The sequence below is a fragment of the Pseudonocardia halophobica genome, from assembly GCF_027922425.1.
In the GTDB taxonomy this organism is placed as follows: Bacteria; Actinomycetota; Actinomycetes; order Mycobacteriales; family Pseudonocardiaceae; genus Pseudonocardia; species Pseudonocardia halophobica.
Genome location: NZ_BSFQ01000030.1, coordinates 1 through 55,558, shown reverse-complemented (window position 1 = coordinate 55,558; position 55,558 = coordinate 1). Strand labels below are relative to the sequence as shown.

61 protein-coding genes, 2 tRNA genes and 1 pseudogene (1 of these 64 cut by a window edge) are annotated in these 55,558 nt (G+C 74.5%); 38 read left to right on the top strand and 26 right to left on the bottom strand.

Annotated elements, in window-relative coordinates; translation table 11 throughout:
- Window positions 1-57 carry the start of a DUF6401 family natural product biosynthesis protein gene (locus PKE99_RS27135; RefSeq protein WP_051737920.1) on the bottom strand. Its footprint begins 342 nt before the window's first position, so 57 of the gene's 399 nt are visible here — the first part of the coding sequence; its start codon is at window positions 55-57; its stop codon lies off the left edge, out of view.
- Between the two features lie 22 nt (window positions 58-79).
- Window positions 80-1,009 carry a helix-turn-helix transcriptional regulator gene (locus PKE99_RS27130; protein ID WP_197040776.1) on the bottom strand — a complete coding sequence of 310 codons (930 nt, stop codon included), beginning with the start codon at window positions 1,007-1,009 and terminating at the stop codon, window positions 80-82.
- A 101-nt stretch (window positions 1,010-1,110) separates the two neighbouring features.
- On the opposite strand from PKE99_RS27130, the gene PKE99_RS27125 reads away from it, so the two are divergent.
- Window positions 1,111-1,836 (top strand): SDR family oxidoreductase, encoded by a 726-nt coding sequence (locus PKE99_RS27125; RefSeq protein WP_037050019.1) that lies wholly within the window; start codon window positions 1,111-1,113, stop codon window positions 1,834-1,836.
- A gap of 139 nt (window positions 1,837-1,975) precedes the next feature.
- Window positions 1,976-3,145, top strand: a complete 1,170-nt coding sequence (locus PKE99_RS27120) for a macrolide family glycosyltransferase (protein ID WP_037050021.1) — start codon at window positions 1,976-1,978, stop codon at window positions 3,143-3,145.
- 1 nt (window position 3,146) lies between these two features.
- Here the strand turns inward: PKE99_RS27120 and PKE99_RS27115 are convergent, their stop codons facing one another.
- The 3 genes from PKE99_RS27115 to PKE99_RS27105 are packed head-to-tail and all read right to left on the bottom strand — an operon-like array spanning window position 3,147 to window position 5,353.
- Complete coding sequence (locus PKE99_RS27115; RefSeq protein WP_051737921.1) at window positions 3,147-3,707, bottom strand: VOC family protein; 561 nt, start codon at window positions 3,705-3,707, stop codon at window positions 3,147-3,149.
- A complete protein-coding gene (locus tag PKE99_RS27110) occupies window positions 3,704-4,246 on the bottom strand; it encodes an RNA polymerase sigma factor (protein ID WP_037050022.1) in 543 nt (180 codons plus the stop codon). The genes PKE99_RS27115 and PKE99_RS27110 overlap by 4 nt, the downstream gene beginning before the upstream one ends.
- Before the next feature lie 57 nt (window positions 4,247-4,303).
- Window positions 4,304-5,353 carry an alpha/beta fold hydrolase gene (locus PKE99_RS27105; RefSeq protein ID WP_037050025.1) on the bottom strand — a complete coding sequence of 350 codons (1,050 nt, stop codon included), beginning with the start codon at window positions 5,351-5,353 and terminating at the stop codon, window positions 4,304-4,306.
- A 60-nt stretch (window positions 5,354-5,413) separates the two neighbouring features.
- Here PKE99_RS27105 and PKE99_RS27100 point away from each other — a divergent pair, with 60 nt between their 5' ends.
- Window positions 5,414-6,457 carry a D-2-hydroxyacid dehydrogenase gene (locus tag PKE99_RS27100; RefSeq protein ID WP_037050191.1) on the top strand — a complete coding sequence of 348 codons (1,044 nt, stop codon included), beginning with the start codon at window positions 5,414-5,416 and terminating at the stop codon, window positions 6,455-6,457.
- Between the two features lie 147 nt (window positions 6,458-6,604).
- On the opposite strand, the gene PKE99_RS27095 is transcribed toward PKE99_RS27100, so the two are convergent.
- Window positions 6,605-8,161: a benzoate-CoA ligase family protein gene (locus tag PKE99_RS27095; protein WP_037050029.1), complete on the bottom strand. Its 1,557-nt coding sequence runs from the start codon at window positions 8,159-8,161 to the stop codon at window positions 6,605-6,607.
- Window positions 8,162-8,317: 156 nt separating this feature from the next.
- On the opposite strand from PKE99_RS27095, the gene PKE99_RS27090 reads away from it, so the two are divergent.
- Window positions 8,318-10,159, top strand: coding sequence for an AAA family ATPase (locus tag PKE99_RS27090; RefSeq protein WP_081924528.1), 1,842 nt, complete (start codon window positions 8,318-8,320; stop codon window positions 10,157-10,159).
- Between the two features lie 79 nt (window positions 10,160-10,238).
- Window positions 10,239-11,057, top strand: coding sequence for a PIG-L family deacetylase (locus PKE99_RS27085; protein ID WP_037050032.1), 819 nt, complete (start codon window positions 10,239-10,241; stop codon window positions 11,055-11,057).
- An 80-nt stretch (window positions 11,058-11,137) separates the two neighbouring features.
- Here the strand turns inward: PKE99_RS27085 and PKE99_RS27080 are convergent, their stop codons facing one another.
- Window positions 11,138-11,869 (bottom strand): ABC transporter permease, encoded by a 732-nt coding sequence (locus PKE99_RS27080; protein WP_051737922.1) that lies wholly within the window; start codon window positions 11,867-11,869, stop codon window positions 11,138-11,140.
- Window positions 11,870-11,947: 78 nt separating this feature from the next.
- Here PKE99_RS27080 and PKE99_RS38875 point away from each other — a divergent pair.
- The 5 genes and pseudogenes from PKE99_RS38875 to PKE99_RS27060 form a co-directional block, all read left to right on the top strand.
- Window positions 11,948-12,064 (top strand): annotated as a pseudogene (locus tag PKE99_RS38875) (DUF1905 domain-containing protein); the annotation flags it as partial.
- Window positions 12,065-12,149: 85 nt separating this feature from the next.
- A complete protein-coding gene (locus PKE99_RS38870) occupies window positions 12,150-12,218 on the top strand; it encodes a hypothetical protein (RefSeq protein WP_306470758.1) in 69 nt (22 codons plus the stop codon).
- 208 nt (window positions 12,219-12,426) lie between these two features.
- A complete protein-coding gene (ctaD, locus tag PKE99_RS27070; RefSeq protein WP_037050033.1) occupies window positions 12,427-14,181 on the top strand; it encodes an aa3-type cytochrome oxidase subunit I in 1,755 nt (584 codons plus the stop codon).
- 42 nt (window positions 14,182-14,223) lie between these two features.
- Complete coding sequence (gene serB, locus PKE99_RS27065) at window positions 14,224-15,417, top strand: phosphoserine phosphatase SerB (protein WP_231498340.1); 1,194 nt, start codon at window positions 14,224-14,226, stop codon at window positions 15,415-15,417.
- A 47-nt stretch (window positions 15,418-15,464) separates the two neighbouring features.
- Window positions 15,465-16,160 (top strand): peptidyl-tRNA hydrolase, encoded by a 696-nt coding sequence (locus tag PKE99_RS27060; RefSeq protein WP_037050196.1) that lies wholly within the window; start codon window positions 15,465-15,467, stop codon window positions 16,158-16,160.
- Between the two features lie 31 nt (window positions 16,161-16,191).
- Here PKE99_RS27060 and PKE99_RS27055 read toward each other — a convergent pair whose 3' ends face one another.
- On the bottom strand, window positions 16,192-18,273 hold the full coding sequence (locus tag PKE99_RS27055; protein ID WP_037050037.1) for an ATP-dependent DNA helicase: 2,082 nt from the start codon (window positions 18,271-18,273) through the stop codon (window positions 16,192-16,194).
- A 135-nt stretch (window positions 18,274-18,408) separates the two neighbouring features.
- Between PKE99_RS27055 and PKE99_RS27050 the strand changes: the two genes are divergently transcribed.
- On the top strand, window positions 18,409-19,302 hold the full coding sequence (locus tag PKE99_RS27050) for an acyl-CoA thioesterase (protein WP_271214930.1): 894 nt from the start codon (window positions 18,409-18,411) through the stop codon (window positions 19,300-19,302).
- A 1-nt stretch (window position 19,303) separates the two neighbouring features.
- Here the strand turns inward: PKE99_RS27050 and PKE99_RS27045 are convergent, their stop codons facing one another.
- Entirely contained in the window at window positions 19,304-20,023 is a 720-nt protein-coding gene (locus PKE99_RS27045) for a class I SAM-dependent methyltransferase (RefSeq protein ID WP_037050039.1), read from the bottom strand.
- A 113-nt stretch (window positions 20,024-20,136) separates the two neighbouring features.
- On the opposite strand from PKE99_RS27045, the gene PKE99_RS27040 reads away from it, so the two are divergent.
- Window positions 20,137-21,024: an AraC family transcriptional regulator gene (locus PKE99_RS27040; protein WP_037050041.1), complete on the top strand. Its 888-nt coding sequence runs from the start codon at window positions 20,137-20,139 to the stop codon at window positions 21,022-21,024.
- 4 nt (window positions 21,025-21,028) lie between these two features.
- On the opposite strand, the gene PKE99_RS27035 is transcribed toward PKE99_RS27040, so the two are convergent.
- Together PKE99_RS27035 and PKE99_RS27030 are read right to left on the bottom strand one after the other, a co-directional pair.
- Window positions 21,029-21,577 carry an isochorismatase family protein gene (locus tag PKE99_RS27035; RefSeq protein ID WP_037050043.1) on the bottom strand — a complete coding sequence of 183 codons (549 nt, stop codon included), beginning with the start codon at window positions 21,575-21,577 and terminating at the stop codon, window positions 21,029-21,031.
- A gap of 31 nt (window positions 21,578-21,608) precedes the next feature.
- Window positions 21,609-22,907, bottom strand: coding sequence for a nicotinate phosphoribosyltransferase (locus PKE99_RS27030; RefSeq protein WP_037050045.1), 1,299 nt, complete (start codon window positions 22,905-22,907; stop codon window positions 21,609-21,611).
- A gap of 55 nt (window positions 22,908-22,962) precedes the next feature.
- Between PKE99_RS27030 and clpS the strand changes: the two genes are divergently transcribed.
- The 15 genes from clpS (at window position 22,963) to rdgB (ending at window position 32,540) form a co-directional block, all read left to right on the top strand.
- Window positions 22,963-23,259: an ATP-dependent Clp protease adapter ClpS gene (gene clpS / locus PKE99_RS27025; RefSeq protein ID WP_037050048.1), complete on the top strand. Its 297-nt coding sequence runs from the start codon at window positions 22,963-22,965 to the stop codon at window positions 23,257-23,259.
- A complete protein-coding gene (locus PKE99_RS27020) occupies window positions 23,256-23,807 on the top strand; it encodes a DUF2017 domain-containing protein (RefSeq protein ID WP_037050050.1) in 552 nt (183 codons plus the stop codon). Before clpS ends, PKE99_RS27020 begins: the two co-directional genes overlap by 4 nt.
- Before the next feature lie 87 nt (window positions 23,808-23,894).
- Window positions 23,895-24,245 carry a PE domain-containing protein gene (locus PKE99_RS39090; RefSeq protein WP_037050053.1) on the top strand — a complete coding sequence of 117 codons (351 nt, stop codon included), beginning with the start codon at window positions 23,895-23,897 and terminating at the stop codon, window positions 24,243-24,245.
- Between the two features lie 3 nt (window positions 24,246-24,248).
- Window positions 24,249-24,812: a DUF3558 family protein gene (locus PKE99_RS39085; RefSeq protein ID WP_081924529.1), complete on the top strand. Its 564-nt coding sequence runs from the start codon at window positions 24,249-24,251 to the stop codon at window positions 24,810-24,812.
- A gap of 8 nt (window positions 24,813-24,820) precedes the next feature.
- On the top strand, window positions 24,821-26,110 hold the full coding sequence (locus PKE99_RS27015; protein ID WP_037050055.1) for a hypothetical protein: 1,290 nt from the start codon (window positions 24,821-24,823) through the stop codon (window positions 26,108-26,110).
- A 51-nt stretch (window positions 26,111-26,161) separates the two neighbouring features.
- A complete protein-coding gene (locus PKE99_RS27010) occupies window positions 26,162-26,632 on the top strand; it encodes a M67 family metallopeptidase (RefSeq protein WP_037050057.1) in 471 nt (156 codons plus the stop codon).
- 54 nt (window positions 26,633-26,686) lie between these two features.
- Window positions 26,687-26,965 carry a MoaD/ThiS family protein gene (locus tag PKE99_RS27005; protein ID WP_037050058.1) on the top strand — a complete coding sequence of 93 codons (279 nt, stop codon included), beginning with the start codon at window positions 26,687-26,689 and terminating at the stop codon, window positions 26,963-26,965.
- 61 nt (window positions 26,966-27,026) lie between these two features.
- Complete coding sequence (locus PKE99_RS27000; RefSeq protein WP_037050060.1) at window positions 27,027-27,977, top strand: PLP-dependent cysteine synthase family protein; 951 nt, start codon at window positions 27,027-27,029, stop codon at window positions 27,975-27,977.
- Between the two features lie 136 nt (window positions 27,978-28,113).
- The gene (locus PKE99_RS26995; protein ID WP_037050063.1) at window positions 28,114-28,749 is read left to right on the top strand and encodes a rhomboid family intramembrane serine protease; all 636 of its coding nucleotides are present in this window, start codon (window positions 28,114-28,116) and stop codon (window positions 28,747-28,749) included.
- A gap of 49 nt (window positions 28,750-28,798) precedes the next feature.
- A complete protein-coding gene (gene murI / locus PKE99_RS26990) occupies window positions 28,799-29,629 on the top strand; it encodes a glutamate racemase (protein WP_037050065.1) in 831 nt (276 codons plus the stop codon).
- A gap of 9 nt (window positions 29,630-29,638) precedes the next feature.
- A complete protein-coding gene (locus PKE99_RS26985) occupies window positions 29,639-30,004 on the top strand; it encodes a hypothetical protein (RefSeq protein WP_037050068.1) in 366 nt (121 codons plus the stop codon).
- Window positions 29,997-30,422 carry a hypothetical protein gene (locus tag PKE99_RS26980; RefSeq protein ID WP_037050071.1) on the top strand — a complete coding sequence of 142 codons (426 nt, stop codon included), beginning with the start codon at window positions 29,997-29,999 and terminating at the stop codon, window positions 30,420-30,422. The genes PKE99_RS26985 and PKE99_RS26980 overlap by 8 nt, the downstream gene beginning before the upstream one ends.
- A 9-nt stretch (window positions 30,423-30,431) precedes the next feature.
- Window positions 30,432-31,205: an MBL fold metallo-hydrolase gene (locus PKE99_RS26975; protein ID WP_037050074.1), complete on the top strand. Its 774-nt coding sequence runs from the start codon at window positions 30,432-30,434 to the stop codon at window positions 31,203-31,205.
- A gap of 22 nt (window positions 31,206-31,227) precedes the next feature.
- Window positions 31,228-31,950 carry a ribonuclease PH gene (gene rph / locus PKE99_RS26970; RefSeq protein WP_037050077.1) on the top strand — a complete coding sequence of 241 codons (723 nt, stop codon included), beginning with the start codon at window positions 31,228-31,230 and terminating at the stop codon, window positions 31,948-31,950.
- Window positions 31,947-32,540, top strand: coding sequence for an RdgB/HAM1 family non-canonical purine NTP pyrophosphatase (gene rdgB / locus PKE99_RS26965; protein WP_037050081.1), 594 nt, complete (start codon window positions 31,947-31,949; stop codon window positions 32,538-32,540). The genes rph and rdgB overlap by 4 nt, the downstream gene beginning before the upstream one ends.
- 134 nt (window positions 32,541-32,674) lie before the next feature.
- Here the strand turns inward: rdgB and pcaC are convergent, their stop codons facing one another.
- The gene (gene pcaC, locus PKE99_RS26960) at window positions 32,675-33,073 is read right to left on the bottom strand and encodes a 4-carboxymuconolactone decarboxylase (protein ID WP_231498341.1); all 399 of its coding nucleotides are present in this window, start codon (window positions 33,071-33,073) and stop codon (window positions 32,675-32,677) included.
- A gap of 418 nt (window positions 33,074-33,491) precedes the next feature.
- Here pcaC and PKE99_RS26955 point away from each other — a divergent pair, with 418 nt between their 5' ends.
- Window positions 33,492-34,169 carry a TVP38/TMEM64 family protein gene (locus PKE99_RS26955; RefSeq protein WP_051737924.1) on the top strand — a complete coding sequence of 226 codons (678 nt, stop codon included), beginning with the start codon at window positions 33,492-33,494 and terminating at the stop codon, window positions 34,167-34,169.
- Window positions 34,170-34,215: 46 nt separating this feature from the next.
- On the opposite strand, the gene PKE99_RS26950 is transcribed toward PKE99_RS26955, so the two are convergent.
- The 3 genes from PKE99_RS26950 to bcp form a co-directional block, all read right to left on the bottom strand.
- Window positions 34,216-34,289, bottom strand: a tRNA-Leu gene (locus tag PKE99_RS26950).
- A complete protein-coding gene (locus PKE99_RS26945) occupies window positions 34,280-34,945 on the bottom strand; it encodes a transposase (protein WP_037050205.1) in 666 nt (221 codons plus the stop codon). The genes PKE99_RS26950 and PKE99_RS26945 overlap by 10 nt, the downstream gene beginning before the upstream one ends.
- Window positions 34,946-34,997: 52 nt before the next feature.
- A complete protein-coding gene (bcp, locus tag PKE99_RS26940) occupies window positions 34,998-35,465 on the bottom strand; it encodes a thioredoxin-dependent thiol peroxidase (RefSeq protein WP_037050083.1) in 468 nt (155 codons plus the stop codon).
- A gap of 113 nt (window positions 35,466-35,578) precedes the next feature.
- On the opposite strand from bcp, the gene PKE99_RS26935 reads away from it, so the two are divergent.
- Window positions 35,579-35,800, top strand: a complete 222-nt coding sequence (locus tag PKE99_RS26935) for a DUF3618 domain-containing protein (RefSeq protein ID WP_037050206.1) — start codon at window positions 35,579-35,581, stop codon at window positions 35,798-35,800.
- A 31-nt stretch (window positions 35,801-35,831) separates the two neighbouring features.
- On the opposite strand, the gene PKE99_RS26930 is transcribed toward PKE99_RS26935, so the two are convergent.
- From PKE99_RS26930 to PKE99_RS26915, 4 genes are all read right to left on the bottom strand, one after another.
- A complete protein-coding gene (locus PKE99_RS26930; RefSeq protein ID WP_037050085.1) occupies window positions 35,832-37,049 on the bottom strand; it encodes an NAD(P)/FAD-dependent oxidoreductase in 1,218 nt (405 codons plus the stop codon).
- 110 nt (window positions 37,050-37,159) lie between these two features.
- The gene (locus PKE99_RS26925; protein WP_037050089.1) at window positions 37,160-37,939 is read right to left on the bottom strand and encodes a SigB/SigF/SigG family RNA polymerase sigma factor; all 780 of its coding nucleotides are present in this window, start codon (window positions 37,937-37,939) and stop codon (window positions 37,160-37,162) included.
- Entirely contained in the window at window positions 37,936-38,373 is a 438-nt protein-coding gene (locus PKE99_RS26920; RefSeq protein WP_231498342.1) for an ATP-binding protein, read from the bottom strand. The genes PKE99_RS26925 and PKE99_RS26920 overlap by 4 nt, the downstream gene beginning before the upstream one ends.
- A gap of 72 nt (window positions 38,374-38,445) precedes the next feature.
- Window positions 38,446-38,877, bottom strand: coding sequence for an STAS domain-containing protein (locus PKE99_RS26915; RefSeq protein WP_197040777.1), 432 nt, complete (start codon window positions 38,875-38,877; stop codon window positions 38,446-38,448).
- 141 nt (window positions 38,878-39,018) lie between these two features.
- Here PKE99_RS26915 and PKE99_RS26910 point away from each other — a divergent pair, with 141 nt between their 5' ends.
- Both PKE99_RS26910 and PKE99_RS26905 read left to right on the top strand, forming a co-directional pair.
- On the top strand, window positions 39,019-41,262 hold the full coding sequence (locus tag PKE99_RS26910; RefSeq protein WP_051737927.1) for a GAF domain-containing SpoIIE family protein phosphatase: 2,244 nt from the start codon (window positions 39,019-39,021) through the stop codon (window positions 41,260-41,262).
- Window positions 41,263-41,494: 232 nt separating this feature from the next.
- Window positions 41,495-42,181: a hypothetical protein gene (locus tag PKE99_RS26905; RefSeq protein WP_156067869.1), complete on the top strand. Its 687-nt coding sequence runs from the start codon at window positions 41,495-41,497 to the stop codon at window positions 42,179-42,181.
- Window positions 42,182-42,378: 197 nt separating this feature from the next.
- Here PKE99_RS26905 and PKE99_RS26900 read toward each other — a convergent pair whose 3' ends face one another.
- The 5 genes from PKE99_RS26900 to PKE99_RS26880 all read right to left on the bottom strand — a co-directional run bounded on the left by PKE99_RS26900 (window position 42,379) and on the right by PKE99_RS26880 (window position 47,695).
- A complete protein-coding gene (locus PKE99_RS26900; protein ID WP_037050093.1) occupies window positions 42,379-42,684 on the bottom strand; it encodes a WhiB family transcriptional regulator in 306 nt (101 codons plus the stop codon).
- 277 nt (window positions 42,685-42,961) lie between these two features.
- A complete protein-coding gene (locus tag PKE99_RS26895) occupies window positions 42,962-43,357 on the bottom strand; it encodes an STAS domain-containing protein (protein ID WP_051737928.1) in 396 nt (131 codons plus the stop codon).
- 109 nt (window positions 43,358-43,466) lie between these two features.
- Complete coding sequence (selB, locus tag PKE99_RS26890; protein WP_037050095.1) at window positions 43,467-45,281, bottom strand: selenocysteine-specific translation elongation factor; 1,815 nt, start codon at window positions 45,279-45,281, stop codon at window positions 43,467-43,469.
- 2 nt (window positions 45,282-45,283) lie between these two features.
- Window positions 45,284-46,636: an L-seryl-tRNA(Sec) selenium transferase gene (gene selA, locus PKE99_RS26885; RefSeq protein ID WP_051737929.1), complete on the bottom strand. Its 1,353-nt coding sequence runs from the start codon at window positions 46,634-46,636 to the stop codon at window positions 45,284-45,286.
- A 21-nt stretch (window positions 46,637-46,657) separates the two neighbouring features.
- Window positions 46,658-47,695: a hypothetical protein gene (locus tag PKE99_RS26880; protein WP_051737930.1), complete on the bottom strand. Its 1,038-nt coding sequence runs from the start codon at window positions 47,693-47,695 to the stop codon at window positions 46,658-46,660.
- 104 nt (window positions 47,696-47,799) lie between these two features.
- Here PKE99_RS26880 and selD point away from each other — a divergent pair, with 104 nt between their 5' ends.
- A complete protein-coding gene (gene selD, locus PKE99_RS26875) occupies window positions 47,800-48,843 on the top strand; it encodes a selenide, water dikinase SelD (protein ID WP_037050098.1) in 1,044 nt (347 codons plus the stop codon).
- 5 nt (window positions 48,844-48,848) lie between these two features.
- Here selD and PKE99_RS26870 read toward each other — a convergent pair.
- A tRNA-Sec gene (locus tag PKE99_RS26870) sits at window positions 48,849-48,944 on the bottom strand.
- Between the two features lie 9 nt (window positions 48,945-48,953).
- Entirely contained in the window at window positions 48,954-49,343 is a 390-nt protein-coding gene (locus tag PKE99_RS26865; protein ID WP_037050100.1) for an STAS domain-containing protein, read from the bottom strand.
- A gap of 208 nt (window positions 49,344-49,551) precedes the next feature.
- Between PKE99_RS26865 and PKE99_RS26860 the strand changes: the two genes are divergently transcribed.
- The 6 genes from PKE99_RS26860 to PKE99_RS26835 all read left to right on the top strand — a co-directional run.
- Entirely contained in the window at window positions 49,552-49,836 is a 285-nt protein-coding gene (locus tag PKE99_RS26860) for a DUF2795 domain-containing protein (RefSeq protein WP_037050101.1), read from the top strand.
- 57 nt (window positions 49,837-49,893) lie between these two features.
- Entirely contained in the window at window positions 49,894-50,580 is a 687-nt protein-coding gene (locus tag PKE99_RS26855) for an alpha/beta fold hydrolase (protein ID WP_037050103.1), read from the top strand.
- 527 nt (window positions 50,581-51,107) lie between these two features.
- Window positions 51,108-51,860 carry an alternative oxidase gene (locus tag PKE99_RS26850; protein WP_037049249.1) on the top strand — a complete coding sequence of 251 codons (753 nt, stop codon included), beginning with the start codon at window positions 51,108-51,110 and terminating at the stop codon, window positions 51,858-51,860.
- Between the two features lie 157 nt (window positions 51,861-52,017).
- Window positions 52,018-52,800, top strand: coding sequence for an ABC transporter ATP-binding protein (locus PKE99_RS26845; RefSeq protein ID WP_081924455.1), 783 nt, complete (start codon window positions 52,018-52,020; stop codon window positions 52,798-52,800).
- The gene (locus tag PKE99_RS26840; protein WP_051737838.1) at window positions 52,797-54,512 is read left to right on the top strand and encodes a sensor histidine kinase; all 1,716 of its coding nucleotides are present in this window, start codon (window positions 52,797-52,799) and stop codon (window positions 54,510-54,512) included. The genes PKE99_RS26845 and PKE99_RS26840 overlap by 4 nt, the downstream gene beginning before the upstream one ends.
- 3 nt (window positions 54,513-54,515) lie before the next feature.
- Window positions 54,516-55,558: hypothetical protein (locus PKE99_RS26835; protein ID WP_271214929.1), on the top strand; the 1,043-nt coding region annotated here is incomplete at its 3' end.

Here is a 55,558-nt window from a genome sequence, read left to right as displayed (position 1 = left end):
GAGGCGGTGGGCTTTCCACTCGACGACGGCGGCGCGCAGATCCCGCAGCAGGCTCACGCGCAAATCGTAGCCAGCGATTTCACCGGATCGGGTGATCCGTGAGCCGATCGGTCGGCGTGGCGCGCCGGTCGGGAGCCCGGTCCGGCCGGCCGTCCGCCGCACCGTTCACCTCGCCGTGCGACTCGATCCCGAGGACCCGCAGGAGGGCGAGCGCCTCGGCCTCCGGCGTGCCCGGAGCGGCCGAGTAGACGAGCAGCATCTGGTCGTCGAACGCGTCGTGCAGGGTGTCGCAGTCCAGCGTCAGCTCGCCGACCTGGGGGTGCCGGATGCGCTTGCGGTCGCCGTGGCGCACCCGCACGGTCCGCTCGGCCCACATCCGGGCGAACCGCTCGCTGCCCTTCTCCAGGGCCGCGATCAACCGGTGGAGGCCCGGGTCGTCCGGATACCGGGCGGAGGAGCTGCGCAGGTCCGAGACGAGCGCGCGGTCGAGGCGGTCGCGCTCGGCGTCGTCGTCCGTGACGACCCGGCTGCCGGACCCGAGGAAGGCCAGCCGGGCCATGTTGCGCTCCCCGGGCGGCACCGCCGACAGGTCTCCGAGCAGGGCGGCGGCCATCGCGTTCCAGGCCAGCACGTCCATCCGGGCGTTGAACAGCAGCACGGGCAGATCGGTCAGCCGGTCCATCAGCCGCAGCAGGCTGGGCCGCGGTTCGCCCGAGATCGTGCCCGGTGCCGGCGGCCGCACCCCGCCGAGCGTGAACAGGTGGTCCCGTTCGTCCGTGCTCAGCCGCAGCGCGCGGCCCAACGCGCCCAGCACGGCGTCGGACGGGTGCGGGCCGCGGCCCTGCTCGAGGCGGGTCAGGTAGTCGACGGAGATCCCGGCGACCTGCGCGACCTCCTCGCGGCGTAGGCCGGGGGTGCGGCGGCGGGTGCCGGCAGGCAGGCCGAGGTCGGCGGGGCGCAGCCGCTCCCGCCACGTCCGCAGGGTCCTGCCCAGTTCCGTCCGGTCCACGTCCTCCAGCATGCCGGGCGGCGACGGGCCCAGCCTGGTACCGCGGGTCCCACGATCCGCCGGACCTGGTCGCGTCCGGGACGCCAGCGCACGGTGGAGTCATGAGCGAGAACACGATCGCCCTGGTGACCGGGGCCAACAAGGGACTGGGCCGCGAGACGGTCCGTCGCCTCGCCGCGCTGGGCTGGACGGTGCTGCTGGGGTCGCGGGACGCCGGGCGCGGCGCCGCGACGGTGGACGAACTGCAGGGCGCCGAGCTGGCGGGCACGGTCGAGGTGCTGCCGATCGACGTCACCTCCGACGAGTCCGTGCAGGCCGCCGCGAAGGAGGTCGAGGAGCGGTACGGCCGGCTCGACGTCCTGGTCAACAACGCCGGCATCACCGGCCCCCGGGTGGAGGTGCGGGAGACCGGCGCCGACGCCCTGCGGGAGGTCTTCGAGACCAACGTGTTCGGGCCGGTCCGGGTGACCCGTGCCTTCCTCCCGCTGCTGGAGCGCTCGGCGGCGCCGCGGATCGTGATGGTGTCCAGCGGCCTCGGCTCCCTGACGATCACCGCGGACCCGGCGCGCATCGAGTCGCAGATCCTGTCACTGACCTACCCGTCGTCGAAGTCCGCGCTGAACATGATCACGACGCAGTACGCCAAGGCGCTGCCGCGGTTCCGGGTCAACGCCGCCGACCCCGGCTACACCGCCACGGACCTCAACGGGCACAGCGGCCACCAGACCGTGACCGAGGGGACCGACGCGATCGTGGAGCTCGCGCAGGTCGGGCCGGACGGGCCCACGGGCACCTACCGCGACCGCGCCGGCGAAATCCCGTGGTGATCGGGCGCCGGTGCCCCTAACCTCGGCGCCGTGATCCAGCAGCTCTACGGCTGAGGAGGCCGTGCCCCGACGACCCCGCCTCCCGCGCGGGGTCGTCCGCATGTCCGTCCGTCGCACCCGCAGAGCTCCTGGAGTCCCCTTGTCGCACATCCTCATGGCCGGCGTCGGCGCGCACGGCCACACCAACCCGCACCTGGGCGTCGTCGCCGAGCTGGCCGAACGCGGCCACCGCGTCTCCTGGGTCATCCCCGGGTCCTTCGCCGCGACCGTCGCGGCGGCGGGCGCGGTCCCGCTCGTCGTCGACTCCCTGGTGCCGGACGAGTCGCGGGGCGAGTCGTGGCCGGAGGACCCCGTCGCCGGCATGTCGATCTTCCTCGACGAGGCGGAGCACGTGTACCCGCAGGTCGAGAAGGCCCTCGCCGGCGACCCGCCCGACCTCGTGCTCTACGACATCGGCGGCTACCCCGGTCGCGCCCTCGCGGCGCGGTGGTGCCTGCCGCTCGTCCAGCTCTCGCCGTCGATGGTGGCGTGGGAGGGGTTCGAGGAGGACATGGCCGAGGCGCTGGCCTTCCGCAACACCCCGGAGCACGCCGCGTACCAGCGGCGGTTCCGGGCGTGGCTCGACGGGCTCGGCATCGCGCTCACGCCGGACGAGTTCGCCGGCCGGCCGCCGCGCTGCGTCGTCGAGATCCCGCGGGCCATGCAGCCGAACGCCGACCGGGTCGACGAGCGCGTGTACACCTTCGTCGGGCCGGCGCTGGACCGGCGGCACGAGGAGTGGCCGGCCGATCCGTCGGGCACGGAGCAGATGGTGCTGGTGTCGCTGGGGTCGAACTACACCCGGCAGCCGGACCTCTACCGGGCCTGTGTCGAGGCCTTCGCGCCGCTCGGCTGGCGGGTCGTGATCGCCGCGGGGGCGCACGTGTCGGCCGCGGAGATCGGGCCGTTGCCGTCGAACGTCGAGGTCCACCGGTGGGTGCCGCAGTTCGCGGCGCTCGGCCACGCCCGCGCCTTCGTGACGCACGCCGGCTCCGGCGGCTGCTCGGAGGGGCTCTACCAGGGCGTCCCGATGATCGCGGTGCCGCAGGCCGTCGACCAGTTCGGCAACGCGGCGCTGCTCGAGGCGCTCGGGGTCGGCCGGCACGTCCCGCGGGAGGAGGCGACGGCGGAGCGGCTGCGGCAGGCGTTGCTCGAGCTCACCGAGTCGCCGGAGGTGGCGACCCGCTGCGCCGCCCTGCGCGCGGAGGTCCGGGCGGAGGGTGGCGCCCGGGCCGCGGCCGACGTCGTGGAGTCCCTGCTGCCGGCGTGAGTCAGGAGTCGGCGGGGGCGCGGGAGACCATCCAGCGGTGCCCGGCGGGGTCGACGACGACGCCGCCGCGCCCGTAGGGCGAGTCCGTGACCGGCCGCTCCAGGTACGCACCCCGCGCGACCGCCCGTTCCACCACGGCGTCGGGGTCGGCGACCTCGAGGCGCAGCGACACCGACACCGCGTCCGGCGCCGGCGCCCGCAGCCCCAGCTCGGGGAACTCCTCGGCGAGCATCACGACCGAGTCGCCGAGCGCCATCTCCGCGTGCCCGATCCGCCCGTCCGGCATCACGATCGGCTCGCCGCGGCGGACCGCGCCGAACACGTCGACGTAGAAGTCGAGGGCGGCCTCGGCGTCGGGGACGGCCAGGTACGGGGTCAGCGTGTGCAGCGGCAGTGCCGCCGCGGCGGTGGTCGCGGACTCGTCGGTCAGGCTCACGCGGCCCTCCTCGCTCTCGGGCCCGAGCACCAGCCGTTCGAGGCGCCCGCGCAACCGCGCGGCGAACCCCGGATCGGGGTGGACGGGCCGGATCGGCTCGCGGAGGACGTCCAGCGGATCGGTCATGCCGGGCCTCCTCCGGTCCAGTCGGTGTGGGCGGTGTAGCTGCGCCGGTACGCGCCGCGCGCCCGGACGAGCAGCGCCTCGGTGGCGTGCACGGTCCGGCCCATGATCTCGGCGACCTCGGGGACGGAGAGCCCGTCGAGGTAACGCAGGGTCAGGGCGGCCCGGTGCTGCGGGGCCTGGGCGTCGAGGACCTCGCGGGCGAGCAGGGCGTCGAGCTCGGCCTCCCAGGGGTCCTCGGCCTCCGGTGCCTCCAGCACCCGGAGCGCGCGGTCCCGGATCTCCAGCGACCGCCAGTGGTCGACGAGCTTGTGCCGGGCGATCCCGACCAGCCACGCCGTGCTGACCCGCGGCGTGCCGGACCGGCACGCCGCGACCGCGGCCAGGAACACCTCCGCCGTGAGGTCCTCGGCGAGCGCCCGCCGGCCGCAGCGGGCCAGCAGGTAGCCGTAGATCTCGGGCAGCGCGGAGTCGTACAGGGCGAGCAGGTCGAGCCCCGGGTCGGGCTCGACCCCGCTCGTGGGGCCCTGTGGTCCGCTCACACCCCTCCATCGGACGGCGCGGCGGCGCTCCGACGGTCGTTCACCCGATCGTCGTACTCAGGCACCGGCGAGGAACGCGAGCAGGACCTCGGTCCAGCGGTCCGCGGCGTCGACGTGCGGGCCGTGCCCGCTGCCGTCGAAGATCTCGACGGTGACCCGCCCGCCCGCGGCGGCGTACGCGTCGAGCACCTCGCGGATCTGGGTGACCATCGGCTGCGCGGGGAATCCCTCCTCGCCGGGCCAACCGGGGACCGCGCCGCTCGCGCCGAGCACGCCGAAGTCGAGCGGGGACGCGTCGGACACGACGAGGTCCGCGCTCCCGTGGGTCCAGAGCACCGGCGGCTTCGGGTCGAGGTCCACGAGGTCCGCCCACCGGCAGTACTTCGGCGACAACGCGTTCAGGATGCCGCGGCTGCCGGGCGCGATGCCCGGCCAGTGCGACGACGTCGCGGTGTCACCGGGGTAGCCGTCGTCGCCGACGAGGGTCTTGAGCACCTCCGCGACCAGGACGTCCTCGCGGTCCGAGGGCAGCTGGTAGGTCGGCGACCAGTACAGCGCCCGCATGACGTTGCGGATGGAGAAGGCGCTCTCGTCCGAGGCGTCCTGCGCGGCGAGCCGCGCGACGACCTCGGGGTTGGCCGCGCCGCCGCCCGAACCGGCGAAGTCGGGGGAGACCGGCGAGCCGTCGGCGCGGACGCCGCCGTAGCCGTAGGGGGAGACCGGGTCGAGGAAGGTCAGCGAGGCGACGGGCAGGCTCTTCGCGTACGCGGCGATCGCGGCGCCGGCCGTGGACCAGCCCACGAGGTGCGGCGGCCGGTCGATCCCGAGGGCGCGCAGCAGCGAGGCGGTGTCGTCCGCCCAGTCGCCGAGGCCGCGGGTGGCGTCGAGCGCCTTCGGCTCGGTGTCGCCGAAGCCGCGCATGTCCGGCGCGATCACCCGGTACCGCTCGCCCAACCGGGGCATGAGGTGCTCGTAGAAGCGGGCGGTGGAGAGGTTGCCGTGCAGCAGGACGAGCGGCTCGCCGCCCTCGGGACCGGACTCCAGCAGGTGCATGCGGAGGCGGTCGGTGTCGACGGTGGCGGACCGCACTCCGCGCAGCAGCGTCATGGCGTGATCGTCGGGGGCCGGTGGCGTGTGGTCAATCCGCCGTCCGGCAGGGTCGGGGACGTGCGCGTCGTCCTGGCCACCCCGCTCGACGAGGACCTCTGCCGGCTCGTCGAGGAGCGGGAACCCCGCCTGACCCTGGTCCGCGAGCACGCGCTGCTGCCGCCGATGCGCTGGCCCTCCGACCACACCGGCGACCCGGACTGGCGGCGCACCCCCGCACAGCAGCGGCGGTTCGAGGAGCTGCTCGACTCCGCCGACGCCCTCTACGGCATCCCCGGCGAGCACGACGCCGCCGCGCTGGCCCGTACCGTCGCGGCCAACCCCCGGCTGCGCTGGGTGCAGACCATGGCCGCCGGGGGAGGGGCCACGGTCCGTGCCGCGGGCCTCACCGCGGCGCAGCTGGAGCGGGTCGTCTTCACGACCACGGCGGGCGTGCACGGTGGCCCGCTCGCCGAGTTCGCCGTGTTCGGCCTGCTCGCGGGGGCCAAGACCCTGCCGCGGCTGCAGGCCCGGCAACGCGCGCACGAGTGGGGCCCGCGGTGGTTCATGGGGCAGCTCGCCGACCGGACCGTCCTCGTGGTGGGCCTCGGCGGGATCGGCCGCGAGGTGGTGCGGCGGCTGCGCGCCTTCGACTGCCGGGTGATCGGGACCGCGCGCCGGCCGGGGCCGCCGCCCGAGGGCGTCGACGAGGTGGTGCACCCCGACGACCTCGCCTCCGTCGTCGGGCGGGTCGACGGGATCGTCGTGACGCTGCCCGCCACGGCCGCGACCGAGCGCCTGATCGGCCCCGCGATGCTGGCGGCGGTCCGGCCGGACTGCACGCTGGTCAACGTCGGGCGCGGCACGGTGATCGACGAGCCGGCCCTGGTCGAGGCGCTGCGCGACGGGCGGATCGGGTTCGCCGCGCTCGACGTGGTGGCGGAGGAGCCCCTCGACCCGGCCAGCCCGCTGTGGGACCTCGAGAACGTCCTGATCAGCCCGCACACCGCCACCCTCGACCGGCAGGAGGACCGGCGGATCGCGGAGCTGTTCGCGGACAACGCCTCCCGCCTGCTCGACGGCCGCCCACTACGCAACATCGTCGACACCGTCGAGTTCTACTGAGCGCGTTCGTCTCGCCCGCGTGGCTCGCGTCGCACTCGCCGCCGTGGCCGGGGTTCGCACTGGTCGGGCTCGGTATCCGGCCCTGTCCCGGGCCGCGGCGACGATCGGCGCCCGCATCCTGTGCGGGCGCCGGTGCCGTGTGGGGCGCTACGCCGTGACGGGGTGGTTCTGCCGCAGGCGGTAGCGCTGGACCTTCCCGGTCGCGGTCTTCGGCAGCTCCTCGACCACGATCACCGAGCGCGGCCGCTTGAACGAGGCCAGGCCCGCCCTGCAGAAGGCCACCACCTCGTCCGGGTCGACCACCGCACCCGCCCGCGGCACGACGTAGGCGACGGGCTTGTCCAGGCCGTCGGCGTCCGGGATCCCGACGACGACCGCCTCGGCCAGCGCCGGGTGCTCCAGCAGCCGGGACTCCACCTCGGCCGGCGCGACCCAGATCCCGCCGACCTTGAGCACGTCGTCCGTGCGGCCGAGGCAGGTGAGGCTGCCGTCGTCGTTGCGCACGTACTGGTCCCCGGTGCGCATCCACTCGCCCTGGAACACCTGCCGGTTCACGGCGGTGCGGCACCAGTACCCGGTGCAGATCGAGTCGCCGGAGATCCACAACATGCCGGACTCGCCGGTCCCGGAGATCACCGAGCCGTCCGTGCGGCGCAGCTCGATCTCGTAGCCGGGCACCGGGAAGCCCGAGCTGCCCGGCACGACGGCGCCGGGCCGGTTCGAGATGAAGATGTGCAGGGCCTCGGTGGAGCCGATGCCGTCGAGGATCTCGACGCCGAAGCGGTCCCGGATGCCGGTGAACATGCGGGCCGGCAGGGTCTCGCCGGCCGAGACGCCCTGCCGGACGCCGGCGAGGGCGTCGTCGGGCACGTCGGCGGCCAGCAGCGGGCCCCAGAAGCTGGGGACGCCGAACAGCAGCGTGGCGCCGTAGGTCCGGGCGTCGCTCGCGATGAGGTCCGGCGTCGGACGGGCGGGCTGCAGCACCGCCGAGGCGCCGACCGACAGCGGGAAGAACATCGAGTTGCCGATGCCGTACGCGAAGAAGAGCTTGGCGACGGACAGGCACACGTCGTCCGGCCGGATGCCGAGGACCTGCTGCCCGTAGGTCTCGGCGACGTAGCGGATGTCCGCGTGCCGGTGCATCGCGCCCTTGGGCTTGCCGGTGGTGCCGGACGTGTAGAGCCACAGGGCGGGCGACTCGTCCCAGGTGGGGTACGCGGCCTCGAGCGGCGCACCGGCGGCGAGCATCTGCTCCCAGGTCAGGGCACTGACGCCGGGCGCGGGCGCGACCGGGTCGGCGCCGGCGAGGACGAGCTGGCGCAGGTCCGGCGCGCTGGCCGCGGCGCTGTGCACGGCCTCGGTGAACTGGTGGCTGCCGATCAGCACGCGGGCACGGGAGTCGACGACGAGCGTGCCCAGCTCGGCGCCCGTGAGCATCGTGGAGCACGGCACGGCGACCGCGCCGAGGTACATGGTGGCGAGGATGCCGGTGAACAGCTCGACGTCGTCGGCCATGCAGAGCACGACCCGCTCCTCGGGACGCACGCCGATCCCGGCCAGCCCACCGGCGACCCGGCGGACCTCCGCGGCGAGCTCCGAGTAGGTGAGGGTGCCCCGCGGGTGGTGGACCGCGGTGCGGGCGCCGTCGCCCGCCGACACCCGGCTTTCGGTCAGGTACTCCGCAGCGTTGAAGAGTTCGCTCATGAACCGGGCTCCTGTGCCTGTTCGGGTGGTCGAACTCTACAGCGAGATCACGCGCCGTCAACGACGCGTAGAAGATCACCTCTCCCGTGCGCGGCGGGGATTTGCTACCAATGAGTCGGGGTAGGCGCCGGTGCCACCCCTTCGTAGGAGGTATTCGTGACGACCGCCCCTCCGACGCCCGTCGTCGGACTCCGTCGTGAGCGGGAGGTGCTGACGGTCGCCCTGGCGACCGGCCGGCACGTCGTGCTCGAAGGGCCGCCCGGCACGGGCAAGTCCACCCTGCTGCGGTCGATCGCGCGCGAGGCCGGGCAGCACGTCGTGTTCGTGGAGGGCAACGCCGAGCTCACGCCGGCCCGCCTGATCGGCGCCTTCGACCCGGCGCAGGTGCTCAACGAGGGTTACCTGCCGGCGAGCTTCGTCGACGGCCCGCTGCTGACCGCCATGCGCGAGGGCGGGCTGCTCTACCTCGAGGAGCTCAACCGGGTCCCCGAGGAGACGCTCAACGTCCTGATCACCGTTCTCACGGAGGGTGAGATCGCGGTGCCGCGGCTCGGCACGGTCACGGCGGGGCCGGGCTTCCGGCTGATCGCCGCCATGAACCCGTTCGACGCCATCGGGACCGCCCGCGTCAGCCAGGCCATCGCCGACCGGATGTGCCGGGTGGTGCTCGGCTACCAGTCCGAGGACGCGGAGCGGGCGATCACGACCTCGGTGAGCGGGGTGGACGGCTGGGTGAACGAGCTGTCCGTCGGGCTCACGCGGGCCACCCGCGAGCACCGGGACCTGCGGATGGGCTCGTCCGTCCGCGGGGCGATCGACCTCGCGCACGTGCTCACCGGGCTCGCGCAGCTGCGCGGCGAGGACAAGCCCGCCCGCGAGACCGCGCGCGACGCCGCGCACGCCGCCCTGTCCGGCCGGATCAAGGTCGCCGACGGGCTGGACCGCACCCCGGAGTCGGTGATCGACGAGCTGCTGGAGCGGCTCTGGCCGGAGGACGCGCCCGAGCCGACCGACCGGGAGGAGTCCGACCCGGGAAAAGCTGACGGCCCCCCTCCTCCGGGATCGGGGGGCCAGTCCGGGCGGGACAAGCCGCAGAACAGCCGGGGCCAGCGCACGATGGGCCGCGGCGAGCTCGGCTCCCGGCACGAGCGTTTCGAGGAGATCTCGCCGGAGGTCGGCCAGCTCGACGAGGCGGCGTTCGACTCGGCGCTCGCCGAGAACCCCGAGCAGGCCGCGGCGCTGCTCGCCGACCTCGCGGTCGCCACGGACGCGACGCTGCGGGCCCAGGCGCGCAAGCTCGCGGGCCGGGTGTTCATCCAGCTCGGCAAGGTCGGGCCGGCCAAGGCGCGGGGCACCCGGAAGATCGCCCCGGCCAAGGGCGGCGACGGCGACCTCGACCTGGACCGCACGCTCGACAACTGGCAGCCGACGGCGAGCCGGCGGCCGCGGCCGGACGAGATCGTCACCCGGGGGTGGACGGCCCACCGGCGTGCGGTGTCGCTCGTCGTCGACATCTCGGGGTCGATGCAGGGGCTGGCCGTGGCGCTGGCAGCAGTGTCCGCGGCCGGCGTCGTACTGGCGTCGGAGTCGGGTTCGGGCAAGCTCGAGCCCGGCGTGCTCGCCTTCGGCTCCCAGGTGCGCACCCTGCAGCGGCAGGGCGTGCGCCGGCCGCCGGACGAGCTGATCGGCGAGCTGGTCGCGCTGCGCGGGCACGGCACCACGGACGTGGCGGCGGCGCTGCGCGAGGCGTCGGTGCAGCTGGCGGGCGCGGTCGCCGACGAGCGGATGGTCGTGCTGCTGTCCGACTGCCTGCACACCTCGGGCGACGACCCGCTCACCGCCCTCGGCGGCATCGACCGGGTGCACGTGCTCTGTCCGCTGCCGGACGAGGACGCCGAGAAGGCCGCCCGCGCCCTCGCGGCGAAGGGCGGCGGCAGCTACCAGGCGGTGCGGCGGCTGGCCGACATCGCCCCGGCCCTGACCGCGGTCCTCTGCTGACCCGTGAGTGCCTACTGCCCCTAGAGGGGCGGTAGGCACTCACGACCCCCGGTGACCTGCGCGGGTAGGGTTCGGCGCCGTGGGGACCATCGTCAGCTTCCAGGCCCATCCCGACGACGAGTCGATCACCACCGCGGGCACCCTCGCCAAGGCCGCCAAGGCCGGGCACCGCGTGGTGCTGGTCTTCGCGACGCGCGGTGAGCTGGGCGAACCCGTCCCGGGCGCGCTGGCCGACGGCGAGCAGCTGTCGGTGCGGCGCTCCGCGGAGTGCTACGAGTCGGCCAAGGTCCTCGGCGCCGCGCGCGTGGAGTTCCTGGGCTACGTCGACTCCGGGATGATGGGCGACCCGACCAACGACGCCCCGTACTGCTTCTGGCAGGCGGGCGTCGACCAGGCGGCGCGGCGGCTGGCGGTGATCCTCGAGGAGGAGGAGCCGGACGTCCTCACCACCTACGACGACAACGGCAGCTACGGCCACCCCGACCACATCCAGGTCCACCGCGTCGGCAAGCGGGCGGCGGAGCTGGCCGGGGTGCCGGTCGTCGCGCAGAACACGATCAACCGCGACTGGATGCTGCGTGGCATGCGCGGGCTGCGGGCCTCCGGCGAGATCCCCGAGGGCTGGGAGACCCCGGACGAGACGATCCCGCCGCCCACCTTCGGCAAGCCCGAGGCCGAGATCACCCACCGGGTCGAGGCCGTGGACTTCGCGGAGCAGAAGCGCGCCTCGATGCGGGTGCACGCCAGCCAGATGGGGCCCGAGCACTTCATGCTCGCCATGCCGGACCCGATCTTCGCGATGGGCTTCGGCACGGAGTTCTACATCGTCACCGACCCGCCCAGCCCCGCCGCCGCGCCGGAGGTCTTCACGGACCTCTTCCTCCCGATGCGTCCCTGAGCACCCGCTCCCGCAGCGCGGTTCAGCCGTCGCGGGCGGCCCGGCCACTCAACCCGACCCGCGATGTGGGCGTTGGGCGCCTACGTCCGTACGAGGCCCCGGCACACCAGCTCGACCGTGAGGGCCACCGCCACCGTCTCGACGGCCAGGAGCAGCACCAGCACGAGCAGCTGCACGGCGCCGGCCTCGACCGGGGAGGCGCCGCCGAGCAGCATGCCGACGTAGGCGCCCGGCAGCGTGACGAGCCCGACGGTCCGGGTCTGGTCGAGGGCGGGCACCAGCGCCTGGGCCGCGCTCGGGCGGGCGATCTCCACGTTCGCGTCGCGGGGGAGGAACCCCAGGGACAGGGCCGCCTCCACCTCGCCCCGGCGCGCGATCAGCTCGTCGCGCATCCGCCTGCCCGCCAACGAGGTCGCGGTCATCGCGCCGCCGATGAGGATGCCGGCCGTCGGGATCACGGCGATCCCGGTCGCCGGCACCACTCCGCCCGCCACGAGCAGCGCGACGACCGGCAGCGGGCCCGCCGTGATCGGCAGCACCACCCACCAGCCGCTCGGGTGCCGGGTGAGGCGGCGCGCGGAGGTGAAGGCCGCCACTGCGACCATCAGCAGCACGAACAGCGCACTGGTCCCCAGCGACCGCACCACCACGCCGATCAGCAGCGACACCGCGCCGAGCTGGACGACCGCCCGCGCCGACGCCAGCACGGCGGCCCGCGCCGTCCCCAGCTGCGCGAGGAGGGCGGTCGCCGCGGCGATCAGGACCGCGAGCGCAGCGGCCACCGCGAGGCCGGGCCCGGCGTTGAGCGTCACGCCGGAATTGTCGGTGGGGGAGGGCAGGCTGGCGTCGCGACCGCGCCGCAGACCTACTCCTTCCGCGCCGAGCTGTGGGTGTGGGACGCCCGCCGACACGACACGTGGACCTTCGTGAGCCTGCCTCCGGAGATCGCCGAGGAGATCGGCGAGCGGGCCCCGCCCACGGCGGGGTTCGGCTCGATCCCGGTCGTCGTGCGCGTCGGCGCCACCACGTGGCGGACATCGATCTTCCCCGAACGCCGCGCGCGGCACCTACGTCCTGCCGGTCAAGAAGGCCGTGTGTCGCAACGAGGGGCTGGCCGAGGGTTCGGTCACGGCGGTCGAGCTCGCGCCGCGGGACGTGTGACCCCACCGACGGGGGAGGTCCGGGCCCCTGCCTGGCCCCCCTCGGTTGGTCGTTCTACCCTGCGTAGAGCACAATGCCCGTGCGAACCGTGCCCGCTCCCCTCGGCACAGCCCGAGGGCGTGCGGTCCGGTTGGCGGGAGATAGAGTCCGGACCTGGCCCACCACCTTGAGCCAGCGAGGTTCAGCGAGGTCCAGTGCAGGAGGCACAGTGACAGCCGTCGCGCCCAAGCCGATCACGACGCGCCCGTACCCGGCGCGTCGGACGGGTAAGGGTTCCACGTTCCTGAAGATGCTCCGGACGACGGACCCCAAGGACATCTCGATCCTGTACATGGTCACGTCGTTCGGCTTCTTCATGGCCGGCGGGGCGATGGCGCTGCTGATCCGTGGCGAGCTCGCGCGGCCCGGGCAGCAGTTCCTGTCGAGCGAGCAGTACAACCAGCTGTTCACCATGCACGGCACGATCATGCTGCTGCTCTACGCCACGCCGATCCTCTTCGGCTTCGCGAACTACATCGTCCCGCTGCAGATCGGCGCCCCGGACGTGGCGTTCCCGCGGCTGAACGCCTTCTCCTACTGGCTGTTCCTGTTCGGCGGGCTGATCGTGCTGTCCGGGTTCCTCACGCCCGGCGGCGCCGCGGACTTCGGCTGGTTCGCCTACACGCCGCTGTCCGACGCGATCCGCTCGCCCGGTGCGGGCGCCGACCTGTGGATCATGGGTCTCGCGGTCGGTGGTCTGGGCACGATCCTCGGCGGCGTCAACTTCGTGACCACGATCGTCTGCATGCGCGCCCCCGGCATGACGATGTTCCGGATGCCGATCTTCACCTGGAACATCTTCATCACGTCGCTGCTGGTCCTGATCGCGTTCCCGGTGCTCACCGCGGCCCTGTTCGGCCTCGCGGCGGACCGCCACCTCGGTGCCCACGTCTTCGACCCGGCCAACGGCGGCGTGATCCTCTGGCAGCACCTGTTCTGGTTCTTCGGCCACCCCGAGGTCTACATCGTCGCGCTGCCGTTCTTCGGCATCGTGTCCGAGATCTTCCCGGTGTTCAGCCGCAAGCCGATCTTCGGCTACAAGACGCTGGTCTTCGCGACCATCGCGATCGCGGCGCTGTCCGTCGCCGTGTGGGCGCACCACATGTACGCGACCGGCGCGGTGCTCCTGGCCTTCTTCTCGTTCACCACGTTCCTCATCGCGATCCCGACGGGCATCAAGTTCGTCAACTGGATCGGCACGATGTGGAAGGGCAAGCTCACGTTCGAGACGCCGATGCTGTTCTCCGTCGGCTTCCTCGCGACGTTCCTGTTCGGCGGACTGACCGGCGTGCTGCTGGCCTCCCCCCCGATCGACTTCCACGTGTCCGACACGTACTTCGTGGTGGCGCACTTCCACTACGTGCTCTTCGGGACGATCGTGTTCGCGACCTACGCGGGCATCTACTTCTGGTTCCCGAAGATGACCGGCCGGATGCTCGACGAGACGCTGGGCAAGTTCCACTTCTGGACCACGTTCATCGGCTTCCACATGACGTTCCTCGTCCAGCACTGGCTGGGCAACGAGGGCATGCCGCGCCGGTACGTCGACTATCTGGGCACGGACGGCTTCACCACGCTGAACATGATCTCCTCGATCGGCGCGTTCGTCCTCGGGGCGTCCACGCTGCCGTTCATCTGGAACGTGTTCCGCAGCTACCGGTACGGCCGCGTGGTCACGGTCGACGACCCGTGGGGCTTCGGGAACTCGCTGGAGTGGGCCACGAGCTGCCCGCCGCCGCGGCACAACTTCACCGAGCTGCCGCGCATCCGCTCCGAGCGCCCGGCGTTCGAGCTGCACTACCCGCACCTGGTGGAGCGGGCCCGGGCCGAGGCGCACGTCGGCGGGCACCCCGCCCCGTCCGAGATCGCCGCGCAGGGCGTCTCGCGGGAGACCCAGCCCGACGACGACCCGCGCTCCCGGTAAGTGCCACAGCACGATCAGGCCCGGTCGACCGTCCTCGTGACGGTGACCGGGCCCGACCGTCCCGGCGTCAGCTCGGTGCTGTTCACCGTGCTCACACGCCACGCGGTCGAGCTGCTGGACGTCGAGCAGGTCGTGATCCGCGGCCGGCTCACCCTCGGCGCGCTCGTCGCCGTCGCGCACGATCCCGAGGAGCTGCAGGAGGCCGTCGAGGCCGCGATGCACAGCATCGGGATGCAGGTCCACACCTCGATCGGCACGAACGGCCAGGGGCGGCGTCAGTCCACGCACGCCGTCGTGGTGCTCGGGCGGCCGATCACGGCGCGGGCCTTCGGGATGGTCGCGCAGGCGCTGGCGGACGTCGGGGCCAACATCGACTCCATCCGTCGCGTCGCGGACTACCCGGTCACCGGGCTGGAGCTGGAGGTCTCGCCGAACCCCGACGATCCCGAGCAGCCGCACGGCACGTTGCGCACCAAGCTGGTCGAGGTCGCCCGCGAGGCCGGGGTCGACGTCGCCGTGGAGCGCGTCGGGCTGTCCCGGCGCAGCAAGCGGCTCATCGTGTTCGACGTCGACTCCACCCTCGTGCAGGGCGAGGTCATCGAGATGCTGGCCGCCCGGGCCGGTGCCGAGGACGAGGTCCGGCGCGTCACCGAGGCCGCCATGCGCGGCGAGCTGGACTTCGCGCAGTCCCTGCGGGCGCGCGTCGCCACGCTGAAGGGGCTGCCGGAGTCGGTCATCGACGAGGTGGCCGCCGAGCTGGAGCTCATGCCCGGCGCCCGCACCACGATCCGCACGCTGAAGCGGCTCGGGTTCCGCACCGGCGTCGTGTCCGGGGGGTTCACCCAGGTCATCGAGGGCCTGGTCACCGAGCTGGGTCTCGACTTCTGCGCTGCCAACACCCTCGAGATCGAGGACGGCCGGCTGACCGGACGCGTGGTCGGCGAGATCGTCGACCGGCCGGGCAAGGCGGAGGCGTTGCGGCGCTTCGCCGCGGAGCACGAGATCCCGGTCGAGCAGACCGTCGCGGTGGGCGACGGCGCCAACGACATCGACATGCTCTCGGCTGCCGGGCTGGGCATCGCGTTCAACGCCAAGCCCGCCCTGCGGGAGATCGCCGACACGGCGCTGTCGCAGCCCTACCTCGACGTCGTGCTGTTCGTCCTGGGCATCACGCGGGACGAGGTGGAGCGCGCCGACGCCGCCGAGGGCGTCCTGCGGCGGGTGCCGATCGCGTGAGCGCCCAGCCGGAGCAGCCCGAGGAGCCCGTGGCCGCCGACGAGCCTCTGGCCGCCGACGAGCCCCGCGCGCCGGTGCTCGCGCCGCTCGGGGCGCGCTACTCGGGCGCGCCCGCGGTGATCCCGCCGGAGGCCGACGGCGTGGTCCGAGCGATGCCCGTGATCCTGCGGATCGAGCGGGAGCTGCCCGCGCGGACCGCGCTGCTCGAGGCGGCGGCACAGGCCGCGCTCGCCGTGTGCGTGGACGCACGGGCGCAGGGGGAGTGGCACGAGCCGCTGCGGGCCTGGGTCGACGGCCGCATCCGCAAGATCGCGCGGCGGGCCCGCGGCGCGCACTGGGCGGCGGCCCAGGAGCTGCCCGGCGTCACGGTCGAGGTCGACGGCGCCGAGGCCCGGGCCCTGCTGCCCGGCCCCGTCGACGACGTCCCCAAGGCCGTGTCGCGGCTGCAGATCGGCGGCACGGACCTGCCGTCGGACGACCCGGGCCAAGTCCCTGAGGGCGTCCCGCTGATCGTGGTCAACCCGGCCGTGGACATGACGGTCGGCAAGGCCGCCGCGCAGGTCGGGCACGCCTCGATGATCCTCGCCGCGGTACGGGGGTGGACCGGGGCGCCGCGGTTCGCGGTGCGCCGCGACCCGGCCCTGTGGGAGGCCCTGCTGGCCCGCGACGACGTGGTGTGCGTCCGCGACGCGGGCTTCACCGAGGTCGACCCCGGCACCATCACCTGCGCCGCCGCCGACTGACGAGCGGGTCGCACGCGGCTCGTCGGGGCGGTCAGGCCTCCCGGAGGCGGGTGAGGGCGGCGCGGACCTTCCCGGCGTCGGTGGTCTGCCAGAAGGGCGGCAGCGACGCGCGGAGGAAGCCGCCGTAGCGGGCGGTGGCGATCCGCGGGTCCAGGATCGCGACCACCCCCCGGTCGTCGGTGCCCCGCAGCAGCCGGCCGGCGCCCTGGGCGAGCAGCAGCGCGGCGTGGGTGGCGGAGACCGTGAGGAAGCCGTTGCCACCCCGGGAGTCCGCCGCCTTCTGCCGCGCGGCGACCAGCGGGTCGTCCGGGCGCGGGAAGGGGATCCGGTCGATGATCACGCAGCTCAGCGAGGGGCCCGGGACGTCGACGCCCTGCCACAGCGACAGCGTGCCGAACAGGCAGGTCTCGGTGTCCTCGGCGAACCGCTTGACCAGCAGCATCGTGGAGTCGTCCCCCTGGCAGAGCAGCGGGACGGACAACCGCCCGCGCAACGCCTCGGTGGCCTGCTTCGCGGCCCGCATCGAGGAGAACAGCCCGAGCGTGCGCCCGCCCGCGGCCTCCACCAGCCCGGCGATCTCGTCGAGGTACTCCGGCGCCAGCCCGTCCCGCCCCGGGGGCGGCAGGTGCTTGGCCACGTAGAGGATCCCGCTGCGCCCGTGGGCGAACGGCGAGCCGACGTCGAGGCCCTTCCACCGCGGCGCGTCCGGGTCCCGGACGGGGTCCGCCGAGTCCCCGCCCGCCGACTCCACCCCGCCCTCGGGACGGGCCGACACGATCTTCTCCGGCGGCAGCCCCCACTGCCGGGCCAGCGCGTCGAACGAGCCGCCCAGGGCCAGGGTCGCGCTGGTGAGCACGGTGGTGCGCTGCCCGAACAGCCGCTCCCGCAGCAGCCCGCCGACGGACAGCGGCGCCACCCGCAGCACCTTGTGCCGGGCGCCGTCCGGGCCCTGCTCGGCCAGCCACACGACGTCGTACCGCTTGGCGGGGTCCGGCTCCTCGAAAGCCTTCAACACCCGCACGACGGACTCGGACACCTCGTCGAGCAGCGCGAGCGCGAGCTTGCGCCCGGTGGCGCCCTCGGGGTCCTCGCGGCGCTCGCCGCCGAGTGCCTGCCGACACATGCCGGCCGCGTCCCGGATCACCGTGAGCGCGCCGGTGGCGGCCTGCGGGATCGCCTCCCAGCGCCCGTTGGGCAGGTCCTCGAGCACCATGCCGAGGCCCTCGCCCGCCTCGGCCAGCCGGTCCGCCAGCGCCTGGTCGACGAGCTTGCCGCAGCGCCGCGCCGCCGCGGCGACCGTGCCCGCCGTGAGCTCCCCCGTGGCGGCGCCGGTGACCCGGTCGACCAGCTCGTGGGCCTCGTCGACCACCACGACGTCGTGCTCCGGGAGCACCTGGGCCTCGCCCATCGCGTCGATCGCGAGCAGGGCGTGGTTGGTGACGACGACGTCCGCCCGGCCGGCCTCCGCCCGCGCCTTCTCGGCGAAGCAGTCCTCGCCGACGGGGCACCGCGAGACGCCGAGGCACTCCCGCGCGGTGACCGAGACCTGGCGCCAGGCGTTGTCCGGCACGCCGGGGACCAGCTCGTCCCGGTCCCCGGTCTCGGTGTCCGACGCCCAGTCGTGCAGCCGCTTGACGTTGCGCCCCATGGCCGAGATCGCGAACGCGTCGAACAGCTGCTCCTCGCCCGGGTCGGCCATCTGCTCGTCGCCGTGGAGCTTGTTGAGGCACAGGTAGTTCCGGCGGCCCTTGAGGATCGCGAACGTGGGCTCGCGGCCGAGGGCGGGCTTGAGCGCCTTCGCAAGGCGGGGGAGGTCCCGGTCGACCAGCTGGCGCTGCAGCGCGATGGTGGCCGTGGAGATCACGACGGTGGTGTCGCGGGCCATCGCGTGCCGGATCGCGGGCACCAGGTAGGCCAGCGACTTGCCCGTGCCGGTGCCGGCCTGCACGGCGAGGTGCTCGCCGCTCGACAGCGCCTTGCGCACGGCCTGGGCCATCGCGTCCTGTCCCTCGCGGCGCGTGCCGCCGACGGCCGTGACGGCCACCTCGAGCAGCTCGGCCACGCCCGGCAGGTCCTGGGACCGGACGGGCGGGGAGGCGGAGGCGAGGGGCACCGCCCGACGATAGCCGCCGGCACCGACAGGTCCCGCCAACCGGCCCGGTCGGGCGCGGGGAACCGCGCCGAGGTCGGGATGGTCACACGTGACGTCGTCCCGTTACGGCAGCTCACGCGGGGGTAGGTGGGCATCATGAACCGGGTGACGTCCACGCAGATCCGACCCGAGGCGGACCGGTACCCCATGGTGCTGGAGGTGACGCCGCGCTACAGCGACCTGGACCCGAGCCGCCGCGTCGGCCGGGAGGCGCTGGTCCGCTGGTTCGAGGACGCCCGGGTGACCACCGAGCACCGGGCCTTCCCCGAGCGCACGTTCGGCAACCGCCCGGCCGGGACGGGGCAGCTCCTCGCCTCGATCAACGTCGACGTGCTCGCCCCGCTGCGCATCGCCGACGACTACCGGGTCGGCATGGCCGTGAACCGGGTCGGCGGCTCGTCGTTCAGCTACGGCTACGGCGTCTTCACCGGTGCGGAGCTGGTCGCCACCGGCGAGTCCACCAGCGTGTGGGTGGAGGGCGGCCGGCCCGCGCCGCTGCCCGAGGAGATGCGCACCGCGCTCGCCGGCCTCGTGCTGCCCGAGGCCGCCCCGACCGCGCGCCGGGAGTTCGACGCGTCGCGCCTCGTCCGCGAGAACTACCCGTTCCGCTACGACGTCCGGACCCGCTTCGGCGACATCGACACCAACCGGCACGTCAACAACGTGGCCCTCGCCGGCTGGTACCTCGACGGCCTCGCCGAGCTGCACACCGACGTCCTCGGCTACCCGCTCGGCGGGCCGCTCGACGGGCTGTCCCCGAGCTCGCTGCGCGTCGAGTACCGCGACCAGGTGCACTACCCCGGCATCTACCAGCTGCGGGTCGGCGTCCTGGAGCTCGACGACCACGAGGTCCGCTACGCCTGCGGGCTCTTCGACGGGCACCGCTGCGTCGGGCTGGCCGACGCCGCCGGCGCCGTCCGGGCCGTCGATGCGGACGGCCGGGACGTCGACCTGCGCGCCGCGTTCGAGCCGTTCCGCATGCGCGGCTGAGCTACGCGGTCGCCCGGTAGAAGGTCAGCCCACCGAGCCGGGTGCGCCCCCGGCTCACGGTCGTCGCGTCGGTGAAGCCGGCCTGCGCGAGCAGGTCGAGCACCGACGGGCCCTGCCCGTGACCGTGGCCCTGAGCGTGACCGTGCCCCTGCCCGTGGCCGTGCCCGGCCCCGTGGTCGTGTCCTCCGCGCAGCCGGAGGAGGAGCCCGTGCAGCCCGTTCACCAGGGCGAACACGCCCCCTGACTCCCGCGGGTCGTGGTCGAGGTCCATCAGGTGCAGGCTCCCGCCCGGTGCGAGCACCCGGCGGACCTCGCGCAACGCACCCACCTTCGCGTCCTCGGGCAGGTGGTGGAGCATCAGCGAGGACAGGACCCGGTCGACGGTCCCGTCGCCGTACGGGAGCGACTGGGCGTAGGCCTCGTCGAGCTGCAGGGCCAGGCCCGCGCGCTCGGCCTTGCGCCGGGCGAGGGCGAGCGCCTCGCCGTCGGGATCGGTCCCGATGACCGTCGCGCCGGGCACCGCGCGCTTCGCCAGCAGCAGGACGTTGCCGGTGCCGCAACCGATCTCCAGCACGGTCGCGCCGGGCTCGATCGCGGCCTGCGCCACGAGCTGCCAGTAGGAGTCGCCGACCCCGGCGAGCTTGCCGAAGCGGTCGTAGAAGGGCAGGAACGCGGGGTTGATCATCGCGGGCAGGTAGTCCCGCGTCTCGGTGGTCGGCACGGTGCACTCCCGGGGCGTACGAAGTTCGGTGGTTCCCTGCTAGCGTCCATGCCACGTGAGCTGCGGACAAGGGACGAAGTGTGGCTGCAGGGGGACGTTCTTCGGGTGAGGTCGTGCGCCGGACCGCGCAGGACGTCCCGCTGCTCGACTACGTCCGCCGGCCCGGGCTCCCGGCGGTCACCGTGCAGCACTGGGTCGGGGACCACCCGTCCGAGGGGCCGCGGTTCAGCGGGACCCACGCCCACGACTTCCTGCTGCTCCTCTACGTCGCGTGCGGCAGCCTCGTCGCGAGGGTGGACGGGCGTGACCGGACGATCGCCACGGGCGACGCGTTCGTCATCGCGCCCGGCGCCGTCGTCACGCCCGGGCGGCCGGACCCCGACGGCGACGTCTGGGCGGTCTCCTTCCCGCCCGACGCCGTCGACCCGGGAGCCGCCGCCCCGCTCGTCTCCTGGCGCGGACACCCGTTGCTCGCCCCGTTCGTCGGCAACCACCGCGGCGGCGGGCAACGGCTGCGGGTCCCGCCCGACGACCGCGCGGCCTGGCTCGCCCACCTCACCGACCTCGACGCGGAGCTGCGCGGCCGCCGCGACGGGTACGCCGACGCCGCCCGCGCCCACCTCACCCTGCTGCTCGTCCGGCTCGGCCGACTCGGCATCGACCTGCCGGACGAGCTCGACGTCGATCCCCTCGTCGCGGAGGTGCTCGAGATCGTCGAGTCCCGGTACCACGAGGCCATCTCGCTGCGGGACGTCGCCGACGCGGTCGGGCTGACGCCGGGGCACCTCACCACGGTCGTCGGGCGGGCGACCGGCCGCACCGTGCAGCAGTGGATCACCGAGCGGCGCATGCGGGAGGCGCGCCGGCTGCTGGCCGACACCGACCTCACCGTCGCCGACATCGCCCGGCGGATCGGCTACCGGGACGCGGGCTACTTCGTCCGCCGCTTCCGCAGCGCCCACCGGGTCACCCCGACGGCGTGGCGCCGCGGGACGCCGTGAGCCGCTAGGCGATCACGACTCCCGCCTCCCGCATCTCCACGAGCGCGAGCCGGGTGGTCGCGGGCAGGACGCCGGCGCACAGCTCCAGCAGGACGCCGGTGTCGAGCCCGGCGCGGCGGGCGTCGAGCGCGGTGGCCTTCACGCAGTGGTCGGTGGCGAGCCCGGCGATGTCGATGGAGTCGACGTCGTGCGCCCGCAGCCACTCCACCAGCGTGAGCCGGCCCGGCTCGCAGCCCTCGAACCCGGAGTAGGCCGCGGCGTGGTGGCCCTTGTCGAACACGGCCTCGATCCGGGCGACGTCGAGCGCGGGGTGGAAGCTCGAGCCCGGCGTGCCGGCGACGCAGTGCACCGGCCAGGTGTCGATGAAGTCCGGGGTGTCGCTGAAGTGGCCGCCCGGCGCGACGTGCATGTCCCGGGTGGCGACGACGTGGTCGTAGTCGGCCTGCCGGACGTACTCGGAGATCGCGGCCGCGGTGGCCGCCCCGCCGGTCACGCCCAGCGAGCCACCCTCGCAGAAGTCGTTCTGGACGTCGACGACGATCAGCGCGCGCATGCTGTCAGTGCTCTTTCTCGCTACCCGATGCTCAGTGCTCCGGGAAGACGGTCGGGATGGCGGGCTCGCCGCGGGAGAGCTTGAGGCCCTCCCAGGGCACGGAGACGAGGGCCGCCCGCAGCCGCTCGCGCCCCTCCTCGAGGTTCGGCAGGTCGGCGACCGGCTCGCCCTCGCGGACCATCGGGATCGGCAGGACGCGGTCGTGCGGGCCGTGCTCGGGCCGCACGGTGACGGGGTGCACGACCTCCTCGACCGCGGTGCCCGTGGGTTTGTACCGGCGCAGTGCGGACTTCCGCCCGCCGCGGGACTCCTTGCTGCTGGAGCGCTTGGCGACCGGCCGGCCGTCGACCTCGACGAGCTTGTAGACCATCCCGGCCGTCGGGGCGCCGGACCCGGTGACCAGGCTCGTGCCGACGCCGTAGGAGTCGACCGGCTCGGCCCGCAGCGAGGCGATGGCGTACTCGTCCAGGTCGCCGGAGAGGACGATCTTCGTCTCGGTCGCGCCCAGGGCGTCGAGCTGCTCGCGCGCCTGCCGGGTGAGGACACCCAGGTCGCCGGAGTCGATCCGGACCGCACCGAGCTCGGGGCCGGCGGCCTCGATCGCGCGCTCGATGCCCTGCCGGATGTCGTAGGTGTCCACCAGCAGGGTCGTGTTCACGCCCAGGGTCTCGACCTGGCTGCGGAAGGCCGCCGACTCGTCGTCGTGCAGGAGGACCCAGGCGTGCGCGGCGGTGCCGGCGGTCGGGACGCCGTACCGGCGCCCGGCCTCGAGGTTCGACGTGGCGGCGAACCCGGCGAGATAGGCCGCGCGGGCGGAGGCGACCGCGGCCTCCTCGTGCGTGCGCCGCGATCCCATCTCGATCAGCGGCCGGTTGCCCGCCGCCGTGACCATGCGGGCGGCGGCGGAGGCGATCGCGCTGTCGTGGTTGAGGATCGACAGGAGGAGCGTCTCGAGGATCACGGCGTCGGCGAAGGTCCCCGTGACGGTGAGGATGGGGGAACCGGGGAAGTAGAGCTCGCCCTCGGGGTAGCCGTCGACGTCGCCGCTGAAGCGGTAGTCCGCCAGCCACTTCAGGGTGCGCTCGTCGAGCGCGCCCTGCAGCGAGGCGAGCTCGGCGTCGCCGAAGCGGAAGTCGCGCAGCGCGTCGAGCACCCGGCCGGTGCCCGCGACGACGCCGTAGCGGCGGCCGTCCGGCAGGCGCCGGGCGAACAGCTCGAACACGCACTGCCGCTCGGCGGTGCCGTCGGCCAGGGCCGCGGCGACCATCGTCAGCTCGTACATGTCGGTGAGGAGCGCGGTGCTGGCGCTCGAACCCGAGGGGCCGCTCATGCGGAGAGCCTATGCGGCGTTCTGCGGGAGCGCGTGTGCGTGACACCATGGACACATGTCCGCGCCGCTGAGCTCGCCCACCACCCAGGTGGACCCTGCCCTGGACGAGGACGTCGCGGGAGCGACCCCGTGGCAGGCCGTCGTCTGGAACGACCCGGTCAACCTCATGTCGTACGTCACGTACGTGCTGCAGAAGATCTTCGGCTACCCCGAGCCGAAGGCCACGGCGTTGATGCTCGACGTGCACCACAAGGGCAAGGCGGCCGTCTCCGCCGGGGACAAGGACAAGATCGAGGGCGACGTCGCCAAGCTGCACGCGGCCGGCCTCTGGGCCACCATGCAGCGCACGTGAACGGCTGGAAGCGCGCGGGGCGCGGGGCGCGGACCCGGTTCGTCGCGACCCTCGAGGAGCAGGAGTCGACGGTCCTGCGTGGGCTGGTCACCGAGGTCACCCAGATGCTCGACGGGCGCACCGCCGACACCCCGCAGGACGAGCTCGCCGAGCTGACCGGCATGCGCACCGGGCCGACCTCCCGCCCGGACGACCGGGTCCTCGCCCGCCTGCTGCCGGACTTCACCTCGGAGGACGCCGACCTCGCCGCCGGCCTGCGCTCGCTGCACGAACCCGAGCTCATCCAGGCGAAGAAGCACGCCGCGGAGTCCGTGCTCACCGCGCTGCCCGGCCGGGGCGGGCGGGTCGAGCTGACGGTCGAGCAGGCCGACGAGTGGTTGGCGGCGCTCAACGACGTCCGGCTCGCGCTGGGGACCGCCCTGGACGTCTCGGAGGAGACGCCCGAGGAGTTCCCGGAGGACGACCCCCGCGCCCCGCACCTCGGCGTCTACCACTGGCTCACCTTCGTGCAGGACTCGCTGGTCCAGGCGCGGATGCAGGTGCTGTAGGTCCTGCGCACCCCGATCGTGTTCACGATCGCAACGGGTTCGTCGCGGACGTGCCCGTGTCGGGTGGTTCGCTGAGATCATCCCGGCATGACCGCTCCTCGGTGGGACGACCCGGGTCCCGTCGTCCCCCGCTCCCCCCAGTCCCTCAGCTACTCACCCGTGCTCCGGGTCGACCCGGAGAGGGTGGAGGGGTTGGTGGGGAGGTTGGAGGGTGTGATTCGAGAGCTTGCGATGACCGAAGTGCGTTTGGCCTCCTTCATGTTCGTTGCAGCGCCAGGCAATGACGAAGTAAGCAGAAATGCGGCTCGGCAGGCCGTGAGCATGTTTGAGGGCGCTCGGTCTTATCTGGGAGAGTGGCGTCGACAGCTGATCGAAGCGAAGGAAGCGCTCGAGTCTCAGATGGCCGGTTACGTGAGCGCCGACAGCCGGAGTGCCTGACTGATGTCGAGGTGTGCGATTGGTGCTTGGCTTGCCGCATTCGCATTCGCAGTCGTTTCGACGGCCTGTTCCGGCCCCGCGACAACATCGGTAGAACAAGCTTCGGCGGCGCCAACGGCCGCGTCGACTCTCCAAGTTCCGGAGATCGCTGAGCCGCTCGACGCGTCCGGTCTCGCATCCTGCTCGATGCTCGGCGCGGAGCGCTTGCGTCGGCTCGGATTGGATGAATCGACTGGTCGTGATTACTCCACGAACATTGCGACGGGGTGTGCGTGGGTTGCGGTTGATGGGAATTATATGTCAAGCCTCGGACTCAGGACGGATGCAGGAGTCCAGCTGGCGTATGACCTGAGAGACTCGTTTCCGTCATTCGAGGAGGAAGAGGTCGACGGATACCCTGCTGTCCATCTTGGCTCGCCAAGTTCGGTATCTTGTCAATATTGGGTTGGAATCGCTGAGACTCAATCTTTCAATGTCGAGGTTCGTAATCTAACCGATTCGTCGCCTTCGTTGTGTGGCAGGGCTCGAGCAATGGCGTCGGAATTTCTGGACGCGCTGCGGAAGTAGGGGGAGCTGTGGCGGAGAGGGCGTACAACGGGACGGCGGTGGCGTTCGAGGGGATGACCTTGCCGGAGATCCGGGACCCCGTGGCGACCGGGCCGGGGCCGGGGTCGATGCGGGCGGCGGAGCAGGCGCTGGCCGAGGTGTCGCGGAAGCTCGCGGACGTCAACGCCGAGCTCGAGGCGCTGGAGCGGGAGTACGCGGACGCGCACGAGGGCGAGGCGGCCGAGGGCACGCGGATGTACCTGCGGAAGCTGGGGGAGCCGGGACGGGTCGGCACCGTCATGTTCCAGCTGGCGGCGCGGGCGCTGGGCGACCAGGCCGAGTACTACACGGTCGCACACCGGGAGCTCGCCGCCCTGCAGCCCTCCGACTCGCACCTCGGCAACTCCGCCACCTCGCAGCTCGCGCTGGAGCGGCAGCAGTCGGCCGCGCACGTCGCGAACCGGTACCAGGAGAACTCGAACGCCAACCTCTCGACCGCGTTCCAGGCCTTCACCCCGCTCGCGCTCCCGACGCCCGACACCGCCGCCGTCGCACCCGCCACCGCGCCCGGATGGCCCGATGACAGAGGTGCCGCCGTCTCGGCCGCGCCCACGACCGTTGCGACCGCTCCGCCCGGAACCGGGGGATCGCCGGCCCCACCGGGGATGCCCGCGCCGGTCCCGAGCGGTCCCACGGACGTCACGGCGCCGCCTGTGGCTCCGGCCGCGACCCCGCCGGGTCCCGCCGCCGCGTCCGGCCGCGCCGGCACGCCGAGCGCCACGCCCGTGCAAGGAACGCCGCCAGCCGGCCGCGCGCCGACGCCGATCGCAGGGCTGAGCCGCTCCACCAGGGCCGCCACGCCACCGCTCCCGTCCGGCGACCGGCCACTCGCACCCCGGGCCGCGGTCGACCTGCCGCCCGGCGTCCTCAGCCCCTCGGTGCCCCGGGCGCCCGGTAGGTACGGCAGCGCAAGCACGGCCATGCCCTCCGCGAGGCCGCTCGAGACCGGCCGCACCACGGCGCCCCGCACGACCGCCCCGCGCCTCGGTGAGCCGGCCCCGCGGCTCGCCCCGGTCGAGCGGCTACGCGGCGCCGACCCGCTGGCCGAGCAGGCACGCCCCGCCCCAGCGGCGCGATCGACGTCGTCGCACCTCCCCTTCGTGCCGGCGGGAGTGGGCGGCACCCGCCGCGGCGAGCCGCACCCGCGGCCGGACTGGCTGGTCGAGGACGATCCCGAGGGCGTCTGGCTGGCCGATGTCCCGACGTACGGACCGGGCGTCCTGCGCGGCGAGGACGGCGGTACGGGATCGGGCATGTGAGTCTCGTCGGGCGGATGTGCTCCGGACGGACGCGTTACGTACGCTGGCAACGTGCTGGTCATCCGGAAGGATCTCCTCGACGAGATCGTCGCCCATGCCCGCCGGGACCACCCGGACGAGGCCTGTGGCGTCGTCGCGGGTCCCGAGGGCTCCGACCGGCCCGAGCGGTTCATCCCGATGCTGAACGCGGCGCGCTCGCCCACGTTCTACGAGTTCGACTCGGGTGACCTGCTCCGGCTGTACCGCGAGATGGACTCGCGCGACGAGGTGCCCGTGGTGATCTACCACTCGCACACCGCGACCGAGGCCTACCCGTCGCGCACCGACATCTCGTACGCCTCCGAGCCCGAGGCGCACTACGTCCTGGTCTCCACCCGCGACTCGGCGGAGACGAACCACACGGGCCACGAGTTCCGGTCGTTCCGGATCGTCGACGGTGTGGTGACCGAGGAAGAAGTCGAGGTCGTGGAGACTTATATGTTCGCGCACACCGGCGCGGACGACGTCCCCGACCTCGGCTGACCCGTCCTCGCCACACCCTCACCGAACGAACCCGAGCAGGAGCACCGAAGAACCATGGCCGTCACCGTCTCCATCCCGACCATCCTCCGCACCCACACCGGGGGCGAGAAGGCCGTCGAGGCCAAGGGGGGCACCGTCGCCGAGGTGATCGACGACCTCGAGTCGCGGCACGCCGGCCTCAAGGACCGCCTCATCTCGGACGGGAAGCTGCACCGCTTCGTCAACATCTACGTCGACGACGAGGACGTCCGCTTCGCCGGTGGCCTCGAGGCCCCGGTCAAGGAGACCTCGACCGTCACCATCCTGCCGGCCGTCGCCGGCGGCATGCGCTGAGCTGACGGCACCGGGCGACGGGACCGAACCCCGCCGCCCTCTGCCCGCTCTTGGAGGAGCGATGGCGCGCTACGACTCCCTGCTGCAGGCCGTGGGGGACACCCCCCTGGTCGGTCTGCCGTCGCTGTCGCCCGCGGAGAACGTCCGGCTCTGGGCGAAGCTCGAGGACCGCAACCCCACCGGCTCGATCAAGGACCGGCCCGCGCTGGCCATGATCGAGAAGGCGGAGGCGGACGGTCTCCTCACGCCCGGCTGCACCATCCTCGAGCCGACGTCGGGGAACACGGGCATCTCGCTGGCGATGGCCGCGAAGCTCAAGGGCTACCGGATCGTCTGCGTGATGCCGGAGAACACGTCGGAGGAGCGGCGACAGCTGCTCACCATGTACGGCGCGGAGATCATCTCCTCGCCCGCCGCGGGTGGCTCCAACCAGGCCGTCGCGATGGCCAAGGAGCTCGCCGCCGAGCACCCGGACTGGATCATGCTCTACCAGTACGGGAACCCGGCGAACGCCGACGCGCACTACCGGACCACCGGCCCGGAGATCCTGCGGGACTGCCCGGAGATCACGCACTTCGTGGCGGGGCTGGGCACCACCGGCACCCTGGTCGGCACCGGCCGCTACCTGCGCGAGCAGAAGCCCGACGTGCAGATCATCGCCGCCGAGCCGCGCTACGGCGAGCTCGTCTACGGCCTGCGGAACCTCGACGAGGGCTTCGTCCCCGAGCTGTACGACCCCTCGGTCCTCACGGGCCGGTACTCGGTCGGCAGCTACGACGCCCTGCGCCGCACCCGCGAGCTGGTCGAGAAGGAGGGCATCTTCGCCGGCATCTCGACCGGCGGGATCCTGCACGCCGCGCTCGCGGTCGCCGAGAAGGCCGCCGGGTCCGGCGAGAGCGCCGACATCGTGATCGTGGTCTGCGACGGCGGCTGGAAGTACCTCTCCACCGGCGCCTACTCGGGCGAGCTCGACGACGCCGCGGAAGGCATCGAGGGCCACCTCTGGGCCTGAGTCACCCCAGATGGACGGCGGGCGTCGCCGCGGCGACGTCCCGCCGGGTCGCCTTCACCAGCACCAGGGGTCCGACGGTTCTGGTCCGATTCCGGTTCACGGCAGGGTGACGGTGTTCCCGCGTACTCTCGGCCACATGGCTGCGCCGCAGGTACCGAGCTCCCTCCCCGCCGCGCGGTCGTCGCGCGGCATCGCGCGCATCGTCCCGCCGCACCCGCTCGGGGCGGCCGTGGTCATGCTCCTGTTCACCGCGGTGCTCTACGCCGTGGAGTTCTACGACCAGATGTCGGGCCAGTACCTCGACAACGAGGGGATCATCTCCCGCAACGCCGACGGGGCGTGGGGCATCCTCTGGGCGCCGCTGCTGCACGGCGGGTGGCCGCACCTCTGGGCCAACACCCTGCCGTTCCTGGTCTTCGGCTGGCTCGCGATGGCGGGCGGGATCCGGCAGTGGGTCGGCGTCACGGCGCTGATCTGGCTCGGCAGCGGGGCGGCCGTGTGGCTCGTCGGGCCGAGCATGGCGTCGACGATCGGCATGTCCGGCGTCATCTTCGGCTGGTTGCTGTTCCTGCTGGCCAGGGGCTTCTTCGCGCGCTCGGGCCGGCAGATCGCGCTGGCCGTGGTCCTGCTGTTCCTCGAGGGTGGGATGCTGTTCGGCGTGCTCCCCGGCAACCCCGGGATCTCCTGGCAGGCCCACCTGTTCGGCGCGCTGTTCGGGATCCTGGCCGCGTGGATCGTCGCGCGGGCCGACCGCACGCCGGCGCCGGTCTGATGGTCGGCGCCGCGACCTCGCCCCCGCCCCCGATCACCGCAGGACACCCGTGACCGATCTCGACGCGCCCATCGGCATCTTCGACTCCGGCGTCGGCGGCCTCACCGTCGCCCGCGCCGTCATCGACCAGCTCCCCGCCGAGCGGATCGTCTACGTGGGCGACACCGCCCACGGCCCGTACGGCCCGCTGCGCATCGCCGACATCCGCCGGCACGCGCTCGCCATCGGGGACGACCTGGTCGACCGTGGCGTGAAGCTGCTGGTCATCGCCTGCAACACCGCCTCGGCGGCCTGCCTGGCCGACGCCCGCGAGCGCTACCCCGTGCCCGTCGTCGAGGTCGTCCTGCCGGCCGTCCGGCGCGCGGTCGCCGCGACCCGCAACGGCCGGATCGGCGTGATCGGCACGAAGGCCACCATCGCCTCCGGCGCCTACACGGACGCCTTCGCCGCGGCCCGGGACGTCGAGGTCACCGCCGTCGCCTGCCCGCGGTTCGTCGACTTCGTGGAGCGGGGGATGACGAGCGGGCGGCAGGTCCTCGGGCTCGCGCAGAGCTACCTGGAGCCGCTGCAGCAGGCCCGCGTCGACACCGTGGTGCTCGGGTGCACGCACTATCCGCTGCTCACCGGCGTGCTGCAGATCGTGCTGGGGCCGGAGGTCACGCTGGTGTCGAGCGCCGACGAGACGGCCAAGGACGTCGTGCGCACCCTCATGGCGTCGGACCTCGCGCGGGACCCGGAGACGGACCCGCCGCCGGGCCCGCACGAGTTCCTCGCGACCGGCGACCCGGAGCCCTTCCGGCGGCTCGGCCGGCGCTTCCTCGGCCCGGAGATCGGCCGGGTCCAGCAGGTGCCGACCGATGCCGTGGAGGCGCTCCGGTAGCGTCGGAGCGTGATCGGCGTCCTGGAGATCGTGGCTTACGTGGCCGCGGCGGCCGTCGCCCTGTACGGCCTGTTCACCACGGTCCGCAACCGCCCGCCGGACCGCACGCACCGGATCGCGGTCGGGGTGTTCGAGGCGGTCCTGGTCGTCCAGGCGGTCGTCGCGGCGGTGCGCGTGTTCACCGGCGTCCAGCTGCCCGAGCAGTCGACCTTCCTCATCTACCTGCTGGTCAGCGTGTGCGTCATGCCCATCGCCCTGCAGTTCGCCACCGCTGAGCCGACCCGCTGGGGCGGCACGGTGATCGCCGTCGGCGCGATCGGGACCGGGGTGGCCGTCTGGCGGCTGCACGACCTGTGGGTCGCCGGGAATGGCTGAGCCGACGAGGGGGCCGGGCAGGGAGCCGCGCGCGACGTCGAGCGGACCCGGCCGGGTCCTCATCGCCGTCTACGCGATCTTCGCCCTCTCCGCGACGGCGCGGGCCGGCGTGCAGATCGCCGCGAAGTTCGCCGAGGCGCCGGTGGCCTACCTGCTCTCGGGCCTCGCCGGCGTCGTCTACATCCTGGCCACGATCGGCCTGGCGGGGCACGGCCCCGGGTATCGACGGCTCGCCTGGGGCGCGGTCCTGTTCGAGCTGGTCGGGGTGCTGGTGGTCGGCACGCTGACCGTGTTCGACACCGGCGACTTCCCCGACGACACGGTCTGGTCGGTCTACGGGCGCGGCTACGGTTTCATCCCGCTGGTGCTGCCGTTCGTCGGGCTGTGGTGGCTGCGACGCACCTCGGCCAGGGGTTAGCCTCCTCACATGAAGGTCGTCGTGCTCGGCTGCTCCGGCAGCGGACCGGGGCCGGGCTCGCCGGCGTCCGGCTACCTCGTGGAGGCGGGGGGCACCCGGCTGGCCCTCGACCTCGGCAACGGCACCTTCGGCGCGCTGCAGCGCGCCCTGGACCCCTGGGCGCTCGACTCCGTGGCCTTCAGCCACCTGCACCCGGACCACTGCGCGGACTTCTCGGCGCTCGCCGTGTGGCGGCGCTACCACCCGGCCCCGCCCTTCGACCCCACGCGCAACCGGCTGCCGGTGTTCGCGCCGGTCGAGGCGCCGGAGCGGCTCGGGGCGGCCTACGCCCCGTCGGCGGCCGAGCGGGCCGAGACTGACCTCGAGGACGTCTTCGCCTTCGGGGCCCTCGGCGACGGCTGCGAGGCCACCGTCGGCGGAGCCGTGCTGCGGGCGGCGGCGGTCGACCACCTCTGCGAGGCCTATGCCCTGCGCGTGGAGCACGGGGGCCGCAGCCTCGTCTACAGCGGCGACACCGGGCCCTGCCGGGGGCTCGTCGACCTGGCGCGGGGTGCGGACGTCCTGCTCTGCGAGGCGTCCTGGCCGCACACCGACGACATGCCCACGGGTGTCCACCTGTCCGGCCGGCAGGCGGGGGAGCACGCCGCGGCGGCGGGCGTCGGACGGCTGCTGCTCACGCACGTGCCGATCTGGACCGACCCCGACGCGATGCTGGCTGAGGCCAAGGCCTCGTTCGACGGGCCGGTGGAGCTGGTCCGTCCGGACGGCGAGTACGAGGTCTGAGCCCCCTTCCTAGGATGTCGGGGTGACGCGAGCAGACGGCAGGAGCGACGACGAGCTGCGCCCGGTGCGCATCACCCGCGGTTTCCAGAAGCACCCGGCGGGCTCCGTGCTCGTCGAGTTCGGGGACACCAAGGTGCTGTGCGCGGCCAGCGTGACCGAGGGTGTACCGCGCTGGCGCAAGGGATCAGGGCTGGGCTGGCTCACCGCGGAGTACGCGATGCTGCCCTCGGCCACCAACACCCGCTCGGACCGCGAGTCCGTCAAGGGCCGGATCGGCGGCCGCACCCACGAGATCAGTCGGCTGATCGGGCGGTCGCTGCGCGCCTGCATCGACCTCAAGGCGCTGGGAGAGAACACCATCGCGCTCGACTGCGACGTCCTGCAGGCCGACGGCGGCACCCGCACCGCGGCCATCACCGGTGCGTACGTGGCCCTGGTCGACGCCGTGACCTGGCTGGGCGAGCGCAACAAGCTGGCCGATCCGAAGCCGATCTCGTGCCAGGTGGCGGCGGTGAGCGTCGGCGTCGTCGACGGGCGCGTGCGGCTGGACCTGCCCTACGAGGAGGACTCGCGCGCGGAGGTCGACACCAACGTCGTCGCGACGGACACCGGCACATTGATCGAGGTCCAGGGCACGGGCGAGGGTGCGACGTTCACCCGCAGCACGCTCGACGCCATGCTCGACTCCGCGCTGGCGGGCATCGCGCAGCTCACCCGCATCCAGACCGAGGCGCTCGAGTCGTGAAGATCCTGCTCGCCACGCGCAACGCCGGGAAGCTCGTCGAACTGCGCCGGCTGGCCGAGGGCTCGGGCGTCGAGGTGCTCGGCCTGGCCGACGTCGCCGAGTTCCCCGAGGCCCCCGAGACGGGCGCGACCTTCGCCGAGAACGCGCTGGCCAAGGCGCGCGACGCGGCCGCCGCGACCGGGCTGCCGTCCGTCGCCGACGACTCCGGGCTCGCCGTCGACGCGCTCAACGGCATGCCGGGGGTGCTCTCCGCGCGCTGGGTGGGCCGGCACGGCGACGACCTCGCCAATCTGAACCTGCTCCTCGGCCAGCTGGCCGACGTCCCCGACGAGCGCCGCGGCGCCGCCTTCGTCTGCGCGGCGGCGCTCGTGGTCCCGGACGGGCCCGAGGAGGTCGTGCACGGGGAGTGGCGCGGGCGGCTCGTCCGGGCGCCGCGGGGGAGCAACGGCTTCGGCTACGACCCGATCTTCGTGCCGGAGGGGGAGGAGCGGACCTCCGCCGAGCTCAGCCCGGACGAGAAGGACGCGGCCAGCCACCGGGGCCGGGCCTTCCGTGCCCTCCTCCCGCACCTGGAAGCCCTGCCGGGCTGAGGGCTCGACCGCGCCGCGCGCTATGGCTCCATGACGCTGGAAACCCGCAGCTCAGAGGCGCGTTGTGGAACCATGACGCGTTTTGGTCGCGCGTGGGAAGCGCGTGATGGGGGCATGGTGCGTGGCCCTGCCGATCAGTCGGTGGGGGCGTCCTCGGCGAGGACCTTCTTCGCCCGGGCGAAGGCGCTGTTGGCGGCGGGGACACCGCAGTAGATCGCGCTCTGCAGCAGCACCTCGACGATCTCCTCGTCGGTCAGCCCGTTGCGGCGGGCCGCGCGCAGGTGCAGCTCCAGCTCGTCGAGGTGCCCGTGCGCGACGAGCGCGGTCAGCGTGATCGCGCTGCGCATCCTCCGGTCCAGGCCGGGCCGGGTCCAGATCCCGCCCCAGGCGTAGCGCGTGATCATCTCCTGGAACTCGCCGGTGACGTCGTCGGCCCGCTCCAGCGAGGCGTCGACGTGCGTGGCGCCCAGGACCTCGCGGCGGACGGCGAGGCCCGCGGGATCGAGGTCCAGCTCGCGCTTCTCGGTGTTCACGGCCGCACGGTAGCCCGGCGGGGGTGTTCGGGCCGGGCGGGTTCCGGTGATCGGAAGGCGCGGGGTGTGCTCATGGACCCGTCGGGTCGTCGCTCTCCGCTGACGCGAGTGGTCTCGGCTGCGGGTCGTGACGATGATCGTCGTTGCGGACCGGTGGGCGCCGGATGTGGCGCTGTGCGGTCCTATTCGGCGATCTTGTGACGCCGCCGGGTGGCGGTGGCCGGCGTGATCGCTGCCTCAAACCGATGAGCGCCATATCCGGCGCGGAGCGGTCCGATACGACGATCTTGGACGGGGCGGGCGATGGAGCGTGCGGTGATCTTCGGTGTCGGGCCCGGGGGCCTAGATCTGGTGCTGCGGGTCCCGGGCGGCCGGGTGTGACGACGGGCTGGGCGGCGCGGTCGGTACCGTCGCGGGAGTGAAGTGGTGGCGTCCCGTGCTGGCCGGGCTCGGCGTGGTGGCACTGGTCGCCGTGGTGCTGGTGGTGGCGCGGATCTACGGGGTGCCGGGTGTTTCGGACCTGCGGCGGCTGACCGCGGAGGCGGGTCCCTGGGCGCCGCTGCTGTTCCTGGGGCTGCAGGCGGGGCTGTGCGTGGCGCCGGTGCCGCGGACGGTGTTCACGCTCGCGGCGGGCGTGCTGTTCGGCTCCGCGGTCGGGCTGGTGGTCACGCTGGCGGCGACCACCCTGGCCGGCGTGCTCGCCTATTTTCTCGTGCGGGCGACGGGCGGAGCGCTCGTGGAGCGGTACGTGCGGGGGTCGGCGGTGACCTGGGTGCGCCGGCGCCTCGACCACCACGGCACGCTCGCCGTGACCTCGATGCGGCTCGTGCCGCTGGTGCCCTTCGCCGCGCTCAACTACGTGTGCGGGCTGTCCAGGGTGCGGTTCGTGCCGTACCTGCTCGGGACCGTGGTCGGGATCATCCCGGGGACGGTCGCGATCGTGGTCCTCGGCGACGCGGTCAGCGGACGGCCGTCACCGGCGCTCGTCGCGGTGTCGGTGGTGTGCGGGCTGATCGGGCTCGCGGGGATCGTGGTGGCGGCCCGCAAGCCCATCCCGGAGGAGGTTCCGAGCGAGGAGACGCAGCAGGCCCGCTGAGCCTCCGCTCGTTGGGCTTCACCACGTTGTCGCTGTTCAGATGGGGTGCCGGCGGCGGGATTCGAACCCGCACTGTCATGATCCTAGGTCATGCGCCTCTGCCAGTTGGGCTACGCCGGCGTCTTCTTGTTCTTCCGTCCGCCCCACGTCTCCGTGATGGCGTGACAGTTGGGGCACAGGATACGGAGGTTCTCGAGGCGATTGTCGGTGTGGTCGCCATTGACATGATCGAGCTCGAGCGGCAGCGGTCGGCCGCGCCACTCACGGAGGCCGCACTCCTCGCAGTGATTCGGTTTGAGCCCCGCCTTGATGAGGCGGCGGCGCAGATAACCGGTGGAGGTGTAGGTCGAGTTCTGGACCAGGATCTCGCCGAGGGGCGTGGGTCGACCCGCGGCGGGCACCTTCAGCCCCTTCGCCCACGCCTGCCCGGTGAAGTGCGAGGTGTCCAGGCCCAGTCGCCGGATGTGCCCCGACACGGCGCGGAACATTCCGCCGTTGGGCGTGTAGCCAAGCCGCCGGAGCACCCCGTGCACGGTCTCCTCGGCCCGCACCGCCTCGATCAGCTGCTCGTCGCTGTACCGCCGGCCGGCGCGCGGCGAGCCGGCGGAGGCTCGTGGCCGATGCGAGGCGTCGAGCCCGAGCCGCGCAATGTGCTTCCGCAGCACGTCGTACTTCCCGGGCTGCAGCCCCAGCTTCCGGCACACCTCGCTCAGCGTGCGGCTCGACGCCACCGCTTCGACCAGCTGCTCGTCCGTCCACCTGCGGGCTCTCGGCATGATCCGAACGTAGCGAACATGCGTTCGAATCCGCTCGAGTTGTCCACAGGGGTCAGATCTTGAGGTCTCGCCGGAGCTTGGCGACGTGACCGGTGGCGCGGACGTTGTACAGCGCGGCCTCGATCCTCCCCTCCTCGTCGATGAGGAAGGTCGAGCGGATCACCCCGGTGACCGTCTTGCCGTACATCGTCTTCTCGCCGAAGGCGCCCCACTCCTCGAGGACCTTCCGGTCCGGGTCGGACAGCAACGGGAAGGTGAGGCCCTCCTTGTCCCGGAACTTGGCGAGCTTGGCCGGCTTGTCCGGGGAGATGCCCAGGACGTCGACCCCCGCGTCGTTGAGCTCGGCCAGGTTGTCCCGGAAGTCGCACGCCTCCTTGGTGCAGCCGGGCGTGGACGCGGCCGGGTAGAAGTACACGATGACCTTGCGGCCGCGCAGGTCGGACAGCGAGACCGGCTTGTCGTCGGCGTCGGGCAGCGTGAAGTCCGGGGCGGCGTCGCCCGGCGCGAGGCGTGTCGTCATGCCCCGATCCTGTCAGTTCCCGCAACACCGGGACGCCCGCCGGGCCCGGCCGGGACCGCTCGTCTACGGTGTGGCCGAGTCAGAGTCCGATGACGAGCACCGAGGAGTGTGTCGTGGCCCGCGACCCCGAGAGCATCCAGAGCGAGATCGAGAAGACGCGGGACGCGCTCGCCGACAGCCTGGACGCGCTGACCGACCGCGCGAACCCGAAGCGCTTCGTCGACTCGGGCAAGCAGCAGATCGCGATCAAGCTCGAGGACCCGAAGATCCGCTACGCGCTGATCGGAGTCGGCGCGGTCCTCGCCCTTGCCGTGCTGAAGAAGCTGTTCTCCTGACGGGTCCGGGGGCCCCGGGCCCCCGGCACCCTCACCGTCGCAGCGAGGCGGCGAACTCCAGCGCCTGGGCCCGGTCGGCCTCGGCGAGCAGCAGCGCGCGGTAGCGCGCGATGTAGCGGGCCGCGCCGAAGCCGGCCACCGCGACCAGCCGGTCGCCCCGCAGGTACCCGGCGACGGTGCCCTTCACCGCACCGCCGGAGAGCCCCTCGCCGTGCAGCGGCACGATCCCGTCGGCGAGATCGGGTCGCCCGATCAGCTGGATCTTGAGCCCGAACTGGTCCGACCAGAAGTAGGGGACCGTGGCGGGCGGGGCCTCGGTGCCGGTGATCGCCCGGGCGACGATCGTGGCCTGGTCGGCGGTCGAGGTCCAGTGCTCGTGCCGGTGCCGGCCGCCCTGCGCCGGGTAGTCCCAGGCGGCGGCGTCGCCCACCGCCCACACACCGTCGAGCCCGAGCACGCGGCCCTGCGCGTCGCACGGGATCCCGTCGGTCAGGTCGAGCCCGGCGTCGGCGAGCCAGCCGAGGTCCGGCCGGCCGCCGATCCCGACGAGCGCGACGTCGGCCTCGATCCGCGAGCCGTCGGCCAGCTCGACGGCCACGCCGGCGCCGGAGGGCTCGACGAAGCCGGTGAGCGCCACACCCGTCCGCAGGTCCACGCCGCCCTCGCGGATCAGCCGCGCGGCGAGCGCGCCGACCTCCGCGCCCAGGCCGCGCACCAGCGGCACCGGTGCGGCCTCGACCATCGTGACCTGCACGCCCTTGCCGATCGCGGTGCTGGCGACCTCGGCGCCGATGAACCCGGCGCCGACCACGAGCAGGGTCGACGCCTTGTCGAGCTCGTCGCGCAGGGTCAGGGCGTCGTCGAGGGTCCGGAGGGTGTGGACGCCCTCGGGCTGGCCGGGCAGCCGGCGCGCCTCGACGCCGGGGGCGAGCACGATCGCGTCGGCGGTGAGCACCGCGCCGTCGGCCAGCTCGACCTCGCCGGGCCGCAGCGCGACGGCACGCAGCCCCAGGTACATCCGGACGCCGAGGTCCTCGAGCGCGGCCTCCTCCTTCAGCGCCAGCCGCTCGGCCTCCCAGTCGCCGGCGAGGAGCTGCTTGGACAGCGGCGGGCGGTCGTAGGGCGGGTGCGCCTCCGCGCCGACGAGGCTGATCCGGCCCTCGTAGCCGGCCTGGCGCAGCTGCTCCACGGTCCGGATGCCGCCGAGGCCCGCCCCGACGACCAGTACGTGCTCCGGCCCACCGCTCAACGTCCACGCTCCTGTCCCCGGCGACTTGCGACGCGGCCATCCTGGCCGACGCGCCCGGCCGCTGTCTCGGGGCCCGCACGGTCTGTTGCGCGGCCCACACCGCCGGGTGATCAGCCGGTGCGCGTGTCCGGGTCGAGCCGGGACCGGAGCCGGTCGAGGGTCTGGGCGAGCAGCCGCGAGACGTGCATCTGCGAGATGCCGACCTGCTCGGCGATCTGGGTCTGGGTCATGTTGCCGAAGAACCGCAGCATGACGATGGTGCGCTCGCGCTCGGCCAGCTCGCCGAGGACGGGCCGCAGGGCCTGCCGGTGGTCGACGCGGTCCAGCTCCGCGTCGGCGGCGCCCACCAGCTCGCCGACGGTGGCGCTGCCCTGCTCGGAGGAGAGCATCTCGTCGAGCGACGAGCTGCGGTAGGCCTCGGAGGCCTCCAGGCCCTCGAGGACCTCGGCGACCGGCACGCCGAGCTGCTCGGCGATCTCCGACGGCCGGGGCGCGCGGCCGAGCCGCTGGGACAGGTCCGACACCGCGGCGTTGATGGACACGTGCATGTCCTTGAGCCGCCGGGGCACCCGCATCGACCAGCCCTGGTCCCGGAAGTGCCGGCGGACCTCGCCGCTGATGGTCGGCACGGCAAAGGAGAAGAAGTCCGTGCCCTTCTCCGGCGAGTAGCGGTCCACGGCGTTGATGAGCCCGACGGTGGCGACCTGGACCAGGTCGTCGAGCGGCTCGCCGCGATGGGCGAAGCGGCGCGCGATGTGCTGCGCGATCGGCAGGAAGCCGGTCACCAGCCGGTCGCGCAGCGCCTCGCGGCGGGGGTCGTCCTCGTCGAGCCCGGCGTACTCCGCCAGGAGCGGGGTCAGGTGACCGTACTCGGAGTCGGCCGCACTCACCGGGGGGCTGCGTCGGCGCGCTTGTGCAGGCGGATGCCCACGGTGCCGCTGCCGTTCGCCTCGAGCTCCACCTCGTCGGCCAGGGTCTGCAGGACCCGCCAGCCGAAGGTGTCCGTGGACACGGGGGTGGCCGCGTCGCCGGTGTCGACCTCGGCGTGGACGCGGATGAGCTCCTCGCGCACGTCGAAGGTGCACCGGAGCGAGGACCCCGGCGCGGCGACGTCGACCAGGGTCGCGCACGCTTCGTCGACGGCCATCCGCAGGTCCGAGATGGCGTCCAGGTCGAAGTCCGCGCGGGCGGCGAGGTCCGAGGCGACGGCGCGGATGGTCGGGATCAGCGAGGCCGAGGCGCTGGTGCGCACCTCCACCACGGATCCCGGCGTCTCCACCGTCCCCGGGCCGTCTCCGGCGCCCACGGGATCCACTTCGGACACGCGACGTCTTCCCTTCGTCACGGACCCGCTCGGGCCCTCGATCCCCATCGTGCTACCCGGGGTGCGTTCTTATCAATCCGGTCGGCGTACTCGACCGGTGGAGCGGTCGCCGTGGACCCGGCCGAGGAGCTCGTCCAGACCCGGGAGCAGCGTGAACAACCGGTCGGAACCGGTGACCTCGAGCGGCCGCGTGACCGCCCGGGAGCCGCCGAGCAGGTGCAGCGCGCGACCCTGCGCCTCCGCCCGGTGCGCGGCCCGGATGAGCACCGCCAGCCCGCTCGACGCCAGGAACCCGACGCCGTCGAGGTCGACCGCGGCCACCGCGTCCGTCGGCTCCTGCTCGAGCAGCGCGCCGAGCGCCTCGCCGAGGGTCGGCGCGGTGAGCGTGTCCACCTCCCCGTCGACCACGAGGACGTGCACGCCGGGCGCGGGCCGGGTGAGGCTGGTGTCGAGACCACCGGGACGGGACGGGCCACGCGAGGCGGGGGACGACAGGACACTCACCTCCAGCGACGGCGTGCCCGCGCGGATCGCGGACGGGCGGGACGCGAGACGGCTGCGGGCTCAACCGATCCCGGCGAACCCTACCCATCGGGCGGAGGCGGCCGGGGCGCGGGTGGGCCGGGACGCCATTACGATCTGCGCGTGGAGACGACCGACCCGCGCGGGCTGGCCGAGGACCTGGCTCAGGAGGTGGCCCAGGGGGTCGCGGAGAGCGGCCTGCCCGGCGGCGCCGGCGAGCTGCCGCAGGTGCTCTACGACGCGCCCGCGGCCGTCCTCATGATCGACCTGGACGAGCGGCGGGTCGTCTACGCCAATGCGGCGGCCGTGGAGCTGACCGGCCACCGCGTCTCGCTGCCGGTCGACATCGACGCGTGGGGCGACGCGGCCGGCCTGACCGACCTCGGCGGCAAGCGGATGAGCGAGACGAGCTCGCCGCTGTCGCTCGTCGCGGCCGGCATCCCGGTCGCCGGCGAGCCGGTCGCGGTGCACGACGCCGCCCGCCGCGGCTCGACCGCCACCGAGGAGCAGCGCGAGGCCGCCGAGGGCCGGCTGCTGTGGGTCACCGGCTTCGTCCTGGGGCCGGGCGGGCTGGGCGACGCGGGGGAGCAGCTGCCGGTCCCCGAGGAGCTGCGGTCCCGCGCGCTCGTGGTGTTCCTGCAGCTCTCGGGCAGCGAGCACGGCGACCGCCGGCGGCTGGAGGTGCTGCGCGACCGCGCGGTCGTCGCCACCGACATGTCCTTCACCATCACCGACCCGCGGCGCGCGGGCGACCCGCTGATCTGGGTCAACCCGTCGTTCACCCGGCTCACCGGGTACGCGGTGGAGGACGCGGTCGGCCGCAACTGCCGGTTCCTGCAGGGCCGCAACACCGACCCGGCGTCGATCGAGCGCATCCGCGCGGCCCTGCGCGCGCAGGAGCCGATCACCGAGGTGCTGCTGAACTACCGCAAGGACGGCACCGCCTTCTGGAACCAGGTGTCGATCTCGCCGGTGGTCGACGGCGCCGGGGACCTCGTCAACTTCGTCGGCGTGCAGAACGACGTCACCGAGCGGGTGCTCGTCGAGCAGGAGCGCCGGGCGGCCCTGGCGGACGCCGAGGAGGCCCGCAGCCAGCTGCGGATGCTCGCCGAGGCGACCACCCAGATGACCGAGGCGCTGGGCGTCGAGGACGCGTGCCACGGCCTGGCCCGCCTCGTCGTGCCGCAGCTCGCGGACGTCTGCGCCGTGGACCTGCTCGACCGCCCGGGCTCCGGGCTCCTGCGCCGGGCCGCCGTGGCCGCCCGGGACCGGGCCGACGAGGACCGGATGGCGCGGATGGCGGGCCTGCGGGACTACCGCGCCGGCCGGGGCAGCACCACCGGGCACGTGCTGGCGACGGGCGAGCCGGTGCTGCTGTCGGACCTGCCCGAGCACGGTGCCGACCGCTACGACGACGACCCGGACGCCGCCGAGCTCTACGACCGGCTGCGGATGCGGTCGGCGATCGTGGTGCCGCTGCGCGCCCGGGGCCGGGTCCTCGGCGCGCTCACGCTGGTCAGCCAGCACCCGTACGGCCGCCGCTACGGCCAGAAGGACCTGCACCTGGCCACCGACCTCGCCGGGCGGGTGGGGTTGACGGTCGACAACGCGCGGCTCTACGAGCGCGAGCACGCCGCCGCCGCGACCCTGCAGCACAGCCTGCTGCCGGCCGTCCCCGAGGTGAGTGGCCTGCAGCTGGCCGCGCGGTACCGGGTCGGCACGGACGGCAACCAGGTCGGCGGCGACTGGTACGACGTGCTGCCGCTGCCCGACGGGGCGGTCGGCATCGCGGTGGGCGACGTCGTCGGGCACGACCTGTCCGCCGCCGCGGCGATGGGGCAGCTGCGTGGTGTGCTGCGCTCCTACGCGTGGGACGGCGGCCGCCCGGGCTCGGTCCTCGACCGCTGCGACCAGCTGGTGCAGGGGCTGGAGATGGCCTCGATGGCGACCGCGGTGTACGCGCGGCTCGAGCCGCCGGACGCCTCGGGCGACCGGCTGCTGCGCTACGCCAACGCCGGGCACCCCGCCCCGCTGCTCCTCACCCGCGAGGGCGAGCTGCGGCGGCTCGACGAGCACCTCTCGCCGATGATCGGCGTCGTCCCGACGCTCGGCCGGGCCGGCGAGGAGGGCCGCACGGAGGCCACGTTGACGGTGCCCGCGGGCGCCCTGCTGCTGCTGTACACGGACGGTCTCACCGACATCGCGGGGGAGGACGCCGACGAGCGCGCCGAGCTGCTCGAACGCACCCTGCGGGAGATCCCCTCGGACTCGCCGGCCGAGGCGGTCGTCGACCAGGTGCTGGCAGCCTGCGAGCCGCGCCACGTCCGGGACGACATCGCCGTGCTCGCCGTCCGGCTGGAGCGTTGAAGTCAGCCGGGCCTTCCCGCTCGTCCCGTGTTGACGACCGCTGCACCCGATCGGGGTAACCGACTGCCTGCCGCTGCCGCCCGCTCACGGACCCGCGCCGTCCGTTCGGCGTGCGGGGCAGCTTTCGGGGACGCGAACAGGAAACGATGCCGTTGACACCGGTCGACAGGCCGGAAGCGAGACGGTCGGCAACGGCGCCGATCGGGCAGGGGGCGAACGAAGCATGGTGGCGGTGCCGGACATCGAGGGCATCGGCACGCCCGCGCAGCGGCGCGGCGGGCCGTCCCGCGTCCCACCCGCGCGACGGCGGCTGGTGGCCGTCGCGGTGAGCCCCATGGAGCTGTTGCGGCCGGAGTCGGACCTCGCGCGCGTGGTCGCCGACGCCGGCCGGGTCGACCTGCTCCTCGCGCGGCCGGACGCGCCGGCGGTGTCGGTGGTCTCGGCGCCCGTCTCGGCGCCGGTATCGGTCCCCGCACAGCTCGACGGCGTCGCGAGCCTGCCCGTCCCCCTCGACCGGGCGGGCGTTCCGTTCGACGACCCCGACGCGGCCCGGTTCGCCGACGACCTCGATCTCGACGACCTCGACGACTACGAGGACGACGACTACGAGGACGACGACGAGGACGAGGACGGGATCGCCGCCGCCGTCGAGGCGCTCGGGCTGCAGGACGTGCACGTCCACCGGCTCGGGCTGCCCGGCCGGATCGGCGCCACGGCCGAGGACGACCTGGTCGCCGCCCTCTCCGAGCTCGTCGGCTTCGACCCCGAGCCGGGCGTGTACTGCGTGGCCCCGCTGCCTTCGCCGGCGGACCCGGAGCGGACGACGGTCGTGGCCGCCGTCCAGCGGGTGGTGCGGGTCTACGGGCTGCCGCTGCTGCGCTACCGATGTCTCGAGCTCAGCGTGGTCGGCGACGCCTAGCACGGCCTACTTCGGGCTCCGACGGCTGCGGCCCCGGCGCATCCTCCGACACACGAAGGGGCGGTCCCGGATGATTCCGGGACCGCCCCTTCGTCGTGTCGGTCCTCCCGGGGCCCCCGACGCCGCGGGAGGGACGCCTCAGCCGGCGGAGCCTCAGCCGGCGGAGCCTCAGCCGGCGGACGCTCGGCCGGGGAGGCTCAGCTCGCGGAGACCAGGCGCTTCTGCTGGTCGCGGCGCTCGAGGAGCACGCGGCGCTCGGACTCGCCGAGGCCGCCCCACACGCCGAACGGCTCGCGCGTCTCGAGTGCGAACTCGCGGCACATGTCCATCACCGGGCAACGCTGGCACACCGCCTTCGCCTGGGCCGTCCGGCGGGCGCGGGAGGGGTTCCGCTCGCCGTCCGGGTGGAAGAAGACCGCGCTGTCCATGCCGCGGCACGCGCCCAGGCGCTGCCACTGCCAGGCGTGGTCCATGGGCCCAGGGAGGCGGGAAACGTCGCTCACTCGGCTCACCTTCGCTCTCGTCGGAGGGCCCGACCACGTGCCGGGCGATCTGCCGCGGCGTTCCCCAAGGTCTCCACGGCCAAACGCCCGATGAGGCGGAACACAGTGGAGAGAGCGAAGTCGTCCGGGCGCGGACGACCGGACCGGACACCGGCCGGAGCCGACCCGGTGGGTGTCCCTGCAGCTCAGAGCGGCCGCAGAGGATCCCGCGATCGGCGTGGGTCCGCACGTCGACACACCATGTTTGTGACCCTCGTCACAACGGTGCCGGGGTGGATCAGGTGGCCTCGAGGGCCTGCTCGACGGTGTCGTGGATGTCGAACATCGGGACCAGCCCCGCGATCGAGAGCGGACGCAGCACACGGCGGCCCGTGCAGGCGAGCCGGAGCTCCACCCCGGCCTGGTGTGCGGCCTCCCGCACCTCGATCAGGACCGCGAGACCGCTGGTGCCGAGGAAGGTGACGCCGTCGAGCGCCAGCACGACGAGCTGGGCGCCGTCGGACAGCTGACCGAGCACGACCGAGCGCAGCTGCGGGGAGGTCAGCATGTCGACCTCGCCGCCGACCTCGACGACGACCTGCCCGTCGCCCGCGGGCCGCGTGGAGACGGTGATCTGGTCGTCCGACTCGCCGCGGCGGACCGCGGCGCCGGAGGCGTCGTGCGTGTGCTGCATTGGCGGAACGGTAAGGGCTGCCGGACCTCACTGCCACTCGGAGCGCGACCCCTGTGGCCCGCGCCTGAAGGCGGCGCGGCGAGCGGTCCCCGAGGGGCGGTGAGAGCGCTCAGCGGAGCTCGTGGTGGCTGTCGTCGGGGCGCCGGGTGTGCCCGGTCCGGCCGAGCAGCTCGAGCAGCGGGACGGCGACGCGGCGGCTGGTCCCGAGCGCCTGCCGCGCCTCGCTGAGCGTGAACACCGGGCCGATGGTCCGCAGCACCTCGACCGCACGCTCCGGCGCGTCCGGCAGCAGCACCAAGCCGCGCGCGAGCTCCACCAGCTCGCCCGCCCGCACGAGCGCCGCGAGCTCCTTCGTGCCGAGGCCGAGCTGCGCGAGCCGGTCCGCGTCGGGGGCCGCGAAGGGGTCGCCCGCGAGGTCGCGGCGGAGGGTCGCGAGCGCCTCCCGGACCGCGGCCGGGAGGGCGTGGGCCCGGTCGAGCCGGACGCGGCCGTCGCGCAGCACGAGCGGGACCCCGCCGCCGTCGTCCGGCCTCGACGCGGCGGCGAGGACCGCGGGCAGCAGCGCGGCGTCGGGCAGGTCGGCGGCACGGCGGGCGGCCTCCGTCGTGAGCCCCGGGTCGAGCGGCTCGGCGGCGTCGTGCGCCTCGACGGCCGCGGCGAGGGCGGCGACCGCCCGGACGGCACGCGCGGGGTCGACCAGCCAGCCGTGGGCCGCGGGCACGCGGAGAGCCGCGACCTCCGCGGGTGGCACCCCCATCGCGACCAGGTCCGCGGCCCGCACGACGCCGCGCCGGGCCACCTCCCCGGCCGCGGTGCCGAAGCCGGGGGCGGCGAGCTCGTCCGCCCGGCGCCGGGCGGCGCCGCGCCGGGCCAGCGCGGGCGGCCGGACGTCCAGGACCACCGCCCCCGCGAGGACCGCACGCCGGCCGGGGTCGCGCAGCACCGCCCGGTCGCCGAGGCGCAGCGGCAGCGGGTGCTCCAGCCGCAGCCGGGCGTGGTGGGGGCCGAGCGGGCGCACGCGGACCCCGGTCGCGGCCGCGCCCGTGTGCAGCATCAGAGTTCCGGGCAGCTCGACGGGCGCGTCGGGATCCACCCCGCCGCCCGGCGCCCGCAGCCGGACGTCGATGTCGGTCGCGGTGAGCCACGCGCCCGGGGTGAGCAGGGCGTCCCCGCGACGCACGGCCTCCTTCGGCAGGCCACGCAGGTTCACGGCCACCCGCGCGACGCCGGTGACCTCCTCGCGCGGCTCGCCGAGGCTCTCCAGCCCGCGCACGCCGACCCGGCGGCCGCCGAGCTCCAGCTCGTCGCCCAGCCGGATCCGGCCCGCGCCCAGGGTGCCGGTCACGACCGTCCCGGCGCCGCGGATGGTGAAGGCGCGGTCCACCCACAGCCGGACGTCGGCGGCGGGATCGGGCTCGGGCAGGTCCCCGACCAGCGCGTCGAGCGCGGCGCGGAGCTCGGGGATGCCCTCGCCGCGCGGCGCGCACACCGGGACGACCGGCAGCGCGCCGAGCGACGAGCGCGCCAGCGCCGCCAGGGCGTCCTCCCGGGCGGGTTCCGGGTCGAGCAGGTCGGAGCGGGTGATCACGAGCAGCCCGCGCTCCACGCCGAGGGCGTCGAGCGCGTCGAGGTGCTCGGCGGACTGGGGCATCCAGCCCTCGTCGGCGGCGACGACGATCATCGCCGCGGGGACCGGCCCGGCGCCGGCCAGCATCGTCGTGACGAAGCGTTCGTGGCCGGGCACGTCGACGAAGGCCAGGTCGGTGCCCGAGTCGAGGCGGGTCCAGGCGAAGCCGAGGTCGATCGTCAGGCCGCGGCGGAGCTCCTCCGCCAGCCGGTCGGGCTCCATCCCGGTCAGGGCGCGGACCAGGGTGGACTTGCCGTGGTCGACGTGCCCCGCCGTCGCGATCACGCGGGCGGGCATCGTCAGGTCCCGGTCGGGGCGGCGGCCGCGACGGCGGCGGCGAGGGCCTCGTCGTCGGCCGGGTCCAGGGCGCGCAGGTCCAGCAGGCAGCGCCCGCCCTCCAGCCGGCCCAGCACGGCCGGGTCGCCGGCGCGCAGGGCCGCGGCGAACCGCTCCGGCAGCGCGACGGCGGCGCTCGGCAGCGTGACGCCCGGGGCGCCCCCGCCGCCGACCGTCGAGATGGAGTCGACGGCTTCGGCGACCTCGCCCAGCCGGGCGGCCAGCTGCTCGGCGCGGCGCCGCAGCTCCTCGACCGGGGCGTCCAGCGCGGCCCGGACGGGCGTGCCGGGGCCGCGCAGCGTGGCCTCGAGCGCCGCGAGCGTGAGCTTGTCGACGCGCATCGCCCGGGCCAGCGGGAACCGGCGGACCTTCTCGACCAGCTCCGCGCCCTCGCCCGCCCCGCCGAGGACCAGGCCCGCCTGCGGTCCGCCGAGGAGCTTGTCGCCGGACGCGGTGACCAGCGTGGCGCCGCGGGCGAGCATGCCGGCGGCGTCCGGCTCGTCGGGCAGCAGCGGGTGCGGGGTGAGCAGCCCGGAGCCGATGTCGGCGACCACCGGCACGTCCAGCCCCGCCAGCTCCTCCGGGCCGACCTCGCTGGTGAAGCCGCTGACGGTGAAGTTCGAGGGGTGCACCTTGAGCACGAACCCGGTGTCCGGGCCGATCGCGCGCGCGTAGTCGGCGAGGTGGGTGCGGTTGGTGGTGCCGACCTCGCGGAGCCGCGCGCCGGTCGACTCGAGCAGGTCGGGGATGCGGAAGCCGTCGCCGATCTCGACGAGCTCGCCGCGCGACACCACGATCTCCTTCCCGGCCGCGAGGGTCGCCGCGACGAGCGCGAGCGCGGCCGCGCCGTTGTTCGCGACGTGCGCGGCGGCGGCCCCGGGGACGGCCGCGAGCAGGGCGTCGATCACGCCGGCGCCGCGGCGGCCGCGGGTGCCGGTGGTGAGGTCCAGCTCGACGTCGCAGGTGCCGGCGGCGACCGCGAGGGCCTCCCGGGCGGCCGCGGAGAGCGGGGCGCGGCCGAGGTTGGTGTGCAGCAGCACGCCCGTCGCGTTGAGCACGGGACGCAGCCGGGTCGCGGTGCGCGGGAGGGCGGCGAGCGCGGCCTCGGCGACCTCGGCGGGCGTGATGGCACCTGCACGGGCCTGCTGCTGCGCGCCGGCGACCGCGCGCTTCACCAGCGCACGGCCCAGCCGGTGGATCGCCTCCGCCAGGCGCGGGTCGGCGAGCACCGCGTCCGTGCGCGGTACGGCGCGGCGCGGGTCGGGTGCGTCCGCGGGCGGGGGAGCGGTCGTGCCGCGGACCGGAGCGTCCGTCATGGGAAGAGCATGCCGTGCCCGTCAGCCGGAGCGCAGGGCGTGTCTGCTCTCCGTCGTCTGTTCGCGCCGCTGCTCCGGGACGCGGACGGAGCCGCGGTCGGCGGGGCGGGCCGCTTCGGCCTCGAACAGGTCCGCCGTGCCGGGGGTGGGGGTCCACACCGCGGGGGCCGGCTCGTCGGACGGCTCACCGGTGGCGGGCTCGGTCTCAGCCGGCTCGGTGGCCGCCTCGGGCTGCTCGACGCCGGGTTCATGCTGCTCGACGACGGGCGGGATGGCCCCGGCCGGTTCCGTCGCCTCCTCGACCTCCTCCGCCTCGTCGACCGGGTCCGACACGTCGACCGGGTCGGACACGTCGACCGGGTCGGACACGTCGACCGGGTCGGACACGTCGACCGGGTCGGACACGTCGACCGGGTCGGACACGTCGACGCGGACCGGCTCCTCGGCGTCGCCGCCGGTGTCGGCGGTGACATCCGGCGCGAGTGCCGCGTCGAGCCCGCGCAGCTCGGCGCCGACCGCGGCGTGCACCCGGGCCAGCTCGTTGCGCAGCGCGGCGCGCAGCCCGGCGAGCTCCTCCATCCGCTCGACGTGCTCGGCGACCTGCGCCGCCAGCTCGGCCCGCTCGGTAACCACGGCCGCCCACTCGGCCTCGGCCTCGGCGCGGGCCTGCCCCGCGGCGGTGTGGGCGCGTTCCATCAGGTCGGTCGCCTCGCGGGTGGCGGTGGCGCGGGTCTCGGCGGCGTCGCGCTCCGCGGCGGCCCGGATGTCGGACGCCTCGCGCTCGGCGAGGCGCAGGACCTTCTCCGCGCGGAACCCGAAGCTCTGCGGGACCGTGGGCAGGCCCTCCGCGGGCGTGCCGGCCCGCAGGGTCCGCAGCTCCTCCGCGAGGCCCGCGGCGTGCTGCTCGGCCATGCGGCGCGCGTTCTCGGCGGCCTGGGCGCGCCGCTCCAGCTCGCGGACCAGCGCGTCGACCTGGTCGCGCGCGTAGCCGCGGCGCACGACCTCGAACGCACCGGACCGGCTGACCGGGTCGGCGTCACGCTCCGGAACGGATGTCACGCCTCCAGAGTGTGACTCCCGTTGCGGACGATCTCCCTGCGGGGTCGGCCGGGGTCGGTCAGTGGGAGCCCGCGTGCGACGGGCGGACGGGATACGGTCGGAGGATGACCGCAGGTTCCACCGAGCAGACGCGCAGGCTCACCCAGTTCAGCCACGGTGCGGGCTGCGGCTGCAAGATCGGGCCCGGCCGGCTCGCCGAGGTCCTCGCGGGCGTGACCCCGCCCAGTCACCCCGATCTGCTCGTCGGCACCGAGACGGGTGACGACGCCGCCGTCTGGCGGCTCGACGCCGACCGCGCGCTCGTCGCGACCACGGACTTCTTCACCCCGGTCGTCGACGACCCGCGGACCTGGGGCCGGATCGCCGCCACCAACGCCGTGTCCGACGTGTTCGCGATGGGCGGCCGGCCGCTCTTCGCCCTGAACATCGTGGCCTGGCCGTCGGAGACGCTGCCGCCGGAGATGCTGGCCGAGGTGCTGGAGGGCGGCGCCGACGCCGGCCGGGAATGCGGGTTCGCCGTGGTCGGCGGGCACTCGATCGACGACCCGGAGCCCAAGTACGGGCTGGCCGTGGTCGGCGAGCTGCACCCGGACCGGATCCTCACCAACACCGGACTGCGCCCGGGGGACGCGCTGGTGCTCACCAAGCCCCTCGGCGTGGGCATCGCCACCACGGCGGTCAAGGCGGGCACCGCGGGGGAGGACCTGCTCGCCCGCGCGGTCGACTCGATGTGCACGCCCAACGCCGCCGCCTCGGCCGCCGCGCTCGCCTCCGGGGCGACCGGGTGCACGGACGTCACCGGGTTCGGCCTGCTCGGTCACCTGCGCAAGATGGCGGCCGCCTCCGGGATCGACGCCGAGATCGTCGTCGCCGACGTGCCGCTGCTCCCGGGCGTGCGGGAGCTGGCCGAGGCCGGCACGGTGCCGGGCGGAACGCGCCGCAACCGGGACTGGGTCACCGAGGTGCTGGACCTGGGGCCAGGCGTGACGGAGACGGACGTGCTGCTGCTCGCCGACGCGCAGACCTCGGGCGGGCTGCTGTTCGGCGCCGACCCGGAGCGGGCGGCGGCCGCGGTGGCGGAACTGCCCGGCGCCGCGGTCGTCGGACGGGTGCAGGCGGGGACCGGCCGGATTCGCGTCAGCCGGTGAGGGCTTGGCGGAGGCGGACGGGAATCGAACCCGCCTGACCGAGGTGCTCGGCCACGTCGGTGTTGAAGACCGCGGGGGCCACCAGGCGCCCAGACGCCTCCCTGGCGGGCTCAGCCGGTGGGGCGCAGCGCGTCCGACACCCCGTCGGCCACGTCGAACAGCGCCAGCAGCCCGGTCGCCTCGAGCGCCCGGGTCACGATCCGCGACCCGCACACCAGCCGCAGCGTGTGGCCGCGCCGCTCCACCGCGTCCTTCGCCGCGACGAGCACGGCCAGCCCGGCGGACCCCAGGAAGGTCACCCCGGACAGGTCGAGGACGACCAGCGGGGCCTCGGGCAGCCGGGCGTCGAGCTCGGTGCGCAGCAGGGGTGCGGTCAACGTGTCGATCTCACCGCGGACGTGCGCGACCAGGGACGCGCCGTCACCCTCGCCGGCCCGTTCGAAGCGGACGACGTCATCGATCTCGACGCCACCCTCGTCGGCGGGGGTCTCACTGCTCATTACGCACCGTGCTCCTCGACTTCCGCGGACGCGTGCTGCGGACTGTCGCCTCAACCGCCCGCCAACCCTACGGGGGCGCGCCTCGGCCGCACAACAGACGCCCCCTCGGGCGGGTCGCAGGGACGGCGGTGTTTGAGGAGTGTGATGTGGGGCACTCTGCGGCGACGCGCCCGGAGCCCCTCGCGGAGCGCGCCGACCAGGAGGAACCGTGTACCGACGGACGTCCCGCGCCGACCTGGCGCGCATCGGCCAGGTGCTGGCCGGACTGACCTACCCCGCGGCGAAGTGGCAGATCATCGCGCACGCCGACCATTACGGGGCGGACTCCGTGACCACCGCCCAGCTGTGGTCCCTGCCGATCGGGACCTACCCGGACCTGGCCGCCGTCGGGGTGGCCCTCGGCCTGCTCCCCGACCCCCGCCCGGGCTACCGGCAGCAGCCCCGGGTCCAGGCCGCGGCCGTCGACCAGCCCCGCGGCACCGTCGACGTCTGACGCGGCGCCGCCTTTCGGCGGTTGCCGCCGCATGTGACGGGGACCACTCTCGGTCCCATGACGACCTATGTCCTCGTCCACGGCGCCTTCGTCGGCGGCTGGTACTGGGACGAGGTCCGTCCCCGGCTGGAGAAGGCCGGGCACACCGTCGACGTCGTCCCCCAGCTGCCGAGCTGCGGGGCGGACCCCGCGCCCCTCGGCGATCTCGCCGGCGACGTCGAGACGGTCCGGCAGCACGTGGAGTCGGCCGAGGAGCCGGTGGTGCTCGTCGGGCACTCGTACAGCGGCATGGTCGTCACCGAGCTCGCCGACCATCCCGACGTGGCGCACGGCGTGTACGTCTCCGCGGCCTGGCCGGCGCGCGGGGCGTCGCTGCTCGACCTGCTGGGCACCCTGCCGCCGCTGCCCTGGGTCGAGCCCGGCGAGGACGGCACGCTGCGGCCCGTCGACGACGTCGGCCTCCTCCACGAGTGGCTGTGCGCCGACGTCGAGCGGGAGCGGGCCGAGTCGTTGTTGCGACGGGCACGCCCCCAGTCGATCGCCAGCTTCGCCACACCCAGCTCGGCGCCGGAACGGATGCACCCGGTGACCTATGTGATCTGCGAGGACGACGCGACCATCCCGATCGGGGCCCAGGAGGCGATGGCCGCGGCCGCCGACCACGTCGAGCGGCTGCCCTCGTCGCACGCCCCGATGTTCTCGATGCCCGACCGGCTCGCCGAGGTGCTCGGCCGGATCCGCTGAGCGGACGCCCCGCGCTGCGGCGGGCCGACGCACCGGAGGGTGGTGCTGGCAACACCGGACCGAGGTGTGGGTGCCGCGTGCGGTCGACCGGGCAGCACGGTCGTTCCGCGCGCCGGGCGACGACAGGGTTTCCCCGACCGCCCGGAACCCCCGCCGGGCCGACCCGGAGGAGCCGCATGCGCCCCGCCCCGACCCCCGCCGGCTTCGACCACGGGATCCCCGTGCAGATCGGGAGCGTGCCCGCCCCCCGCCGCCCCGCGCCCGCCACCCCGCCGCGTCCCCCCGCCGCCCTGCCCCCTTCCGTCGCCGGCCCGAGCCGTCCCGCCCCTGCGCCCCGTCCCGCCCCTGCGTCCCGTCCGACCCCGGGCACGTCGCCCCGTCCCGCGCCGGGGCCGACGTCCCGGCCGCCCCACCCCGGCCCGTCCCGCCCCGGACACCCGCCGCACCCCGGGCACCCGCACCACGCCCTCCGCCGGCCCGGCCCGGGCCTTCCCCTCCCGCGCCACCCCGGACCGCTGCCGCCGGCCGTGCACGACCCGCGTCCGGGCAGCGGAAGCGTCGACGTTCGACTCCTTCCCTCCCCGGACGGGGACCACGCGGACCGCCCACTCACCGCCGCGGCCACCCCGCGCCTGGGCCGCCGCGCCCTGCGCCACGAGCAGCTCGCCACCCTGGCCGCGCCCCGCCGTCGGTACTCGCTCCTCGCCCGGCTGTTGTTCGTGACCATGGACCTGCTGTACGGCCGCCGCCGGACGCTGGAGAAGTTCCAGGTGCTCGAGGTCGTGGCGCGGATCCCGTACCAGATCTGGGAGAACGCGGCCTACCGCCTGTTCACCCGCCGGCACCGCGACGGCGCCCTCGCCCGCCGCATCCACGAGCGGATCGAGGAGAACCGGGAGCAGCAGGACAACGAGCAGTGGCACCTGCTGATCGTCGGCGAGCTCGTCCGGGCGTCGGGCCGGAAGCCGAGCCGGGTGCGCTTCCGGGTGCTCCCGCTGCTGCTCGCGCTGTCCTACTACCACGTGGCCTGGCTGATGTTCGTGCTCGCGCCGCGCTGGAGCTACCGGCTCAACGCCGACTTCGAGGACCACGCCGAGCACGAGTACGCCGAGTACGTCGCCGAGCACCCGGAGCTGGAGACGGTGCCGCACCGCTCCGCCTTCGCCGACCGCTACGGCGCCCACGCCACCGTCGCCGACCTGCTCCGCCAGATCGGCCACGACGAGCGCATGCACAAGGAGGAGTCCGAGCGCTACCTCGCCGAGGGCCGCCTGAGGTGACCGGACCGGGGTGATCCACGGGAGGGCGTAACGCGGGCGCCGGGCGCGGCGACGACAGGCCGAGGGTGGTGCCAGTACCACCCCGCTCCGGCGTGCCAGCCGGTCTCTTCGCCGCGGGCCCTCCCGGCGCGGACCCGGCCCTCCCTAGGGTGAGCAGGTGACACAGCAGACCGAGTCCGCAGCCGGCGCAGGCGGTCGCGCCGGCGGCGCAGCGCCCGGCCCCGCCCTCGTCGTCCGCGGTCTGCGCAAGACCTACGAGGCCGGCACGGCCCCCGTGCGTGCCCTGCGCGGTGTCGACCTCAGCGTGCGCGCCGGCGAGTTCGTGGCGCTCATGGGTCCCTCGGGCTGCGGCAAGTCCACGCTGCTGCACCTGCTCGCCGGCCTCGACCGCCCCGACGAGGGCACGATCGCCCTCGACGGCACCCGCATCGAGGAGCTCGGCGCCCAGCGGCTGGCCCGGCTGCGCCGTCGCAGCGTCGGCCTGGTCTTCCAGTTCTTCCACCTCATCGAGCACATGTCGGCGCTGGAGAACGTCTCGCTCGCCGCGCTCGTCGCCGGCGCGAAGCCCGCCGAGGCCACCGCCCGGGCCCGCGACCTGCTCGACCAGCTCGGCCTGCTCGACAAGGCCCGCGAGCTGCCCGCCGCGCTCTCCGGCGGCCAGCGCCAGCGGGTCGCGATCGCCCGCGCGCTGGCCAACCGCCCCACGCTGCTGCTGGCCGACGAGCCGACCGGCGCCCTGGACTCCGACGGCGCCGCCGAGGTCCTCGACCTCTTCCAGCGCCTGCACGCCCAGGGCCAGACGATCCTCATGGTCACGCACAGCCGCGAGGTCGCCGAGGGCGCGCAGCGGCTGGTCCGCATGCGCGACGGCCGGATCCTGGCCGACGGCGAGCCGTCCGGCCCGGTCGAGGTGCCCGCCGGGCTGCGGGTGGCCCGGTGAGCGACCGCACGCCGCTCCCGGCCGGCGCCGGGTTCCGCAGCCACCGCCGCGTCGGGATCGGGACGGGCCGGCGCGCCCGCAGCTCCCTGCTGCTGTCCGGGCTGATCGGAGCGGCCGGGGTGATCGCGCCCGGCGTCGTCGTCGGGCTGCTGGGCGGCGGTCCGGCCTGGTGGGTCACCGGGCTGATCGCCGGGGTCGTGCTCGCGGTCGGGATCGCGCTGATGTTCAGCGCCACCGCCCGGCGCGCCAGCACCGCGGTGCTGGTCGGCGCGTCCGAGTTCGGCGGCCTGTCCGTGGCGGTCTGCTCCGGCCTGCTCGTCGTGCTGCTGGTGTTCGGGCGGATCCCGCTCGGGGCCGAACGCGCGCTGCTGAACCCCGCACTGGTCGGGATGCTCGTCGTCGCGGTGGTGGCGGGCCCGCTCGGCCGCCGGGCCGCGCGCACGACCCGCGCCGCGCTGCAGGGCGTCCGCCGCTCGCCCGACGAGCTGCTCGCCGACTTCGCCGAGCGCGCCGGCCGCGGCACCCCCGTGGACGACCTGCTCCGCCAGCTCGCCGAGACCATGCGGCAGGACTGGCGGCTGTCCCGCGTGCAGATCTGGGCCGACCGCGGCGACGCGGCCCGGAACCTGGCGCGCAGCCTCGTCGTCCCGCAGCCGGTCGAGCCGGGTCCGGAGCCGCTGCCGCTCGACGCCGACGAGCTGGCCACGCTGCAGCGCGCCGGGGTCGCCGGGCCGGGCTGGCTGGAGCTCTGGCTCCCGCACCTGGTCGAGGAGGACGGGCCCGCCCGCCGCGGGCAGCTGCGGCTGGCCCCCGCGGTGCACGGCGGCGAGGTGCTCGCCCTCGTGGTGATCGAGCGGGACGCGGACGCCGACACCTTCGGCGAGGCGGACGAGCGGGCGCTCGCCGAGGTCGTCCGCCGGCTGGCGATCGTGCTGCGCAACCGCGCGCTCGACGAGGCGCTCCAGGCGACCCTGGCCGACCTGCGCCGCACCAACGCCGACCTGCAGGCCTCCCGCACCCGCCTCGTCGCGGCCGCGGACGCCGAGCGCCGCCGCATCGAGCGCGACCTCCACGACGGCGCCCAGCAGCACCTGGTCGCCCTCGCCGTGGGGCTGCGGCTGGTCCGCGACACCCTGACCTCGCCCGACGACCCCAACGCCGAGCTGCTCGACGAGCTCGACCGCGGCGTCCGCGACTCCATCCAGGCGCTGCGGGACCTGGCCCACGGCATCTACCCGCCGCTGCTGCGCGACGCCGGCCTGGGGGACGCGCTGCGGGCCGCGGCCAAGCGCAGCCCGCTCACCGTCGAGGTGCACGCCGACGGCGTCGGGCGGATGCCGGAGCAGGCCGAGGCCGCCGTGTACTTCTGCTGCCTCGAGGCGCTGCAGAACGCGGGGAAGCACGCCCCCGGCGCGCACGTCACGATCACGCTGAAGGTGGAGGCCGGCGCCGACGGCGACGAGCTCACCGTGGTCGTCGCCGACGACGGGCCGGGCTTCGACCCCGCCCGGGTCGCCGGCGGCGGCGGGCTGCAGAACATGGCGGACCGGCTCGGCGCGATCGGCGGCACCGTCGAGCTCGTGTCGGCGCCGGGCGAGGGCACGGTGCTCACCGGGCGCATCCCCGTCCCGGCCGCGGGGACGAACGGGGCGCCTGCCCCTCGACCACCGGTCTCCCCGGTCGCGTCGCGCCCCGCACCCGTGGCGGGCTGAGCCGTGCCCGCGCGCGCGCCCGGCGCGCCGGGCCACCGGGGCGCGGTCCGGCTCGTCGCCCGCGCCGAGCTGCGGGAACGGCGCTGGAGCCTGCTCGCCCTCGGCGTGGTGCTGGGCCTGGTCGGCGGCGTGGTGCTGGGGGCGGTCGCGGTCGGCGAGCGCACCGCCACGGCCTACCCACGGCTCGTCGAGGCCGTCCACCTCGACGACGCCCGGCTGATCGTGCCGTCCGACCGGCCCGCGCTGATCAAGGCCCTGCCGACCCTGCCCGGCGTCGCCGACGCGTGGCTCACCGAGGCGTGGGTGGCGCAGGTCGACGGCCCGCAGGTGCAGTACATGTCGCTGGCCGCGGGCACCGCCCCGCACCCCGAGCTGGTCACCCCGGTGATCGTCGCCGGGCGCGGGGTCGACCCGGCCACCTCGGACGAGGTGGTGATCTCCGAGCGGGCGGCGGAGCACGGCATGGGCGTCGGCACGGTGCTGCCGCTGCGGATGCTGACCCTCGAGGACATGGCGCAGTTCGCCGTCGGGTTCACCCCGCACGGCCCGGCGACCACGGTGCGCGTCGTCGGCGTCGCCCGGATGCCGGGGTGGGGGCAGGCCCTGCCCGACGTCCTCGCGGGGCCCGGGTTCGCGCGGGCGCTGGCCGGGACGGGGATCGGCCACGCCGCCTACGTCCGGCTCGCCCCGACGCCGGACGCCGCCGCCCGCTTCGACGCGGCCGTCGCCGAGCTGTCGGCCGCGCAGCCGTCGATCGTCGGCGACTACCTCACGCCGGGGGTGGAGCACCCGCGCGCGCCCGATCCCGCCGTGCACGCGGCGGAGCGGGCGCTGCTCATCGGCGTCGGGCTGTTCGCGCTGGTCGTGGGCCTGGGCGCCGTGCAGGTCGTCGGGCTCGGGCTGCTGCGGACCGCGGGCACGGCCCGCGCGGCCCGGTCGATCGAGTCCGCCCTCGGCATGACGGCGGCGCAGAGCGTGGCCGCCCGCGTCGGCGCGGCCGTGCTCGCGGTGGCGGCGGCCGGGCTGCTCGGCGCCGGGATCGTGGT

What these genes read in the sequence shown, in the direction of transcription:
- PKE99_RS27000 (WP_037050060.1), top strand. Translation starts at nt 27,027, where the DNA reads ATGGCGCGCTACGACTCCCTGCTGCAGGCCGTGGGGGACACCCCCCTG.
- PKE99_RS27095 (WP_037050029.1), bottom strand. Translation starts at nt 8,161, where the DNA reads ATGAGCGAACTCTTCAACGCTGCGGAGTACCTGACCGAAAGCCGGGTG.
- PKE99_RS39090 (WP_037050053.1), top strand. Translation starts at nt 23,895, where the DNA reads ATGACCGCTCCTCGGTGGGACGACCCGGGTCCCGTCGTCCCCCGCTCC.
- PKE99_RS26895 (WP_051737928.1), bottom strand. Translation starts at nt 43,357, where the DNA reads ATGCAGCACACGCACGACGCCTCCGGCGCCGCGGTCCGCCGCGGCGAG.
- PKE99_RS27050 (WP_271214930.1), top strand. Translation starts at nt 18,409, where the DNA reads ATGAACCGGGTGACGTCCACGCAGATCCGACCCGAGGCGGACCGGTAC.
- PKE99_RS27125 (WP_037050019.1), top strand. Translation starts at nt 1,111, where the DNA reads ATGAGCGAGAACACGATCGCCCTGGTGACCGGGGCCAACAAGGGACTG.
- PKE99_RS27105 (WP_037050025.1), bottom strand. Translation starts at nt 5,353, where the DNA reads ATGACGCTGCTGCGCGGAGTGCGGTCCGCCACCGTCGACACCGACCGC.
- PKE99_RS27115 (WP_051737921.1), bottom strand. Translation starts at nt 3,707, where the DNA reads ATGACCGATCCGCTGGACGTCCTCCGCGAGCCGATCCGGCCCGTCCAC.
- selD (WP_037050098.1), top strand. Translation starts at nt 47,800, where the DNA reads ATGACCGCAGGTTCCACCGAGCAGACGCGCAGGCTCACCCAGTTCAGC.
- PKE99_RS26980 (WP_037050071.1), top strand. Translation starts at nt 29,997, where the DNA reads ATGGCTGAGCCGACGAGGGGGCCGGGCAGGGAGCCGCGCGCGACGTCG.
- PKE99_RS27035 (WP_037050043.1), bottom strand. Translation starts at nt 21,577, where the DNA reads ATGCGCGCGCTGATCGTCGTCGACGTCCAGAACGACTTCTGCGAGGGT.
- PKE99_RS26865 (WP_037050100.1), bottom strand. Translation starts at nt 49,343, where the DNA reads ATGAGCAGTGAGACCCCCGCCGACGAGGGTGGCGTCGAGATCGATGAC.
- clpS (WP_037050048.1), top strand. Translation starts at nt 22,963, where the DNA reads ATGTCCGCGCCGCTGAGCTCGCCCACCACCCAGGTGGACCCTGCCCTG.
- selB (WP_037050095.1), bottom strand. Translation starts at nt 45,281, where the DNA reads ATGCCCGCCCGCGTGATCGCGACGGCGGGGCACGTCGACCACGGCAAG.
- PKE99_RS26995 (WP_037050063.1), top strand. Translation starts at nt 28,114, where the DNA reads ATGGCTGCGCCGCAGGTACCGAGCTCCCTCCCCGCCGCGCGGTCGTCG.
- PKE99_RS27005 (WP_037050058.1), top strand. Translation starts at nt 26,687, where the DNA reads ATGGCCGTCACCGTCTCCATCCCGACCATCCTCCGCACCCACACCGGG.
- PKE99_RS26975 (WP_037050074.1), top strand. Translation starts at nt 30,432, where the DNA reads ATGAAGGTCGTCGTGCTCGGCTGCTCCGGCAGCGGACCGGGGCCGGGC.
- PKE99_RS26945 (WP_037050205.1), bottom strand. Translation starts at nt 34,945, where the DNA reads ATGCCGAGAGCCCGCAGGTGGACGGACGAGCAGCTGGTCGAAGCGGTG.
- PKE99_RS27030 (WP_037050045.1), bottom strand. Translation starts at nt 22,907, where the DNA reads ATGAGCGGCCCCTCGGGTTCGAGCGCCAGCACCGCGCTCCTCACCGAC.
- PKE99_RS39085 (WP_081924529.1), top strand. Translation starts at nt 24,249, where the DNA reads ATGTCGAGGTGTGCGATTGGTGCTTGGCTTGCCGCATTCGCATTCGCA.
- bcp (WP_037050083.1), bottom strand. Translation starts at nt 35,465, where the DNA reads ATGACGACACGCCTCGCGCCGGGCGACGCCGCCCCGGACTTCACGCTG.
- selA (WP_051737929.1), bottom strand. Translation starts at nt 46,636, where the DNA reads ATGACGGACGCTCCGGTCCGCGGCACGACCGCTCCCCCGCCCGCGGAC.
- PKE99_RS26855 (WP_037050103.1), top strand. Translation starts at nt 49,894, where the DNA reads ATGACGACCTATGTCCTCGTCCACGGCGCCTTCGTCGGCGGCTGGTAC.